This window comes from Pseudomonas sp. HY13-MNA-CIBAN-0226, assembly GCF_040310305.1.
In the GTDB taxonomy this organism is placed as follows: Bacteria; Pseudomonadota; Gammaproteobacteria; order Pseudomonadales; family Pseudomonadaceae; genus Aquipseudomonas; species Aquipseudomonas gregormendelii.
The window spans coordinates 112,886-163,934 of sequence record NZ_JBEOPS010000018.1 but is presented as its reverse complement, the minus strand read 5'-3'; the positions used below and the strand labels follow the sequence as shown (position 1 = coordinate 163,934).

Sequence of the window (51,049 nt, the reverse complement as noted above, 5' to 3'; positions counted from 1 at the left end):
AATGGGTGGCCGGATCACCGTGGAATAGGTGGCCGGATGTTCATGGAATCAGTGGCCGGATAGCCGTGGAATACGCACGTGAAGCGGTATTCAGACTTTGATCTGCTACGGATTGCCCAGGCTGTGTCTCAGGACTACGAGGGGCTGATTACGGCGTTCCTAGTGAGCGTCCACATCCATGCTTGTAGCGCCGTTGGCGTCGTGTTCGGTCACATTTGCCCAGGGCCACATCAGCGCTTTTCGGACGGTCGTCTGATTCGGACATCGGACATCCAATCGGTGGTAAAGGAAGGGCGGTTTTGGGTGATCAACACGGTCAACTCCAAGTACGTGATTGCGACCTTCCAGCGTGACGTTGGGCGTCGGAGCTTGCGAGACTTTATGCGTATCGCTGGCGGGCGGTATGTCCCAACGCCCAGTCAGCTTCAGTAGCCCCGGCACCTCTTGGGCTTGCCCACCTTCGGCGGTATGGCTGTCGTGCACCAAGCCCCGCTACGGCGGGTCTTGGCGAATCCGCAAGCCTCCTGCCCGTTGCCTGCGCGCTCCGCTTGCCGTATTTTTCGCAAGATTAACGCCGTGGGTTCAGCCCCTGAAAAAACCTTGGAGACTATGAATCAGCACCCTGACGTTCTGCCGGAAATCGAGATCGAAGAATTTCGAGACCGCTACGGATTGTTTGGCGACTGTCCCTGATTATTGAGCTTCGCCTCGTTGTCCTCGATCCGTATGGAAATCCACTATGTGCGGCAGTCTTTAGAACGGTAGGTCTTCATCCCTGATAGGCTCATGCTCCACAGGAGGTTGTGGTGTCAGCGCTTGATAAATGCTCTCAAGACGAACCTGTAGCTCATCGAAGGTGATCACAAGCACATCCTTGAGCCCGTTTCGATATTGCTCAAAAGCTTCCTGCTTATCCTCTTCTTCCGGGTTGCGGCCAATGATGACAATGGCCGCAACCGCATGGGCATGAACACGTTCTTTGAGGCCATGCGCTAGCCCGAAGATCTCGCGCTGAACATTGCCACGCTGACTGATGATCTGCCCGACTGAACCGCTGAGCTCGTAGGAGGGGACATAGGTTTTCCGGTACTGCTTCCCAAGCAGGTCTTGCTGGGGATGTTTGATCTCGATCAGGGCGAGATTGCCGGTGGCCTTCGCTGCCATGAGGAAGTCGGAATACTGGCCACCTCGGCCACTGAGATTCTTTCCACCTACGTAGGGTTGGTCGGCGATTTTTTTGACGGGATACCCAAACGCCATGTCGAGAATGAATGGGTTTTCGCTGAGGAAGGTCTGCCATTTCGGCTCCCCAACTTTGCTTTCCATCATCTTCTTATAGACGCCAATGAGCTGGCCTAGGGTAACCAGCTCAATCTCTGCCTTCAGGTTGTACAGGGTGCGAGGTGCGGATTTCGCCAGGGTTGGAACGCTCTGTTGCGTAAGTTTAATTGCCTGCTGTTGGTCTCTCGGAGAAAGACTAGGCGTCACCGAACCGAGTGAAACCAAGCTGGCAAGCAGATCCGGGGATAGCTTTCGCGACTGGGCTGGATAAAGCTCTGGCGCTGCCTGATGTAGCAAACTCGTATAACAGACGAGTTTTTTGTCCGCAGCAGTCTCTCGCTGATGCCGTTGGGTCAAGCGATCTAAGCTCTTTTTCAACTGCTCAAGTCGATCAATTCCCAGGTAGAACTCGTTGGCTTTAACTTTCGCATCCTTGCTACCGTTTCCGCCGTGCAGGATGAGTGTGTCCACTCCCTCTAAATTACTCACGGCATTTACTAGGTATCGGTATTCGTAGTGAAACCCTAGCCCGTAGCGCCAATCCTTCGATAGCCCCGCTGGTATACCACTCAGCAGCTCATCGACTTCGTACTGGTCGGTTGGATGTGCATAAGGCTGGTACACCGGCCTGGTAATGATGATCGACCTGACGGTGTCGTATCTGGGCTGGGCGTATTCAGGATGTTCTGACCGGGCGTTGATGGGATAAAGCGTCAAATACTCTGGAGCTACCTCCAAAATCAGATGCCAACCAGGCGCATCATCTGACAGAGCGACATCGCTGTAGTAGACACGAGACGTGCCATAGATCTCGTCATTAATCGCTTCATACTCATCATCTGACTCAACGATCTTGCGTTCCTCCTCGGTTAGCACCACGACGTCATCAAGATCAATACGGAGAAAAGGGCCGCCATCGGTGCGCTGCTGCATAGCGTAGTGGGAGGGGCGCATAGAAGGCATTTGTTGTCATCCCTGATCACAAGATCATATGTTGAAGGCTAGTTTTTTGTCGCACTGCGAGGCACTAGGCCAGTGCGTAAGGGCAACGTGTCGGTGCAAAGGCTATGATTGTTGATCATCTCCTGTGAAGAGCTAGTGATACGTTCTCCCACAGCCAACGTGGCTCTGACGCAGCTAGAACGGGATTGGGTCGTCGAATTGGATGGAGGCTTTTCTCGGCACCTGCGGCACTGTCAAAGGAGACACCACGAAAAGGTTAGTGATGTCCTCTCTGTCCATGAAGAGGATCTGACTTCGTTTGGATTGATCGAGCTTACTGCCAATCCAATTTCGAGCAGCCTTGGTGATTTCGCCACCTGCGACGATAAAAGCGTGATCGACCAGTACACGCCTATTGAGCTCTGAGTCGAAAATCTCGTGGCCCAGCATCATCAGCACTTGGTTGTGGATCTCGGCGACGTTCGCCTGCCCGGCTTTCGTTACCCCGGACGAATCGAGCTTCCCCTTCTTCACCTGGATGCCAAAGTAGATGACGTGCTGGGTAGGAAGCGTGAACTTCATCCAGACGTCCTTACCGTACTCCAAGGCCTTGTCTTTATGGCCGACAGATGTGATTCGAGCGAAACCCAGCTGTCGGAACAGTGGAAGCAATACATGCTCGATCAAATTGTCCTCTGAGCACTGATCCAGGTATGCAACAAGCTGGTTCTTCTTATCAATTTCTGCGGCGGAGAGGGGACGGTGAGGACTCGCGGATTCGTTCCCCACGGTGCCGGTGCCGGAGTGACGCAGATAGCACTGATCGTCGTCCCCGTAGAACGCTTCGAAGCCCTCGCGTTTGATCGCTCCGTTTAGCGCCTTGAGCGCATTTAGGCGGGGTGGCTTTTCATTGAAAGCATCCTCGCTATCCATAAGGAGGCGAATTACACGGAGCATGGCATCTGGTGGCATCAAAGTATTTGAACTTGGGAAATCCAGGATCTTTTGCAGGGCATCCGCAACCCAGAATCGGCGAGTAGAGCCGTCATGGACGAACTCAGTATCGGAATCCCTGAAGAAACGAGTCAGGTTTGGGCCGGTGAGGTAGCGGAAATAGCCTTCTGTGTTGTCCCCGCAAATCAGCTCCGCGACTTGCTCCGTCGTGCGCGCCTTCCATTTCATACGTCGCCCCACCCAATTTGCGAATCCAGATTGTTGATCCATGCATCTGATCAGGATAACCCTTTCCTTGAGCGCACTGGCGCGAACATACCGGCGATGATCTTGGCGTCGAGCAGAGCGTGGTGGGGCAGCTCTTCCCCATCGCTGGTCGGGGCAAGCATCGTTGCGTCGGTAGGATAATTGCGAACGTTTCTGGGCCAGCGCCCGTCCTCATAGGCAAGCTCGCAAAAAAGCTCCCAGTCGTACTCTGGGGCATCCGTGACGATCTCAACCTCATTGCTGAACGACGTCAGAAACTCGAGCAGCGACATCCTGGCTTCAACCATGGGCAACGAATAGTTCCCACCCCATAACTGTGGAAGGACGATACCGACGACGAATTTACTGCAGTCTTCTTCTCGCCATGTGTCGAGCAATTCCACGTAGAATTCGCGCCCATCTTCGGCCACCAGTGCAAGTGATATCAGCTTTGCTGCTGCCGAGAGCTGGGTAAACTCGCAATCAAGAAAGAGCCTCATGTTGTTGGAACTCCGGAATGACTAGGGCTCGCCTAGATATGGCGCAGGAGGGTGAGCTATGGGAGAAGGCCCTCGAGCATCTTGGCTCAGACGGACTCCTCCAAGCGGTCATAGAAATGTGGAGCCGCGCCCCGTGCCCGTTCAGACCAGTCGTTGAGCATCTATCCCACGACAAAGTTAGCCAAGAAGTCTTGAATATACTGAAAATTGCCCAGGAACGAGTAGGTGCCTTCGTACCGGGTCGAATTCGGGCGGCAGGCACAGTCACCTTGTATGCTCGTCACGCCAGCAGCTTGGTAGATGGGCTCATTACACTGCTGCCGAAACAGCAGCTTTCGCGAGCCTTGCGGGGATGTTGTATTGAAATCGAACTAGGAATTTGACGCCCAGGCAAATGCCCAGATGATACCGGTCAGCAACAATCCTAGTAGAACTTGCCCGGCGAAAAGCCTCCCTTTGAGATGTTCTATGAACTCTGAATTAACTGAAGAAGAAATGCGTCGCGCTCTATTCGGTACGCATCAGCCCGAAGAGCAGGTGTCTGCTCCTCAAGTTCAGGAGCATGCGCCAGAGGTGGTGTCTACAAAGCCAGCAGCAGCTCCCCAAGTGAAGAAGAAAGCAGCAAAAGCTTATACGCCCAGGCTGCGGGTCACGCTCCGGGTTGGGAACGAGTTTGAAGGTAATATGGTCGAGTTGATTCACGAGGCTGATACGTTGAGCTCGTTGCTTGCTGAGCAGGAGGCTGTGAAGGCTGCCAGGAAGAAGTACAAATATGTTGAGGTTGTATCAGTCAAATCGATGTAGAAACTTTATCTGCGAGTGCGCGAAAGTAGCTGATCACCTTGGTGATGGCTTTTAGCCTCGATGCCGGCTAGATTTGGAGCTTTCTACGATCAAGGAAGGATATGAAAAAGCTCATCGCAGTCATGGGGATGTGTGTCGCACTCGGCGGTTGCGCTACGTCTCACTACACCGCAGGCCGAGACTTTCCGTCGGCTAGTGTAACGAGCATCACCAAAGGCAAAACCACGACTGCTGAGTTGAAGTCGCTATTTGGTGAGCCCTACGCTAAGAGCGCAGTCAGCGAGACCGACGAGAAGTGGATCTACACCTACACCAATGGCTCAGCCCATGCCCAGAGCTACGTGGTCACCATGAAGGTGACGACTACGGGCATTCAGAAAACTCTCGACGTCTTGATCCGAAATGACGTGGTCATCAACTACACGTTCAGCGAAGGCCCCGCTCCAGGCAGTACCACTGCGACGAACTGAGTTCGCCACCTTGCCATTGGGCGACCACTGCGCTCAGTACGTTGTTGATGGAGCAAGCTCATGGACAGAACGTATGCCTTTGTGGATGAGTCCGGGAATTCCGATCTTGATACGTCAAAGGGAGGAAGCTCGGGCTTCTTCATCGTGTGCTCCATTCTGGTGGCAGAGAAAGACCTGGAAGCTGCTTATGCCCAAGCTGAAGCACTCCGCATGCGTCATTTTCAAACAGGCGAGATCAAATCCAGCAATCTGAAGCCGAAGGATTCAGATCGCCGTGCCCGAATCCTCAACGAGCTAGCTGAGCTGCCATTCAAGCTCTATTTCACCGTCGTTGATAAGTCCCGAATTCACAAAGACGGCGGCCTCCGTATCAAGACCTCGTTCATAAAATACGTGAACGGGTTGCTCTATGAACGTTTGTTCCGCGCATACCCTGACCTCCAGATGATCGTAGACGAGCATGGTGGCCAGGAATTTCAGGAGAGCCTCAAAAGCTACGTTGCAGAACGATTCGTGGACGACCTATTTGGCGATAAAGATGCCTTCAAGACGATGGCCAGTAAGGACAACGTTTTGGTTCAGGTTGCAGATTTCTTCGCTGGCTCAGTCGCTCAGATCTATGAAGAGAAAGCATCGGAAGAAGCAGTTCTTGCGTACAAAAAGATCCTACGCGGCCTGACTCTTGGCATGCTTGAGTGGCCATCCAAGTACCAGTCTCTGCTGCCACCGCCTACGAATGAGTCTGGATATGCTGACTACCAGGTACACCAGGAGGCTCTCCGCCAGGCCGACCGTTTTAGCGAGCGGGTTGGTGACCACCCCGATGAAGATGAGCGACTGCAGCTGAGCATCTTGCGGTTCTTGAGATTCCAGAGCGAATTTGTCACCAAGGACTACGTACTGACTACGGAGATCATGGCCCATCTAAAAGACAGCGGACTGGGAGAGGTCAACGGCCAGAGAATCCGTTCCAGTGGCATTGCCAAACTACGCGATGCGGACGTCATCATCACAAGTGCGGCGAAGGGCTACAAAATTCCCCAGACGCGTGCAGACATCAACGACTTCCTAGAGCGGGCATCCGGTATTGTCGTCCCTCTTCTCGAACGCGTTAAAAAAGCGCGCGATGTGTATCGGCTGAGCAGTCGAGGAGAATATGACATCGTCACTGCCAACCTTACTGAGCTGGCCAAGCTGCTCGCTGCGCTCGAGGCGCTTGCAGATGACTGAACTAAGTTATGGCAACGAGCCACAGCAGGCTGAATTGATCCAGGATGAAATCCTAGAGGTTTTGAAAGAGGCCAAGGTGCTCGCGCATAGATTCTATCGCCTGACCGGCAAGCCGCTGGGCGTGACCGGCGAGGTGGCAGAATACGAAGCTGCTACGAAACTCGGCCTACAACTGCATCCTGCCAGGCAGGCCGGTTACGACGCTACAGAGATGCTGGAAGATGGCACCGCGAGAATTCCAGATCAAAGGCCGCTGCATCATGAACCCGCTAAGAATTACAGGTCGTATGGGTGCAATTGATCTACGACAACCCTTCGATATAGTGCTTTTGGTGCTGCTTGATTCTGAGTTCAACGCATTCGCAATGTACGAAGCGAGCCGTGCCAAGGTAGAGGCAGCGCTGACCTTGCCAGGGTCGAAAGCCAGAAATGAACGAGGAGCGCTGGCTATTAGACAATTCATGTCGATAGCTAGGCTGCGCTGGGCTCGCCATTCGCCCAGCGAATCAGTGACTCAACTGCCGTCCTAGCGTCGAGACCTAGTGCTACGTTGCTCTGAGATTTAAATTTAATGCGCCCAATGCGGCACATTAACCATCATTTTTAGGCTTAATGGCCCTATTTGGGGACATCAAACTGAGCGAATAACGCGACCAATAATGACGATGGCCCCTGCTGCGTGCACTAATACATCATCAGGGCAGACGATCTCTTTGCCGATGCTGAAAGACAGGGAATCGCAGGCGTAAGAAAGGAGCGGAAATGATCTATTTTTTCATTGAAGATAGTAATGAGAAGGTGAAGATAGGTCGGGCCAAGGACATCGAGCGCCGCAGAAAAGGCCTTCAAACCGGGAATCCGAGGAGGCTTTTACTTCTGGGTTGGATTCGTACAGATGATGACGTGCGACTGGAGAAGGAGATCCATCAGAACTTCTCTCACCTTCGTGGTACTGGCGAATGGTTCGATTTGGATCCTGCGGACATCTGCCGATCCTCGAGCATTCCGGCATCGATGGCTTTGTCGGTACGACCGACGATTCTTTCGAAGTCATCGGCAATGATCGGGATGGTGTGCCCGAGTATCTCGGTGTCTGGAGTTGGGGCAACCTGGAATGGAACGAGTGCTGCCCTTTCTGCGGAAGCTTCTGCGGCATGCACTTTCAAGACGCGTCGAGTATGTACCACTACCTAAACTGCGACACGCTTACCACCTTTGATTTTCTGAGTCATCAGGAGGAAGAGTGACAGCTTGAATATTAGCCATATTGGATGAATTCTCGAACAGCTCTGCAACGTCGGGCGAGAAGCGACAGGGGGAGGGCGCTTCTCACATTGGCAGGAGCCCTGAGGGTTAATGCCTCTTCGGGCCAAAGCCTGACGGCAGAGGGGGCACGGCAAGCGTGCCTTGGTTGTGAAAAAAGCCGCCGGTCAATACTTCCCGTCTAGGTAATCCTGGAACCCTACCGGTGATTCATTTTCTTCTCTAAATGGGTTCGAGTAATAGAAGCAGTAGTCTTCAGCTTTGGAAGCTTTCTTAGGTGGGTTGAGGAACTGGACGTCATGCTTTTTAAGGATTTCGAAGGTAGGATCATCTACGTAGGGATTCTCTATCTTTGCATGGAGGAAAAGCTGATAAAGCAGAATCCAATTTTGATCAAGTTCGTACAGGGTGCAGTTTTCAATCACCTGGCGAGCATGCGCAACTACAGCATCTGTAGCGGATTCGAAAATACTGAGCAGAGCAATCGCTGTTGCATCACTCGTCTGAATAACCAATTCGATGTTTTCAGTAGTTGGGTGTGAGCTTAGCTGCTTCAAATAATATAGCGCCCAGCACATGCCGTCCGAACGGCGATGTAACGCATTGGTTTCGAGGATCTCATTGAGTTTTCCAGTGACGGCCTCTTTGTCGTAGTAGTCCGAAGTGGCGTCGATCTTTTCAAGAAGTGGCAGGAGTATTGGGTAGTGCCAGCTTAGGCTGAGAATGTATTGAAATACTGTGGCGGCTGTATCACCCTGAGCTCTATGGCAAATTAGTCCTGCAGCTAGCTTCAATACACTGCCATCAGGCACTGCCCGGTTTAAGTGTACGGCATAGTCAAGAAAATTTATGGCCTCATGAGTGAAGAGGGTCAAGACTCCGTTGGAATCGGTTCTCCACGGGGTAGCATTAGCTAATTTGGTAACCCAGGAGTCCACCAGCGGTTCCGGTAGCTCGGTTATTTTTGTTTTGCTGAGATTGAGCGTTAAACGGTATCGAGACAGGGCGATGCTCAGGGCACGAATGAATTCCTGAGCCTGAATATGTGTTTCGCAATAGGCCGTATAATCATCAATGTAACGTACAAAGCGAAACTTTCCCGCGAGCTCTCTATCAACCGCAGCCAGAACTATTTCCACCGCAATGCTTGAGGAGCTAGGGCCAACAGGCAGGCCGGAAGTCTCGTTGCGTTTTGCGTTGCGCAGCGTTACGTCGAGGGTCGAGCTCCAGTGCTTTTCTCCTCCACGTTCTTGTAGCCGCTCTTTGGCCTTTTCATAACCTTGAATGGCCCATTCTAGAGAATGTGTGTAGATAGAGCCAAAGCAATTGGCTACGTCAGCATGAGCTCGAAAACTCGCACCAAAACTAATTTCCAAAGTGTTTTTTGTTTTTGTTTCATGGTCTTCATAATTCATGATAAACATGCGGCCATCATTATGCTGTTCGGCAGTGATGACGCTTTTTTCATCTTTCATCGATTCGAGTATTTCTAGCCTGTTTTTCTTCAGGTTTGAATATATCCTCGCGTAGGCGAGGGGATGTATAAGGCTGAGCACCCGTGGAACATTGTTAAATCGTGTGGCCTTGTATTCCACAAGGTCGAACCAGTAGGTTTTTCTCTCTCGGCTTAAATTTATAGCTGCTAGCTCTTCAGCAATTTCTGGAGTGAATCTACTTGTTGAGAAGCATGGGGGTAATTCGGTTGAGGAATCTTTTTGATTTGGAAAATAATTCCAACGTGTCAAGGCCTCCAGGAAATGCCTTTCCTCATCGTGAAATACGGCAATATTTGATACCGGGTTGGTGAATTCTTTCACTGGCTTTATTGCTCCTGCGATGTTTGCTCGGCAATCGGCTAGAGGGGGCACGGCAACACTTGGTAGTTCGGCTGCCATTCTAAAAGCAACCGTACGCGGAGTTAAGATAGTCGCTCAAGCTTGCTGGATTGTCGACCTGATGCGAGTGAGATCGAGAAGCCTAACCCACAGGTGGCTATCACATGAAGAAGCCTTAAGGCTCGATGTAGGGGAAGTCTCTTAGTCTCTTTTTGAGCACATTCCCGCGTAGATCAAGTGCAGGCTTGGTGGGCGGGTAACGTTGTGAGTCAGAGCTCATTTCTCATTTTATGAGGATGTCGGAGTCGTCCTATCGCATACCTACCGTGACGAAGTGTCAATCCTGTCCCGGCTATGCCGGAGGTCGCGCTGGATCGAGTGTCAATCAAGCGGCGTGCCCATTAGATTTCTGTCAATCAGTGTCGCATGGGTTGACGGTCAATCAGTGTCGCATATTGATTCGGCAATGGCCTTGTTTTTAAGGGGTTGCAAGCTGTCAATCCATAGAGCGGTCAGTTGATACCTCGCATTACTGGCCGGATGATCCGTTGGTGGCGGAGGCGACGGCGCGCATAAAACCGCGCAAAGGCTGAGGATCAAAAGTCCGCAGGCTGCGCCAGTTCCTGTGTTGGCGGGCATTCCGATGCGGGAGCCTGCGATCTTTTGACGTTCAAGAGGCCGCCTTGGCCGTCAGCTGCTCCCGGCAGTAATCGGCAAACAACTGCGCCGGCTTGGTCAACTGCCCGCGCTTCAACCACGCCGCCACCAGCCCGGAGCCTGTGACTGCCTCGGCGATGTCCACGCACACCACCTTCTTGCCGTCATAAGTGCATTCCGAGTGCGGCCGGGTTACCAGGATCGAGAAGCCGAATCCTTGCCCGACCATGCCCCGGACCATCTCGATCGACGGCGAGCTGAAAGCGATGTGCGGTGTCAGTTCGAGCTCTTCGAACAGGCTGACGAAGTAAGTTCGACTGGGCTGCACGTCCAGCAGAATCATCGGCTCCAGGCACAGGTCCCGCAGCGACACCAGCTTGAGCCGGGCGAAACGATGATCCTCTGGCAGCAATGCATAAGGCCGCTGCGCCGGCATCAGCGGTTCGGTTTCGATGGTCGCATCCAGGTCGTGTTCGTACAGGATCGCCAGGTCGAAAGCGCCTGAGGTCAGACCCTGCACCAGCTCTTGCTGCTCGCCGTCGCGAATGCGGATTTTCACACCGGGGTATAGCGCAGAGAAGCCGGCGATCAACTGCGGCAGGTACAGCGGTGCAACTGTTTCAAAGCAGCCGATATCGATTTGCCCGGCCACCACGTCGTTATCGGCCAGGGCGTTCTGTTCGAACTCCTTGGCCATGCGCAGCAGTTCCTGGGCCTTGCGATAGAAGCGGCCACCGCTGGGCGTCAATGACACGCCCTGGGCGTGATGACGAATCAGCAACTGCACGCCGAAGCTGTCTTCCAGGCCTTTGATCGCCGTGGAAATCGCGGGCTGGGCGATATACAGCTTGCGTGAAGCCTCGGCGACGCTGCCGCATTCGACGGTGGTGATGAAGTATTTCAGTTGACGCAGATTGTACGCAGCCACGGCAAACCTCGGATTGGATGGGTACGACATCCAGGCAATTTTTGCGCCGACTGCTTCCGTTCTGACGACGGTGTTGTTGTGCCCGAACAATAACCACATAGGGCGTCACCGGGGAGATGGGTTGCCCAGTTTTTTCATGGTCTGCGAAGACATTTTTACTATTTTGGCTCGACACGGGCCTGGGCCACCATCCAAAGCACTGGAAAGCCCATGGAGCATCTGAACCTGCTCCAGACAGCCGCTCATGAGAAAACGGACTGCCCAGCAGTACGGCGTGCTCTGATACCGCAGGCAGGTCCTGCGAACGCTATCGCGAGCAGAGGCTCACTACCAGATTCTGTATCCAGGTTGGATTAAGGCGATGCGGGCAGCAGAAACCGCGCAATCACCGGCAAGTGATCGGAGATGCGCAACGTGTCGTCCTGCCTCACCATCGCTTCGACCCGCTTGATTCGCGGGCTGTAGAACAGGTAATCAACCGTGCGGTCCGGCCCGTTCAGGCCCGGATCATTCGGGTAGTGGGTCAGCCAGAGCGCCCGGTCGGCTCCACTGGCTTCATTGTTGGTCGGGATCATCGGGTACCTGTCCCACAGCACGTGCAGCGCGCTGTCGGCTGAGTAGGGGGTGCGTTGCTCGTTGGGCAGGCGCTGGAATTGACCCAGCGGCAGCAGGTTGAAATCACCGCCCAACAGCCACGGCGTGCCTCGGCTTTCGTAGCGGTCGAGCACCTTGCCCACGGCGCTGACTTGATTCTGCAGGGTTTCGTCAGGCTGGCTGGCGCGGTCCAGGTGCGTGTTGAACAGGGCGATCTGACCACCGTCGCTCAGCGGCAGATAAGTCACCAGCAGGGCGTTTTTCGGCTCGAACTGGCGGCTGATGAAATTGGCTGGCGCGATGGGCAGTTGCAAGCGTTCGGCGTGCTCGATCTGATAACGGCTGAGGGTCGCGAGTTGGCGGCCAACGCTGCCGTAAATATGCGGGTCGGGAACAAATTCGGCTTTCCAGTCGAAGGCGTGGGCGCTGCAGGGGTACAAATCGGTAAGTCGTTCCTGCAACAGTTTGAGCTGGTTCTGGTAGTCGCTGGCTTTGGCGCCATCGTCCAGCTCTTGCAGCAGCACCACATCCGGGAGCTCGTCGCGGATTACCCGGGCCACCTCGTCCAGGCTGAAGGCCATGTCTTCCGGCGTCGGGCCTTCGTCCTCGCCCTGGGCCAGGTCGTTCCAGAACACGTAGCGTTTACCTGCCAGGTACTGCACGTTCCACGTCATCACCTTCAGCGCCTGACCGGGCACCAGCGTGGGGGCCTGGGCATTGCAGCTGACCGGCAACACTTCCTTGGCATCGGGGCGCCAGGTCAGGTTGGCAATCAGGGCGGCCAGGCCGATCAACAGCAGCAGGCCCAGCAGGGTGTAGCGCAGTAGACGGGTCATGGCTCGGCTTTTATCGCGTTACATAAGTTGAGCCCGAGCATAACCGAGCGCAGCAGGTAACCCCAAGGCCCGCGACAGTCAAAGCGGCCCATCGATTTTTTCGGGGGCATCGCTGATCAGCATGAACAAGCGGAACAGCACCACGCTGGTGAACAGTTGCAGGAAGCTGTGGGCACTGTCGATCAGCAGTGAGATCACCGTGTTCTGCGGCTCGGGATAAACCGCCAGGGTCGCGCCCTTGAGGATCCACAACGGGCCCATCACACACAGGATGCATACCAGGATGCGCAGGAAATTGCCGCGGGTCAGGCGCAGGCTTTCCTTCATCGCGGCCAGCGGCGCCAGGCCGCGCAGCACCAGCAGGTACTCGCCAAACGCCAGGGTCACCATCAGCCAGATGCCCGGCAGGAAATACAGCGACAGGCCGAGCAGGATCAACAGGGTGTTTAGTGCGGTGAGCAACGCAAAGCGCGGCCACAAGGTGGCCGACATGGCCAGCAGGTCGCGGGTGCGGGGTGATTCACCCCGGCTGCGCGCGTCCAGAAACAGGATCAGGGCCGCGGTGTAGAGCGGGTAGATCAACAGGCCGACAATCACGCTGATGCCCGGGAAACTGTCCGGCTCGGTGGAGTGGTCGACCACTTGCTGCAGCAGCGCCTCGAAAATCACCAGGGGCAGGCACAGCTGCACGATCTGGCCCAGATTGCGTTTGAAGAAGTACAGGGAGTCACGCAGTACATCGAACGAATTCATCAGTCGGTATCGCAGGTTGAAAGCAGTGGCCCACTTTAACCGATGATGCGCTTTGCGGCGCAAACGTAAACGTTCGGTAAAGGTCATTGAAACATCCTGCATCAGCCTCCATTACCGTCAGGCACCCCATCCACGGCGGATGAGGACGATGAAATTCCCGGCAATCTACGAGGTCGCCATGAACAACGAAGAACAAACCCTGATCGATGGCCTGTTTTCCCGGCTGCAAGAGGCCCAGGCGCAATCTGCCCCGCGTGATGCCCAGGCCGAGGCGCGCATCAATGAGCACCTGGTTCGCCAGCCTGCGGCGGGTTATTACATGGCCCAGTCGATTCTGGTGCAGGAGGCTGCGATCAAAAGCCTCGACCAGCAGAACAAGGAGCTGACCCGGCAAGTGCAGCAATTGCAGGCTGAACTGCAGTCGGCCAAAGCGCAGGCTCAGGCTCCGGCGCCGGCCAGCGGTGGCTTTTTGTCGAGCATCTTTGGCGGCGGTTCCCGTGATCCGCTGCCGGCATCATCGGCGCCTGCCTCCAGCGGTGGCGGCTGGCGCGAGCCCGCCCGGCCGTCGTTCAACGCGCAACCGTCACAGCAGAACTTCGGTGCAGCCCCGCCCCAGCAGAACTATGGCGCGCAGCAGCCTGCCGGCAACAGTTTTCTCGGCGGCGCCCTGAAAACGGCGGCGGGAGTGGCGGGCGGTGTCATGCTGGCGCAGGGTATCAGCAGCCTGTTTCATCACAACCAGCAGCCTGAAGTGGTTGAAGTGATCAAGGAAGAACCGGCCCAGGTCAACGATCAGGGCGATAGCGGCAATGGCTGGGGCGATGAACAGCGGGTGGCTGACAACAATGACCAGGGCGGCTTCAGCGACGCCGACTACAGTGACGACAGCTCGTCGTTCTTCGGCGACGACGACTCCTTCGTCTGACCCTGCGGCGAGGGGCCGGCTCGCGCTGGACTGCACAGCCGTCCCCCAAGCCAGCCCGAGCGCGACCCTGCGCCCGCGCCACATGGCCGATTATTCGCGGAATACGCCTGCGGGCTGGCATACTGGGCCACTTTTCGGGCCTGCGGCCCGATCCAGCCCGCGCCCTTGTGCGCGAAAGAGGATGCCCGGTGAAAAAAATCGCAGTGTTCGCCGATGTCCAGAACCTCTACTACACCGTGCGTCAGGCCTATGGTTGCCATTTCAACTACGCCGCGTTGTGGGCTGATATCAGCAAGCAGGGCGAGATCGTCGAAGCCTACGCCTACGCCATCGATCGTGGCGACAGCAAGCAGCAGCAGTTCCAGCAGATTCTGCGCAATCTGGGCTTCACCGTGAAACTCAAGCCTTACATCCAGCGCAGCGATGGCTCGGCCAAGGGCGACTGGGACGTGGGGATCACGCTGGACATCATGGACGCTGCCGATCATGTCGACGAGGTGGTGCTGGCGTCCGGGGACGGGGATTTCGACATGTTGCTGGAGCGCATCATCAGCAAACATGGGGTACAAGCGGTGGCTTACGGCGTACCGGGACTGACCGCCAACTCGCTGATCCGCGCCGCCAGCCGCTACGTGCCCATCGAAGGCGCGTTGCTGCTCAAGAATTGATTTTTACGGAGTTGAAACAGGTTTGGAACGCATAGCAGTCATCGACTTTGAAACCACCGGGATCTCCCCGAGCAGCAGCTGCCGGGCCACGGAAATTGCCGTGGTGATCCTTGAACAGGGGCGCATCGTCGAGCGTTACCAGAGCCTGATGAATGCCGGCGTACGAGTGCCGCCCTTCATCGAACAACTGACCGGCATCAGCAACGCCATGTTGCGCACTGCACCCTCGGCGGAAAAAGTGATGAACGAGGTCAACGAGTTCGTTGGCATCACGCCGTTGCTGGCGCACAACGCCGCGTTCGACCAGAAGTTCTGGGACTTCGAGCTGGGGCGCATCAAGCGCACCCGCCTGCAGAACTTCGCCTGCTCGCTGCTGCTGGCCCGCCGCCTGATGCCCGCTGCGCCGAATCATAAGCTGGGCACGCTGACCACCTTCGCCCAACTGCCCCACACCGGCCAGGCTCACCGGGCCATGGCCGACGCCGAAATGGCCGCCAACCTGACGGCGCACCTGGCGCAGGAGTTGCGGCAAAAGCATGGGTTGCGAGAGTTGACCCATGATTTGCTGGTGAGCTTGCAGAAAGTGCCGGCGGCGAAGATCAATGAGCATCTCAAGCGTCATCGCGGGTTCTAGGAACAGAAAGTGTACCGGCGCTAAAAATCGCTTTTGTAACTTATTTTTACCCGCTCGCTTTCCTAGAATGCCTGTTCTCCTGCCCTGCCCGCGAGCTTCCCAATGTCTGCCCCACGTCGCTTTCCCTTACCGTTGATCGCCGCTTTTTTTGCGTTGTACGTGATTTGGGGCTCGACGTACCTGGTGATTCGCATCGGCGTGGAATACTGGCCACCGCTTCTGCTCGCCGGGATCCGCTTCGTCATCGCGGGTTCATTGATGTACGCCTTTCTACGCTGGCGCGGGGCCCCGGCGCCGACGTGGGCACACTGGAAGGCGGCGGGAATCATCGGGATTTTGCTGCTGACCTGCGGTAACGGCGCAGTCAGTGTCGCCGAGCACACCGGGGTCGCCTCGGGCGTGGCGGCCCTGGCGGTGGCGACGGTGCCGTTGTTTACCTTGCTCTGCGGCTATTTCTGGGGCGCGCGTAACACGCGTCTTGAATGGGCCGGGATCGTGCTCGGGTTGATCGGCATCGCCATGTTGAATCTGGGTTCCAACCTGCAATCGAGCCCGCTGGGCGCCGCACTGCTGATCTTCGCGGCAGCGGCCTGGGCCTTCGGCTCGGTGTGGAGCAAGCATCTGCCGCTGCCCCAGGGCGCGATGGCCAGCGCCGTGGAAATGCTGGTCGGCGGCGTGGCGTTGTTAATCGCCAGTGCACTCAGCGGTGAACACCTGGACAGCCTGCCACCGATCGAAGGCTGGGCCGCGCTGGCCTACCTGACGCTCTTCGGCTCGATCATCGCTTTTAACGCCTACATGTACCTGTTGAAAAATGTCCGTCCCGCTGCCGCGACCAGTTATGCCTACGTCAACCCGGCCGTCGCGGTGTTGCTGGGCATCGTGTTTGTGGGCGAGACCATCGGAATAGAGGAGGCGCTGGCGATGGCTGTGATCATCAGTGCGGTGGTATTGATCGGCTTGCCGCAGTGGCGCCGCCCGCCAGTCAAACCCGCTTCAGTGGTGCCGACAGAATCCCGAGTGAATTAGGGTAAACTGCGCGGCATTGCACACTCGTTTTGCACAACCGCGCTGAATTTTCCTACGGTAATCCCATGACTTTCGCCTCCCTTGGCCTGATCGAACCCTTGCTGCGCTCTCTAGAGACGCTCGGCTACCAGACTCCTACGCCGGTTCAGGCGCAAGCCATCCCGGCGGTGCTGGCCGGTCGCGACCTGATGGCTGCGGCCCAGACCGGTACTGGCAAAACGGCCGGTTTTGCCCTGCCGCTCCTGCAACTGCTGGCCATGGAAGGGCCGAAAGTCACGGCCAACTCGGTACGCGCGCTGATCCTGGTGCCGACTCGCGAACTGGCGGAGCAGGTTCACGAGGCCGTGCGTCAGTACGCCGAAAACCTGCCGTTGAGTACGTATGCCGTGTACGGCGGCGTCAGTATCAACCCGCAGATGATGAAGCTGCGCAAAGGCGTGGACCTGTTGGTCGCAACACCGGGCCGTTTGCTGGACCTGTTCCGCCAGAACGCGCTCAAGTTCAACCAGCTGCAAACCCTGGTGCTGGACGAAGCCGATCGCATGCTCGACCTCGGCTTTTCCGAGGAGCTGGGCAACATCTACAAAGCGTTGCCGAAGAAGCGCCAGACGCTGCTGTTCTCCGCGACTTTCTCGGATGCAATTCGCACACTGGCCGGGCAAATGCTCAACGACCCGCTGCTCATCGAAGTCAGCCCGCGCAACGTGGCGGCCAACACGGTCAAGCAATGGGTGGTGACGGTCGACAAGAAGCGCAAGCCGGAGCTGTTCATTCATTTGCTGCGCAAGGGCAAGTGGAAACAGGTGCTGGTGTTCGCCAAGACCCGTAACGGTGTTGACGCGCTGGTGGAAAAACTCCAGGGCCTGGGCGTAAACGCCGACGGTATCCACGGCGACAAGCCGCAAGCGACCCGTCAGCGTGCGCTGGACCGGTTCAAGGCCAGCGAAGTGCAGATCCTGGTGGCTACTGACGTCGCGGCCCGTGGCCTGGACATCGAAGATTTGCCGCTGGTGGTCAACTTCGACCTGCCCATCGTTGCTGAAGACTATATTCACCGCATCGGTCGCACCGGCCGTGCAGGTGCGACCGGGCAGGCCATTTCCCTGGTCTGCGCCGATGAAGTGAATTTGCTGTCGGCCATCGAGACGTTGACGCGTCAGACGCTGCCACGACAGATGGAGCATGATTTCGAACCGGAGCATCGCGTGCCGGACACCGATGCCAGCGGCCAGGTGGTCAAGAAGCCGAAAAAGCCGAAGAAACCCAAGACTTCCGGCGGCGGCAAACGCAATCTGGGCAAGTGGGTCGAGAGCGGAGAAGCATCGACGCCAGAGCCTTCGATCAAGCCTGTGCGCAAGGTGCCGGTGTTTAATACCGGGCCGCGCAAGAAGAAACCTTAACGGGTGCGGTGTTAGTCAGGCCGCCATCGCGAGCAGGCTCGCGATGGACGCGCCTCGGCCTTCAATCCTTGCGCTGCAACCACTCCAGCATTCCCAGCCCCGCCGCCCGACCACTGGCGAAGCACGCGGTCAGCAGGTAGCCGCCAGTCGGCGCCTCCCAGTCCAGCATCTCACCGGCGCAAAACACTCCGGGGAGTTGCTTGAGCATCAGTCGCTCATCCATCGCTTCGAACCGCACGCCACCGGCGCTGCTGATCGCCTCGTCCAGCGGACGGGTTTTCACCAGGGTCAGGGGCAGCGCCTTGATGGCCTGGGCCAACCGCGCAGTGTCGGCAAAATCCACAGCGGCAACCTGCTCTCGCAGCAATGCCGCTTTCACCCCATCGATCCCCAGCTGACTGTGCAGGTGCTTGGACATGGAGCGCGAGCCGCGGGGTTTATCCAGTGCTGCCTGGATTTTATCCACAGGCCGTCCCGGCAGCAGATCAATATGCACAGTGGCCGCGCCATCCCGATTGATGGCTTGGCGAATCGGCGCTGACAGGGCGTAGATCAGGCTGCCTTCAATTCCGGTCGCCGTGATCACGCATTCGCCCAGGCGCGGCACGTCGTCATCCAGGCCAATGGCGATGTTTTTCAGCGGCGCGCCAGCGAATTTACTGACCATCAAATCGCTCCAGGCCTGCACCTCGAAGCCGCAATTGCTCGGTTGCAACGGTGCCAGCTGCACCCCGCACTGTTCCAGGGGCAGCATCCAGGCGCCATCCGAGCCGAGTCGCGCCCAGCTGCCACCGCCCATGGCGAGCAGCGTAGCGTCTGGCGTAATGGTTTTTTCGCCCTCGGGGCTGTCGATGCGCGATCCACCCTGCGCATCCCAGCCGAGCCAGCGGTGGCGGGTGTGGATAACTACGCCGGCTTCGCGCAGACGTTTGAGCCAGGCGCGCAGCAGCGGGGCGGCTTTCATGTCTGTGGGAAATACTCGGCCGGAGCTGCCGACAAAGGTCTCAATGCCCAGGTCATGTATCCATTGGCACAGCGCGTCGGCGCCAAATGCGCGCAGCAGTGGTGCGATTTGCGGAGCGCGTTCGGCATAGCGCGACAGAAAGGCCGGATAGGCTTCGGAATGGGTGATGTTCATGCCCCCGACCCCGGCCAACAGGAATTTGCGCCCCACCGACGGCATGCCGTCGTACAGGTCGACCTTGCAACCGGCCCGGCTCAACATTTCGGCGGCCATCAAGCCGGCGGGGCCGCCGCCGATGATGGCGACTTGCGGGGGGAGGGTGGTCGAGGGTTGGGTCATCTTCAACGCTGCGCAGTGGCGGAATAGGGCGGGCATTCTACCAGCCCGACACACGCTCTTGTGGGCCCGGGCCAAGCCCGCTTGCACGGGCGATTAATTGTGTGTTCGAGAGTGGTCAAAAAACAACCAGTGCTTTGCACGCCATAGCCAGTATGGCTTGCAGCGCCTTTCACTCAGGTTATCCACAGGCAGTTCCACAGGCATTGTGGGTAACCAGCCACACCTCAGTGACAACCTGATGACTGCCAGACCCGCTGGGCGCTGTGATGCAGAATCCCATGGCGCCGCGCCAGGGCCTTGCGGTCTTTGCTGTAGCCCCCACCAATGACTCCGACCACGGGAATGTCCCGGCCCAGGCAATGGCGCATCACGCTTTCGTCGCGGGCGGCGACGCCTTCGTCCGTCAGCTTCAGGTAGCCAAGGGCGTCGTCCTTGTGCACGTCGACCCCGGCGTCATACAGCACCAGGTCCGGCTGGTAGAGCGGCAGCAGATAATTGAGCGCATCGTCCACGACCTTCAGGTAAGCGGCATCGCCCATGCCCATCGGTAATGGAATGTCCCAGTCACTTTCGGCTTTGCGTGCAGGAAAATTCTTTTCGCAGTGCAGGGAAACAGTGACCGCGTCCGGGGTGTTGTGCAGGATGCGTGCAGTCCCATCGCCCTGGTGCACGTCGCAATCGAAGATCAGCACCCGATTCACCCGGCCACTTTCCAGCAAATAGCGGCTGATAACCGCCAGATCGTTAAAAATGCAGAATCCGGCTGGATAATCGTAGTGCGCATGGTGGGTGCCACCGGCCAGGTGGCAGGCGAGCCCGTGTTTCAGCGCCTGCTCCGCTGCCAGCAGCGAGCCGCCGACTGCCCGCACGGTGCGCCGGGCCAGGGCTTCGCTCCAGGGCAGGCCAAGGCGGCGCTGGTCTTCGCGGGACAACTCGCCTTCCATGTAGCGCGCGATGTATCCGGGGTCATGTGCCAGGGCGAGAATTTGCGACGGGCACAGTTGCGGGCGCAGCAGGTCGGCGTCCCGGGTCAGGCCGCTGTCCACCAGGTGGTCACGCAGCAAGCGGAACTTGTCCATGGGGAAGCGGTGGTCCGCCGGGAAGTCGGGACTGTAGTCTTCGTGGTAGATCAACGGCAGCGGCATGGCGGTTTTATCTGGAAGGAACGCAGGAAAGAATCAGGGATCCTACCAGCGATCTAGACTTGCGACATGGAAACGGGAGCACGATGGAGCCGATACTGGAACTCGAGAGCGCGCGACTGTTGTTGCGACAATGGAGCGATGCGGATTTGCCTGAGTTTGCGGCCATGTGCGCCGATCCGCAGGTGATGCGCTATTTTCCGGCGCCGTTGAGCCGTCTGGAAAGTGCGTCGCTGATCGGGCGCATTCGTGGCCACTTTGCCGAGCACGGGTTCGGCCTGTGGGCGCTGGAGCGCAAGGACACCGGTGCGTTTATCGGCTTTACCGGCCTGGGCGTGGTGGGTTTCGATGCGCCATTTACCCCGGCGGTCGAGATAGGCTGGCGGCTGGCGCGTGAACATTGGGGGCTGGGTTACGCCAGCGAAGCGGCCTGGACCGCTCTGCGCTGCGGCTTTGACCGCCTCGGGCTGAACGAGGTGGTGGCGTTTACCGCGCAAGCCAATCTGCCGTCGGAGAAAGTCATGCAAGCCATCGGAATGCACCATGATTCAGCCGATGACTTCGATCATCCCAAGCTCGCCGCCGGACATCCACTGGAGCACCATGTGTTGTATCGCATCAGCCGTGAACAATGGCTGCAAACCCTGCATGGCTAAGCCGGCGCGGACGTTTACAATGGCTCCCATGATGGCGCTGGCCAGAAATTGAATTGTTCGTCGCAGCCAAGACTGCGCGGCATTGTGTTGTGTTAGGAGAGTCTGAATGAGCCAAGTGTTGGATGATCTGGTCGACCTGTTGACCCTGGAATCAATCGAAGAAAACCTGTTTCGCGGCCGCAGCCAGGATTTGGGTTTTCGCCAGTTGTTCGGCGGCCAGGTCATCGGGCAGTCCCTTTCGGCAGCCAGTCAGACAGTGGAAGAGGCGCGCCATGTGCACTCGATGCACGGTTACTTCCTGCGTCCGGGGGACTCTGCGCTGCCGGTGGTGTATCAGGTCGATCGAGTGCGTGATGGCGGCAGTTTCAGCACCCGTCGGGTGACGGCAATCCAGAAGGGCAACCCGATTTTCACCTGCAGCGCCTCGTTCCAGTACGACGAAAAGGGCTTCGAGCACCAGGCACAGATGCCGGTGGTGGTCGGCCCGGAAAACCTGCCGTCGGAGCTCGAACTCACCCAGCAGCGTGCTCACCTGATTCCGGAACACATGCGCGAAAAGCTGCTGTGCCCCAAGCCCATCGAATTTCGTCCGGTGACCGAGGAAGACCCCTACAACCCGCAACCCTCAGATCCCGTCAAGTACGTCTGGTTTCGCGCCGACGGCGCCTTGGCCGACACCCCGGCGCTGCATAAATATCTGATGGCCTACGCCTCGGATTTCGGCTTGTTGACCACCTCGATGCAGCCCCATGGCAAGTCGGTGTGGCATCAGGACATGCAGGTGGCCAGCCTTGATCACGCGCTGTGGTTCCACGCCGATCTGCGTGCCGATGACTGGCTGCTGTACGCGATGGACAGCCCTTGGGCGGGCAATTCCCGCGGTTTCTCCCGGGGCAGCGTGTTCAATCGCGCCGGGCAACTGGTGGCCTCGGTGACCCAGGAAGGCCTGATCCGTCACCGCAAGGACTGGGCATGAGCCTGGCGGCGGTGCGGCACTGGGTGTTCGACATGGACGGCACCCTGACGGTGGCCGTGCATGACTTCGCGGCTATCCGCGTGGCATTGGCCATCCCCGCCGAGGACGACATCCTGACTCATCTCGCGGCGCTGCCGGCGCAGGAAGCCGCCGCCAAGCACGCGTGGTTGCTGGAGCACGAGCGCGACCTGGCCCTGGGTTCGAAACCGGCACCGGGTGCCGTGGAACTGGTGCGCGAGTTGGCCGGACGCGGCTATCGCCTGGGTATCCTGACGCGCAATGCCCGCGAGCTGGCGCACGTCACGCTGGAGGCGATCGGCCTGGCCGACTGCTTTGCGGTCGAGGATGTGCTGGGGCGCGACGAAGCGCCGCCGAAACCTCATCCAGGAGGCCTGCTCAAATTAGCCGATGCGTGGAAGGTCCCGACAAGCGAGATGGTGATGGTTGGCGATTACCGGTTTGACCTGGATTGTGGGAGAGCGGCCGGAGCGCGCACGGTGCTGGTGAACTTGCCGGATAATCCGTGGCCGGAGTTGACCGATTGGCATGCGGTGGATTGTGTGGCGTTGCGCGAAATGCTTTCGGCTTGAGGTGCCCATCGCGGGCAAGCCTTGCTCCCACAGAGTGAGCGGTGCCGCCATTGAAAGGGGGATACGCGAAATCTGTGGGAGCAACGCTTGCCCGCGATGGCTGCATTCGCCGCACTGCAAATGCTACTGACCAAAGAGCGCTTTGCGCCCCTCAGGCGAGGTAAACATCCCATCCCCATCATGCCCGACGCCGGGCACTTCGATCAGTTGCTGATTCAAACCCTGGGGATGGTCGCGCTTCAAATACTCAAAATAACTGCGCCCGCGCGCCAAACGATTCGCACCCTGGGCTTTGGCTTCGCAGCTTTTATCCAGGGCTGGATGATTCGGATCGATATCCTGCTGGCCCAGCAAGTAAATGACATCGCGTTTGACGTAACTGGCCTTTAGCGTCGCGGGCGTCTGGCCCTCGGCATACGCGGGCAGATCCGCCAGCCCGTATTTCCAGCGATTGTAATCCGCACAGCCGGCGTGGCTGAACGCCACCGGACGACGTTCATCGAAATAGGCGTAGGAAGACGGGTTGGCAATCACATAACGCACCCGAACTCCGGCGGCGTCGAGTTCCGGCTGATCATGACCCAGCAGCGCATAACGCTGGACCACCTGAGCCCCGCCAGAGTGTCCGGCGATCACCACTTCCTTGAGCGCCGGAAACTGTTGCCGGTCAGCGAACCGGCCAATGATCTGGTCCATTGCCCCGTACGAACTGAGGGCAAAAGGCGCCGTGGACAATCCACCGGCCATCCATTCATTGCCTTGCCAACGCAAAACCGTGTCGGCCAATGGATGTAGCGCGACGTCGGATTCATTGAGAAATTGCGGGGCGATCACCAACGTGGTCGACGCCTGTCCCGCTTGCTCGGCCGCGTGTTCAGCGGTTTTGCGGTAAGTTTCGGCGTTGCGTAGCCGGCCATGGACGATGATCAGCACGCGCTCGATGGTCGCCGGTGCCGGGCCGATACCGACTGCCATTTCGCCTTCCTTCAACAACAGGCGACCGGGGCTGATGTCTCGCACACCGTGGTCGGCAGCCTGGGAACTGGTGCAGGTGATCAACAGGACCAGCCACCACTTGTTCATCTACAGGTTTTTCGCGGCGAAGGTGTCGCACTGGCTGATCTGGCCCTGGGCGAACCCGGTTTTGAACCAGCGTACCCGTTGCGCCGAAGTGCCATGGGTGAACGAGTCCGGAACCACGCGACCCTGGCCGCGCTGTTGCAGGCGGTCGTCGCCAATGGCGTTGGCCGCATTCAAGGCTTCTTCGATGTCGCCGGGTTCGAGCCAGTTCAGCCTTTGCTGGGCATTATTGGCCCACACGCCGGCCAGGCAATCGGCCTGAAGTTCCTGGCGTACCAGCAAACCGCCATCGCCTTCCATTTGCCGCCCTTGCTGGCGAGCAGCCTGTATTTTTGCCGAGACGCCGAGCAGGGTCTGCACATGGTGGCCAACTTCGTGAGCGATCACATAGGCCTGCGCAAAGTCACCGGCTGCGGAAAAACGCTGCGACATTTCCTGGAAGAAGCTGGTGTCCAGGTAGACCTTCTGATCCGCCGGGCAATAGAACGGCCCGGTGGCCGAGGTGGCCATCCCGCAGGCAGAGTTGACCCTGCCGCTGAACATCACCAGGGTCGGATCCTTGTACTGCCGGCCGGCCTGCTGAAAAATCTGGCCCCAGGTGTCTTCGGTATCGCCGAGAATCGAGCGTACAAATTCGGCGCCTTCGTCATTGGCCGGTGGCGCCTTGCGGCTCTGGTTGGTGGCGGGTGCCGACTGTTCGCTCATCTGCCCGGTCAATTGCCCGAGAATCTGCAGTGGGTCCTGGCCGGTGATCCAGCCTATGCCGACAATCAGGATGATCGCCGTCAGGCTCAGCCCTTTGCCGCCACCGAAGCGCATCCCACCGCCACCACCGCCCACGTCATCTCCACGGGCGTCGACCACATTGTCGCTGCGCCGGCCTTTTTTCCATAGCATGGGTGAGCCCTCTTTCCTTAATCTGATGAAGATGCGTGGTGATGAGTGTTGCTGGTGTGCAGGAGCCGCGCCAGTCCGGTCGTCTGACAGCTCCGGGCAGAACCGGTTCCAGATTTCGCATTCGCAGCATTGTCTTTTAGAATCGATAAAACCTTTCTCGTGGAACCTCTCATGGCCGGCAGTCAGATCGAACGCGTTTTCAGCGTGCTGGAAACCCTTACCGGTGAACCCAAGGGCGTACCGATGCAGGTATTGGCCGAACAGCTGGGAATTCCCAAGAGTGCCACCCACCGTTTGCTGACCGAGCTGATCCGCCTGGGTTATGTGCGGCAGAATCCGGATAACCTGCGCTATCACTTATCGACCAGGCTGGTCGCCATGGGCTTTCGCTACCTGTCTCGCAGCGGCGGCGATATCGTCCAGCCGGTACTCGATCGACTGGCCGAGGAAACGGGCGAACTGGTTCGCCTGGGTGTGATCTCGGGGGAGCGACTGACCTGGATCGCCAAATCCCAGGGCGCTCGTTCCGGCTTGCGTTATGACCCCGACATGGGGCGCGATGCCCCACTGTTCTATACCGCCTCGGGGCATGCGTGGCTGGCGAGCCTGTCCGATGCCGAAGCCCTGGCGCTGGTCGAGCGCCAGGGCGGCGACACATTGCCAGCACCCGGGCCGAACGCGCCGCGTTCGAACATTGAACTGCTGGAGCGTCTGCGCCAGGGACGCGAACAGGGTTATGCCTGGGTAGAGGAGAGTTCGGGGGTGGGGACCTCGGCCATTGCCGCAGTGGTGCGCCATCCGCTGGATGCGCGGGTGATAGGCGTGCTGAGTCTTGCCGGCCCCAGCGCTCGGTTGCCAGGTGCGCGGTTGCACGATCTGGCGCCGCTGCTGTTGCAGTTCACCGAAGAGCTGTCGGCGGCCAGCCAGGCGTCGGAGTTTTTCAACGGTTGATTGTTCCAGGCGAGCGCAATGGCCGTAATGGAAAAACTGTACGCTGTTCGCACGCTTTCTCGGCCTGTTAGTTTGAAAAAATGGAACAAGGTTCTAGAATATTGATCCATTGGCTTGTTATTCCTTTCAGAGAGCATCGCCTTGACGTCACGTATCAGCACTCCGCTCTCCGGCGTCAACCAACCCTTCAAGGGCATCTTGCTGATCGTTGTCGCGACCTTCCTGTTTTCCAGTCACGACGCGTTGTCAAAATACCTGTCGGGTTTCTATCCAATCGTCATGGTGGTGTGGGCCCGTTATATGGTGCACACCTTGTTGATGGCGGGGATCTTCCTGCCGCAGTCGGGCTTGCGCGTGCTGCGTACCAAACGCCCGCTGCTGCAGCTGGTCAGGGCCTTGTGCCTGCTCGGCACCAGTCTGTTTTTTACCACCGGCCTGCAGTACATCCCCCTGGCGGAAGCTACGGCAGTCAACTTTCTGGCCCCGGTGCTGGTCACGGCACTGTCGGTGCCACTGCTGCGCGAGCACGTGACCCGCGGCCAGTGGATCGCGGTGATCTGCGGATTCATCGGCGTGTTGATCATCGTTCACCCGGGTGGTGAGCTGTTCACGCCGGCGGTGCTGCTGCCCTTGTGCTCGGCGCTGTTTTTCTGTTTTTACCAGTTGTTGACCCGCAAGCTCAGCGAGATCGACAGCCCGACCACCAGCAACTTCTTCGCCGGTTTGTGCAACACCCTGGTGATGAGCGCGCTGGTACCGTTTTTCTGGCAGGTACCGACCCTGGGTCACGGGTTGCTCATGGTGGCGCTGGGGGCTTGCGGGATGACCGCGCACTTGTTCCTGACCCAGGCATTCCGCTACGCGGCCCCGGCGTTGCTGGCGCCTTTCGGTTATTGCCAGATCGTCTTCGCCGGGTTGCTGGGCTGGCTGCTGTTCTCCCACACACCGACCCTGACCACGATCATCGGGATTGCGGTGATCTGTTGCAGCGGGTTGGCAGCGGTGTGGCAACAGAGTCGCCGCTAGAGAGCGTGGGCAGGCCTGGAATCAGGCCTGCCGCGGGAGATTTCAGTCGATAACGGAAGGGATCTTGCGCGGCGCCATGAAGTACATCCAGATCAGCGCGATGAAGTACATCGCCGGAATCATGGTGAACAGTACGGTGTAGTTGTTGTTGGTGATGGTCAGGATATGGCCAACCAGCTGGGTCATGAACATCCCGCCAATCGCGGCGCACATGCCGCCGAAACCGAACACGGTACTCATCATGTGCTTGGGCGTGTAGTCCATCACCAGGCTCCAGATATTCGCCGTCCAGGCCTGGTGCGCGCCGATGGCCAGCGAGATCGCGGCTACGGCAACCCACAAACTGCTGGAACCTGCCGCCATGACCACGCCGACGATGCAGCAGGCAAACAGGAACATGGACATCAGTCGCGCCTTGATCGGATTGATCCCGCGGCCAATCAGGAACGAAGACAGGATCCCGCCGCCGACGCTACCGAAGTCAGCCGTCACATAGATGATGATCAGCGGGATGCCCATCTGGGTCACGTTGATCCCCAGGTTGTATTGCTGGTTAAGGAACGGTGGCAGCCAGTACAGGTAGAACCAGAACACCGGCGCAGTCATCGAGTAAGCGAGGGCGAAGGCCCATGTGCCGCGCATGCGCAGGATTTTCGAGAAGGGCACGCGGGTTTGTTCCGGCTCGACCTCCTGCTGGATGTAGTCCAGTTCCGATTGTCTGACGCTTGGATGATCTTCCGGGTTGAAGTACTTCAAACCCCAGAACAACAACCAGATCCCGCCCAGTGCCGACATGCACAGGAATGCGGCCTGCCAGCCCCACACGTGCAGAATCAGCGGCAGCAGCATCGGGGTGAACATCGCGCCGACGTTGGTCCCGGCATTGAAGATCCCGGTGGCCACGGCGCGTTCGCCGGCGGGAAACCACAGCCGGGTGGTCTTGACGCAGGCCGGATAGTTGGCGGCTTCGGTTAGCCCGAGGATGAACCTGCAGACCATGAAGCCGACCGCCGAAGTGGCCAGGCCATGCGCGCCGGTCGCCAGGCTCCACAACAGGACGGCGCAGAAGAACACCCGTTTTACGCCGACCCGATCAATCAACCGGCCCTGCAGGACAAAGCCGATGGCGTAGCCGACCTGGAACCAGAAGTTGATGTTGGCGTAATCCATCGCCGTCCAGCTCATCTCCTTGGCCAGGATCGGCTGCATGACGCCCAGTGCGGCGCGGTCGATATAGTTCAGCGTTGTAGCGAAAAACACCAGTGCCAGCATGCCCCAGCGGGTCTTGCCGACTGCCATGGCGCCTCGAACCTTGTCGCCAATGCCACCGGTGGCAGGAATCATGGAGGAACGCTCCACGGAAGAGCTTTGAGAAGGAGTCATTTAAGCCACCGATTATTTTTATGTGGTGTTTTGAATCTATGTTCATCGGGCCGACCTGTGACCGCACCCAATGTGGAGTCGATGTTGGGCAGTGGACGAAAAATCGTCAATTCGCCAAGCGGCATTTTGTTCGATAATCGCACATAAAACTAACCGGATAGTACACTTTGAATTGCTGTGCGAGACTGCCAGCCTAATAATTCCCCTCAACAGAAATGTACGGTCTCCCTGTAGGAGCTGCCGAGTGAAACGAGGCTGCGATCTTTTGACTTTGTTTTGATCGCCAGATCAAAAGATCGCAGCCTCGTTTCACTCGACAGCTCCTACGCTGGGAGCATGCAATACCCCCAATAAGATCTCCACCACCGGGAGTCGAAAGATGCAGCGTTCCATTGCCACCGTGTCCTTGAGCGGTACCCTGCCGGAAAAACTCGAAGCCATTGCCGCCGCCGGCTTTGACGGGGTGGAGATTTTCGAGAACGACCTTCTCTACTACGACGGCAGTCCGCGGGAAATTAAACAGATGTGTGCCGATCTCGGCATCGCCATCACACTGTTCCAGCCTTTTCGCGACTTCGAAGGATGCCGCCGCGACCGCCTGCCGCGTAACCTGGAGCGTGCCGAGCGCAAGTTCGACCTGATGCAGGAACTGGGTACCGACCTGGTGCTGGTGTGCAGCAACGCCTCGGCCGACTCCCTGGGTGATGAACAGATTCTGGTCGACGACTTGCGCCTGCTGGCCGAGCGCGCAGGTGCCCGAGGCCTGCGCATCGGCTACGAAGCGCTCGCCTGGGGACGGCACGTCAACACCTGGCAGCAGGTCTGGAACATTGTGCGTCAGGCCGATCATCCGAGTCTCGGCGTGCTGCTTGACAGCTTCCACACCTTGTCACTCAAGGGTGATCCTGCGGCGATCGCGCAGATTCCCGGCGACAAGATCTTCTTTGTGCAGATGGCCGACGCGCCGATCCTGGCCATGGATGTGCTGGAATGGAGCCGGCACTTCCGTTGCTTCCCAGGCCAGGGTGAATTCGATCTTCCCGGCTTCCTCGCACCGATCATCAAGAGCGGTTACACCGGGCCACTTTCGCTGGAAATTTTCAACGACGGCTTCCGCGCCGCGCCACCTCGGGCCAACGCCGCCGATGGCCTGCGCTCGCTGCTGTATCTTGAAGAGAAAACCCGCGAGCGCCTCGCGCAGGAGGCCAAGCCGGTGGCCAGCCCTGAAATTTTGTTCGAAACGCCCAAGGCCAGCGAGTACAACGGCATCGAATTTCTCGAATTCGCGGTGGACGAAAGCCTTGGCGCCAAGCTTTCCCATTGGCTGGAGCGGCTGGGCTTCGTCAAGGCCGGGCAGCATCGCTCCAAGAGCGTGAGCCTGTTGCGTCAAGGCGACATCAACCTGATCCTCAACTCCGAGCCTTACTCCTTCGCCCACAGTTTTTTCGAAGCCCACGGCCCTTCGCTGTGCGCCACCGCCGTGCGGGTGAAAGACAGCGGCAGTGCCCTGGCTCGCGCGGTCGCCTACAAGGGCCAGCCCTATCGTGGGCTGGTAGGCCCCAACGAGCTTGAACTGGCCGCAGTGCGCGCGCCGGATGGCAGCCTGATCTATCTGGTCGACCAGCATGCCGACGTCTATGGCACCGACTTCCACCTGCAACCGGTCGCCCAGGCGAGCGGCGGGCTCAAGCGTATCGACCATATGGCCATGGCGCTGCCGGCTGACAGCCTCGACAGCTGGGTGCTGTTCTACAAGAGCCTGCTGGATTTTGAAGCGGACGACGAAGTGGTGCTGCCCGATCCTTATGGCCTGGTGAAAAGCCGGGCATTGCGCAGCCGCGACAGCTCGATCCGTCTGCCGCTCAATATCTCCGAGAACCGCAACACCGCGATCTCCCACGCTTTGTCGAGTTATCGCGGTTCCGGTGTGCATCACATCGCGTTTGACTGCGATGATATTTTTGCTGAGGTCAGTCGTGCGAAAGAGGCCGGGGTGCCGCTGCTGGATATTCCGCTCAACTATTACGATGACCTGGCTGCGCGCTTCGATTTCGACGACGAATTCCTCAGCGAACTGGCGTACTTCAACGTGCTGTACGACCGTGATGCCCAGGGTGGCGAGCTGTTTCACGTGTACACCGAGCCGTTTGAAGGGCGATTTTTCTTCGAGATCATCCAGCGCAAGAACGGCTATGCCGGATACGGCGCGGCCAACGTCGCCGTGCGTTTGGCTGCCATGGCCAAGTCGCGCAGCGGGGCCGTGCGTCAGGCAAAGTTGTAGGAAATTGGTAAGCCCCAGTGCAAACCCATGCCGTGCGGCTTCCTTCGCCGTGCGGCGCGGCCCATAATCGCCGCCTGTGCAGTGATGGCCGTGAGCCCGCGATGACAATAACTTCAGAACTCTCCGCAGCGCCTGACAAATCCCTTGCCGAGCCGCGCAAGAGCCGAAAGAACAACCCGGAAAAGACCCGCGAGAACATTCTTCAAGAGGCCATTGTCGAGTTCGTGCAGCAGGGGCTTTCCGGCGCGCGGGTCGATGCGATCGCCGAGCGCATCCACACCTCCAAGCGCATGATCTATTACTACTTCGGGAGTAAGGAACAGCTCTACGTCGAGGTGCTGGAAAAGTTGTACGGCGACATCCGCAGCACTGAAAACCGCCTGCACCTGACCGAACTGCCCCCGGTGGAAGCGATCCGGCGCCTGGTGGAGTTCACGTTCGACCACCATGACCGCAACGTCGATTTCGTGCGCATCGTGAGCATCGAGAACATTCACAACGCCGAATACGTGAAGCGCTCCGATGCGATCAAGACCATGAACAACACGGTGCTCGATTCACTGGGCGTCATTCTGCGCCGTGGTGCCGAGGAGGGCGTGTTCCGTGCGGGTCTCGACCCGCTGGACGTGCATCTGCTGATGAGTTCGTTCTGCTTCTACCGAGTGTCGAACCGCCATACTTTCGGCGAGATTTTCCAGATCGACCTGCCGGATGAAGGCATCAAGCAGCGCCATCGGGAAATGATCTGCGAGTCGGTCCTGCGCTACCTCAAGGCATGAACCCAGGATCGCAGCCTCTGCCGAACGCTGCGATCTGTTCTTCCTGTGTTTACCCGACCATCCCCTGGAAATGCGCCAGCATCCGCTGCGCATCGGGCGCCACGCCACTGAACAGCTCAAACGCCTTCACCGCCTGAAACACCGCCATGTTGCCGCCGTCCAGGGTCCGGCATCCCAGGGCGCGGGCCTGGCGCAGCAGTTCAGTCTCCAGCGGGAAGTAGACGATCTCCGCCACCCACAATTCCCGGCGCAGCAATTCCACCGGCACCGGCGTGCCCGGCAGTTTTTTCATGCCCATGGGCGTGGTGTTCACCAGGCCGTCGGCCAAGGCGAGGGCGCCAGGTAAATCTTGCCCGGCAACCGCGCGGCCAGCACCGAAATGCTGGTTGAGATTATCTGCCAGCGCTTGGGCGCGACGGATCTCCACATCAAAAATGCTCAGCAGCTGTGCGCCTTCGCTCAGCAGCGCGTGGGCCACCGCCGCACCGGCTCCGCCAGCACCCATCTGCACCACGCGTGCCACGCCAACGTCCGGCAAGCCGCGGCGAAAACCTTCGGCAAATCCCAGGCAGTCGGTGTTATGGCCGATGCGTTTACCTTCCTTCAGCACTACGGTGTTTACCGCGCCAATTCCCCGGGCTTCCGGCGACAGTTCGTCAAGCAGGGGAATGATGGTTTGCTTGCAGGGGAAGGTAATGTTCAGCCCCGTGAAGTTCATGCGCTCGGCGGCCAGCAGCAGGTCGGGCAGGGCGCCGCTGTCGAGTTGCAACTGGTCGAGATCGATCAGGCGATAGAGGTAGCGCAAGCCCTGGGCATCGCCCTCCTGTTCGTGCAGCGCCGGAGTGCGCGACGCCTGGATGCCAGCGCCGATCAGGCCGGCCAGTACCACGTTATGCGGGTCCATGGTGCTCACCCTTTCAACTGCTGGCGAAAGTGCTCCAGTGCCAGGCGATAACCATGGCTGCCGAAACCGGCCATCACCGCCATGGCCACCGCAGAGACGAACGAGTGGTGACGAAAGGGTTCACGGGCATGAACGTTGGACAGATGAACCTCGATCACTGGCAATTCACTGGCTACCAGGGCATCACGGATCGCGACCGAGGTATGGGTCCAGGCTGCCGGATTGATCACGATGCCTGCGCAGCGCCCGCGGGCGGCGTGAATCCAGTCCAGCAGTTCACCTTCATGATTGGTCTGGCGGAATTCCACTCGCAGTCCGAATTCTTCTGCGGCGCGACCGCACAGCGCGGAAATGTCCGCCAGGGTTTCATGGCCATAGGTGGCCGGTTCGCGGGTGCCGAGCAGATTCAGGTTTGGGCCGTTAAGCACCAGGACGATAGGGTCCATGGGTATCTCCACTTATTATTGTTGGCGTTGGCCGATGGTCTCAGCCTGTGGAGATAAAATGTACTAGATGGTTAATGTGGTCAATTGACGAGGTGCGCCCGTTAGCATTTGTGTGCGGTGATCGGACGACTTTTCATCGCGGCAGCTGCTCCACCAGGAAATCGATGAACGCCCGCAGCCGCAGTGGTACATGGCGGCTCTGGGGATAGAGCAGGGTAAACGGCCTTGAACGTCCACCGTAGGGTTTGAGCACTTCCACCAGCGAGCCGTCGGCCAACTCCTTTTCAACGATAAAGCGATAAGTCTGAAACAACCCCGCGCCGTGTTTTGCCAGGGTCACGCCGCCCAGCACGTCGTCGGAGCAACTGAGATTGCCTTGGGCCAGAAGCTCGACAGGCGTGCCACCGTCATTGAACAACCAGGCAATGCGCCGGCCGCTGCTGGGTAATTCGTACTGAATGCATTCGTGCCGTGACAGGTCGTCCAGGGTCTGCGGCACGCCCGCCTGCTTGAGGTAGTCGGGGCTGGCAATCATCACCAGGGCGGCATCTTCAAGTGGTCGGGCGATCAGGCCGGAGTCCGGGATGGCCCGCACGCGAATCGCCATGTCATAACCTTCTCCTACGAAATCGATATTGCGGTTACTGATGTGCACTTGCACCTTCACATCGGGAAAGCGCGCCCTGAAGGCTGGCAGTAACGGCAGGATGCGGTGATGGCCATACGTGGTGGGAATGCTGATGCGCAACGTGCCTGAAGGTTGCTGCTGCTGGCCCATGACCTCGCGCTGCGCCTCAACAAGCTGTGCCAGCGCCTGGCGACATTCTTCGTAGTAGCGCCGGCCGCTGTCGGTGAGCTTGACGCTACGAGTGGTACGCGCGAACAACCGCACCCCAAGGCGCTCTTCCATGCGCGACACCGAGCGACTCACCGCCGCCGGCGTCACCCCCGCCACCAGCGCCGCCGCGGTAAAACTGCCAGCCTCGGCAGCCAGGCAAAACAGCTCAATGCTGCCCAACTGGAGATCGTCAAAGAGTCGCTGCATGGTTAATTACACCGTGGATCAAGTGAAGCTGATTCTGTACCGATCATGCTGGGGGGTGAAAGGATTGCTTACTTATTAGCGTGCCTTTCCCCAGGCTTGCGGCGAGCTCAGGCGCTAGCCTGAGGGGTAGGATTTCGATTCGGCTCGCCGCGCCGATCGTCGAATTTTACGAGGATAGGATCAGGATATTGATCCAATAACCTAACGGATGGGTTAGTATGAATGTATGTCGCTACAAGGGACTTTCACTGGTGATTATGCTGCGCGATGAACACTGCCCTCCGCATGCACATGTGAATGCCGGGATCTGGAGCGTGGAGATCGAACTTTGAAAACGATAAAAGCAAAAACACTGGTGGATCAGCCAGTGACCGAGGCAGCACTGGACGAGGCGATCGAGCGTGGGCAGTTGAGGCAACAAAACGGCCTTCAGGCAATTGCGGTCACCCACGAGGCATCGCGTCTGACCGTGAGTTTCGAAGACGGTAGCGGCGTGTTGCTGCCCGTGAAGCTCTACGCTGAGTTCGATGATTTCTGCGCCGAGGACTTTGCAGCTTTGACTGTCGGGTTTTCGGGGACCGCCCTGTGTCATGAGGGCAAGGACCTGCAGGTGTCGATTGCCGGGATGATCTCTGCCAGCAAACCGTTGATGGCCATGGCCGCTTCCGTCGCAGCTTCGCGCAATGGCCGGCAAAGCAGCGCCGCGAAGTCTGCTGCAGCTCGGGCCAATGGCAAGAAAGGCGGGCGCCCGCGCAAAGTGGATGCGGTGCTTTAGGCGCGCACAAAAAAGCCGTCAGGACGACGGCTTGTTTGATGTTGGCTGTTGAACTCAGCGCCGGGTCAGCATGACGCCGGATTCCATGTGATGGGTCCATGGGAACTGGTCGAACATTGCGCAACGGGTGATGCGGTGCGTGTCGTGCAACTGGGCGATGTTGGCTGCCAGGGTTTCCGGGTTGCAGGAAATGTACAGAATGTTGTCGAAACGCCGAGTCAGTTCGCAGGTGTCCGGGTCCATGCCGGCGCGCGGCGGGTCGACGAAGACACTGCCAAATTCGTAACTCTTGAGGTCGATGCCTTGCAGGCGACGGAATGGCCGCACTTCGTTCAAGGCTTCGGTCAGTTCTTCGGCAGACAGGCGGACCAGGGTGACGTTATCCACCGCGTTTTCGCTGAGATTGCTCAGTGCCGCATTGACTGAAGACTTGCTGATTTCGGTCGCCAGAGCCTTGCGCACGCGGGTCGCGAGGGGCAGGGTGAAGTTGCCGTTGCCGCAATACAGTTCGAGCAAATCGTCCGGGCGATCGCCCAGGGATTCATACGCCCAGTTGAGCATCTTCTGGTTCACGGTGCCGTTGGGCTGGGTGAATGCGCCTTCGGGCTGGCGGTAGCTGAAGGTGCGACCGCCCACTTCGAGCTTCTCCACCACGTAATCGCGACCGATGACTTCGCGCTTACCCTTTGAGCGGCCAATCACACTCACATTCAGGTCGGCTGCCAATTTCGACGCGGCGGCTTGCCAGTGCTCGTCCAGCGGACGGTGGTAACACAGAGTGATCATCGCGTCGCCGGCCAGGGTGGTCAAAAACTCCACCTGGAACAACTTGTTACTCAAGGGCGCGCTGGCTTGCCAGGCGGCTTTAAGTTGCGGCATCAGTTGATTGATGCGCAGGCTGGCGATCGGGAAGGCTTCGATCAGGATCGGCGTGCGTTTGTCTTCCGGGGAAAACATGGCGTAATGACGTTCGCCGGCTTCGCGCCACAAGCGAAACTCGGCACGCAGCCGGAAGTTCTGCAGCGGCGAGTCGAACACGGTCGGTTCAGGTGCATCGAACGGGGCCAGCAGGTCACGCAGGCGTGTGACCTTGTCTTCGAGCTGAGCAGCGTAGGCCTGGGAATCAAAAGTCATGCGTTGAACCAACCCAACTTGATCACGAACAGAATCGACAGAATCACCAGCGCCGGATTGAGCTCACGGGCGCGGCCGGACAGCAACTTGATCGCGGTCCAGGAGATGAAACCGAAGGCGATGCCGTTGGCGATGGAATAAGTGAACGGCATGGCCAGGGTGGTCACCACGACCGGTGCCGCTACGGTGATGTCGTCCCAGTCTATTTCGGCCAGGCCGGATGTCATCAGCACTGCGACGAACAGCAGTGCCGGAGCGGTTGCGAACGCCGGAACGCTGGCGGCCAGTGGCGAGAAGAACAGCGCCAGCAGGAACAGGATCGCCACCACCACGGCCGTCAGGCCAGTACGGCCACCAGCACTCACACCGGCTGCGGATTCGATGTAGCTGGTGGTCGTCGAGGTGCCCAGCAGCGAACCGGCCATGGCCGCGGTGCTGTCGGCGATGAGCGCACGGCCCATCTTCGGCATGTGGCCGTCTTTGCCCATCAGGCCGGCGCGCTTGGCGACGCCGATCAGGGTGCCGGAGTTGTCGAACAGATCGACGAACAGGAAGGCGAAAATAACGCTGACCAGACCGATGTCCAGTGCGCCCTTGATATCCAGTTGCAGGAAGGTTGGCGCCAGGGATGGCGGCATCGACATCACGCCACCAAAGGGCGTGAACCCCAAGGCGATGGAGGCGATGGTGACCATCAGGATGCCGATCAGCACCGCGCCACGGATTTTCAGGGCTTCGAGGGCGACGATCAGGGCAAAGCCCAGGGTCGCGAGAATCGGTGCCGGCTGCTTCAGGTCGCCAAGGCCGACCATGGTCGCCGGGTTACTGACCACGATGCCGGCGTTATGCAGGGCAATCAACGCCAGGAACAGGCCGATGCCGGCGGCAATGGCTGAACGCAGTGGCAACGGGATGCTGTTGATGATCCATTCGCGGATCCGGAAGATCGACAGCAGGAAGAACAGCACCGCCGAGATGAATACCGCGCCCAACGCCACTTGCCAGGTGTGGCCCATGTGCAGCACGACGGTATAGGTGAAGAAGGCATTCAGGCCCATGCCCGGTGCCAGCGCGATCGGATAGTTGGCGATCAGGCCCATCACGGTGGAGCCGATGGCTGCTGCCAGGCAGGTCGCAACGAACACCGCGCCCTTGTCCATGCCTGTCTCGCCGAGAATGCTCGGGTTGACGAACAGGATGTAGGCCATGGCCAGGAAGGTCGTGATACCCGCAAGAATCTCGGTCCGCACGTTGGTGTTGTGTGCCTTGAGTTGAAACAGCCTTTCCAGCATGTCTGCTCCCCGTGGCGCGCCGGGCGCCGTGAATGTATCGACCTCAACAGCAAAGCACAGACCGTGAAAGGGGCCCGTTAATTTTCTGTGGGTCGGAAAAAGCCGCGCATCATACCAGCAGTGTGGGGCTGTGGCTGCTTATGGCTGCGATCGTCGTCGATGTTTTGCGTTCAGGCCAAGTGCGCCATACTGCGCGCCGGCATTCGGGACAATGGGACTTGCATGAACAGGCGTCTGGCGGGGGTATTCGCGATGGTCATCGCCTCTTTGGCGGGGGGGCAGGCGGTGTGGGCTGCTTCGGCGCCGGCGCTGAGCCAGGTCAAGGTGGTCAAGGTCGAGTCGCCGGCCTGTGGCTTTGAAGACATTGCACCCGGCCAGGAACAGACCCGCTGTAATCACAGCGGGCCGAGCATCAAGGTGTATGTGCTGGAAGTCGGCTACGGACGCGCGGTGCGGGTCGGTCTGGACGGGTTCGATCTCAACGGTACCCGTACGCCGGTCTGCGCCTTTGATAACGGCAACCTGACAGAATGCACCGTCGGCAGGAAAACCGTAGGCTACCTCTACGTCTTCGATCTGGCGGGCAAGCAGGAGGGAACGTTCACCTTCAGCAACACCTCAATCAACGCGCCGGGCAATACCCTGGCGACGCAGCTTTACATCAAGTAACCGCCCGCCCAGACAGCAGGCGCGAAAGCTGACTACGCTCTAAAGATCTTTCAGTGGATGTCGCCCATGACCTTTAGAACCCTGATTACCCTCGCCGAGGGCATCGATGATCTGCAAGCAGTGACGTTGGTCGATGTGCTGCGCCGCGCCAAGGTGGAAGTGGTGGTGGCCAGTATCGAGGGCCGGCGCATGCTGACCTGTGCCCGTGGTACCCGCTTGACCGCCGATGCCATGCTGGTGGATTTGCTCGCGCAGCCCTTCGACCTCATCGCACTGCCCGGCGGCGCGGTGGGCGCGCAGCATCTGGCAGCCCATCAGCCCCTGCAACAACTGATCAAGGATCAGGCGGCCGCCGGTCGCCTGTTCGCCGCTATTGCCGAGTCTCCGGCGCTGGCGCTGCAAAATGCGGGGGTGTTGCGACAGCGCCGTATGACCTGCCTGCCCTCAGCCAGCCATCAATTGTCGGGCTGCAATTTTGTCGATCAGCCGGTGGTGGTCGACGGTAACTGCATCACCGCCCAAGGGTCGGGCGCGGCGCTGGCATTTGCCTTGGCCCTGGTGGAACAGCTCTGTGGCAAGGCGACACGCACGGCGGTGGCGGCAGAATTGCTGGTTTGACACCGCAGATCAATCCCCTTGAACGCTGTTCGCCACGCGAAGTCGTACCCCTTATGACGGCGGTTTGCCAAAACGCCGCGACTAGACGACCAATCGTGAGGTGTATATGAGCGCAACCAATGACGACGCCACGCCAGCGTCATATGCCCGCCATCCACTGGGTTTGACGCTCAATGGCCAGGCGCGTCATCTTGAGGTCCTGCCCTGGACCACCTTGCTGGATCTGCTGCGGGAACAACTGGACCTGATCGGCACGAAAAAAGGCTGTGACCACGGCCAATGCGGTGCCTGCACCGTATTGCTCAACGGCAAGCGGGTGAATGCCTGCCTGACGTTGGCAGTGATGTGCGACGGTGCCGAGTTGACCACTATCGAAGGCCTTGCCGAGGGTGAACAGTTGCATCCGATGCAACAGGCGTTCATCAAGCACGATGCCTTCCAGTGCGGGTATTGCACGCCAGGGCAGATCTGCTCTGCCGTCGGGCTGGCCAACGAAGGACGGGCCAACAGCCAGGCAGACATCAAGGAGTTGATGAGCGGCAACCTGTGCCGCTGCGGCGCCTACAGTAATATTCGCGATGCCATCGAAGAGGCGCTTCCTGTCTGCCGCGCCAACGCCGGGCAAGGGGGTGGCCAATGAATCCCTTCCAGTACAGCAAGCCTGAATCGGTGCAGGACGCGGTGCATCTCGCCGGTCCCGCATCCCGCTTCATTGCCGGCGGCACCAACCTGCTGGACCTGATGAAGGAAAACGTCACTCGTCCCGAGCACCTGATCGACATCACCGGCCTGCCACTGCGCGAAGTACGCGAAACGGCTGGAGGCGGGCTGATGATTGGCGCGCTGGTCAGCAATGCCGACCTGGCCTGGCACCCGTTGATCGAACAACGTTACCCGCTGTTGTCCCAGGCGATACTGGCCGGGGCATCGCCGCAGTTGCGCAACATGGCCAGCACGGGTGGCAACTTGCTGCAGCGCACGCGCTGTTATTACTTCTACGATGCCAGCGTGCCGTGCAATAAGCGCGAACCCGGCAGCGGCTGTCCGGCGCGGGACGGGTTGAACCGTATCCATGCGATCTTCGGTGCCAGCGCCCAGTGCGTCGCTACACACCCGTCGGATATGTGCGTGGCATTGGCGGCACTGGAAGCCGTGGTGCATGTGCAGGGTCGTGGCGGGCCGCGCACGATCGAATTTGCCGACTTCCACCGCCTGCCAGGCGATGCGCCCGAGCGCGACAATCAACTGGCCGACGATGAATTGATCACGAGCATTGAACTGCCTGCCACCGGATTCGCCGAGTGCAGCCATTACCTCAAGATTCGCGACCGCGCCTCCTATGCTTTTGCCCTGGTTTCGGTGGCCGCTGCGCTGGAGCTGGACGGGCCGGTCATTCGTCAGGCACGCCTGGTGCTGGGCGGCGTGGCGCACAAGCCGTGGCGCGACAAGTCGGTGGAAAACGCCCTGGTGGGCAAGACCGTCAGCCGCGAAACCTTCACCGCTGCCGCCGATACGCTGCTGCGAAACGCCGAACCGCTTGAGCACAACGCTTTCAAAGTCAAACTGGCGCGCCGGGCGATTGTCCGTGCGCTGAGCGACGCCGCGCTGGGAGGGCAAGCTTGATGAATACTTTCACTCAACCGATGGGCCAGCCGCTGGACCGGGTCGATGGCCACCTCAAGGTCACCGGCCAGGCACGGTATGCCGGGGAGTTTCCCGAGCAGGGCCTGCTGCATGGGAGCGTGGTCTCGAGCCCTGTCGCTTGCGGGCGCGTACTGACGATTGATGCCTCGGCAGCCCTGGCATTGCCCGGCGTCGTTGCCGTGATCGATCATACGAACCGCCCCCAAATAGCCAGCTATGACAAGGATTATGAGGACGCGGACTCCGCCGAAGGCTCACCGTTTCGTCCACTCTACAACGATCAAATCCTCTACAGCGGTCAGCCGCTCGCGCTGGTGATAGCCGACAATCTGGAACTGGCGCGACATGCCGGTTCGCTGGTGCGGATCGAATATGAAAGCGCGGGCCATCAAACCGATCTGCTGTCGATGCAGGGTGAAGCTCATCCTGCGCCCGCCGAGTTGCCCAAGCCCCGCGGGAATTTCCAGGCGGAGTTCGCTGGTGCGGCTCTGAGTCTCGACCTGCACTACAGCACGCCGATAGAGCATCACAACCCGATGGAGCCGCACGCCAGTACCGTGCTCTATCAGGCCGATGGCGCCCTGCACATTCACGACAAGACCCAGGGGCCGCAGAACTGTCAGTCCTATGTGCAAAAAGTCTTTGGCCTGGAAAAAGAGCAGGTGCGGATTTTCGCCGCCTTTGTCGGTGGTGCCTTTGGTTCGGGCTTGCGTCCGCAATACCAATTGCCACTCGCTGTGATGGCCGCGCTCAAACTCAAGCGTTCGGTACGCGTGACCCTGACTCGCCAGCAGATGTTCACCTTTGGCTACCGGCCTCGCACCTTGCAGCGCCTGCAACTGGGTGCTGCGGCTAACGGCCGTTTGTTGGCCGTGGGGCACACTGCAATCGGCCAGACCTCGCGCTTTGAAGACTTCACCGAGCACGTGGTGGAGTGGAGCGGCATGCTTTATCACTGCGACAACGTGCAGCTGACTTACAAGCTGGTGCCACTGGATGTCTTCACGCCGCTGGACATGCGCGCCCCAGGCGCGGCACTCGGCCTGATCGGCCTGGAGTGCGCCATGGACGAGCTGGCCTGCGCCCTGGCGATCGACCCGGTGCAGCTGCGGTTGATCAACTATGCAGAGCGCAACCAGAACGAAGATAAGCCGTACTCGAGCAAGGAGCTGCGTGCCTGCTACGAGCAGGGTGCCGAACGCTTCGGCTGGAACCAGCGCAACCCCGAACCGCGCAGCATGCGTCACGATCGGCAGTTGGTCGGCTGGGGCATGGCCGGGGGTGTCTGGGAAGCCATGCAACAGAAAGCCAGCGCCAAGGCCAGTATCGACCACAACGGCAAGCTGACCGTCAGCAGCGCAACCACTGACATCGGCACCGGGACCTACACCGTCATGACTCAGATCGCCGCCCAGGCCTCAGGTGTTGCGGTGCAGGACGTCACCTTTGTGCTCGGTGACTCTTCACTGCCCACCGCGCCACTGCAGGGCGGCTCCTTTACCGTTTCCTCGGTCGGCACAGCGGTTCAGCAGGCGTGCGCGGCACTGCAGGAAAAACTGCTGGCAGTTGCCCGGCAGACCCATCCGGCATTCGCTGCCGTCACTTCTGAACAGGCCGTGTTCGAAGCCGGGCAGTTGCGTTATGGGGAGTCGCGCACCTCCCTGGCCGAGCTGGTGCGCAGCAGCGGCGAAGCGACCCTGGAGGTCCAGGTGGATGCCGAGCCCGACAAGAAGCGCGAAGCGTACGCCACGGCCACGCATTCGGCGGTGTTCGTCGAAGTATTGGTCGATGAAGACCTGGGCACCGTGAAGGTCAATCGCGTGGTCAGTGCCATCGCCGCCGGCCGGGTGGTGAACCCGAAAATGGCCCGCAGCCAGATCCTCGGCGGCGTGGTCTGGGGGATCGGCATGGCGCTGCACGAGGAAGCCCAGACTGATCATGCATTGGGTCGGCACATGAACCACAGCCTCGCCGAATACCACATTCCGGTGAATGCCGACATCGGTGACATCGACGTACTGTTCGTCGAAGAGCACGACGAGATCGTCAATGCCCTGGGTTCCAAGGGCGTGGGGGAAATCGGCATCGTGGGTGTCGCGGCAGCGGTGGCCAACGCGATTTACCATGCCACGGGCAAAAGGGTGCGCGACTTCCCCATCACCCTCGACAAGCTGCTCTAAACCCTGGCCTCTTGCGCCGGTACATGCATGCGGTCGCGGTTGGCCAGGGTCGGGAACAGTTTGATCCAGACCCCGGTCACCACCAGCGTACCGATTCCGCCCATGACCACGGCGGGAACGGTGCCGAACCAGTGAGCTGTGAGGCCGGATTCGAACTCGCCCAACTGATTCGAAGCGCCGATGAACAACCCGTTCACGGCGCTCACCCGGCCGCGCATTTCGTCAGGGGTTTCAAGCTGTACGAAGGAAGCGCGGATGACCATGCTGATCATGTCCGCTGCGCCGAGCACCACCAGTACAGCCAGGGAAAACCAGAATGAGGTCGACAGGCCGAAGGCTATGGTGGCGACGCCAAACACGCCCACCGCCGTGAACATCACCCGGCCAACCTGGCGATCCACGGAAAACCGTGCGAGCCACAGCGACATCAGCAGCGCGCCCACCGCCGGCGCAGAGCGCAACAGGCCCAAGCCCCAGGGCCCGGTCAGCAGGATGTCCTTGGCAAATACCGGTAGCAGGGCGGTCGCACCTCCAAGCAGCACGGCAAACAGATCCAGGGAAATCGCCCCGAGGATGTCCGGTCGACTGCGAATGAAACGAATACCCGCCAATAACGAGTCGAGTGTCGCCTTGCCCTTGTTCAGTGGAGTCTGCCGGGCCGGCAGGTTGAGCATCAGGGCGCAGGCAATGATGTACAGGATGACCGTGGGGCCATAGACCCAGACGCTGCCGAACGCGTACAGCAAGCCGCCCAGCGCGGGAGCGACGATGGTTGCCGATTGCTGCGCCGACTGGGCGGCGGCCACCGCGCGGGGAAACAGCGCGCTGGGCACGATGCTTGGCAGCAGCGCCTGGGTCGTGGGCATTTCGAAGGAGCGGGCGGCGCCCAGCAGGAACGCCAGGATGAAGATCATTTCCCGGGTGACATGCCCGGTCGCACTGCTGATCGCCAGCGCCAGGGCGATCAATGCCTGCAACGACTGACAGAGTGCGGCCACCTTGCGCCGGTCGTAGCGATCGGCGACGTGCCCGGTGTGCAACATGAACAGCACCCGCGGGGCGAACTCCACCAGGCCCACGAGGCCGAGGTCAAGTACGTTGCCGGTGAGCTGGTAGAGATTCCAGCCGATGGCCACGGTCAGCATCTGGAAGCCGCTGGCGGTGAAGATCCGGGCCAGCCAGAACGCGATGAACGGGCGATGGTGACGTAACAGCAAGGGCGGTTGGCTGGGCATCTGGCGGCGTATCTTGAACGGGGATAACGTCGAGACTACCACCAACCTGTAACCAGAAGTTGCAGGCCCGGAAAATTAGTTAGCTAGACACCAATCGCTCAGGCAGTCCCATTCATGTGGGAGCGAGCCTGCTCGCGATGACTGCGTGTCAGTAGAAGACAAAGTGACCTGGCTAACCGCTATCGCGAGCAGGCTCACTCCCGCCACGAATGTGTTACGGCTGATTGCCATGCCTGTGAGGCAACCTGTCACGCGGCAAAAGACCACACCGGTTACCTGCAAAAATGGGACTACTCTTTCAATCATGCTTGATCCAGATCAAAACCTTTCGTGGAGATGATCCGGCGGCCAATTGGCCAGACTCCCTACGTGTGATGCAGGTAAAAAAAGAACGAATTTGAATTCGCCACACTCCATATCCGTGGGGGCAGTGGGTGCAGGCCGCAGGCCTTCAGCCGGAATTACCTGACAGAGGAAGACTTATGTTCGGTTTGGAGGCGCTTGATCTCGCCCGAATTCAGTTCGCGTTCACCATTTCATTCCACATTCTGTTCCCGGCCATCACCATCGGCCTGGCGAGTTACCTGGCGGTGCTTGAAGGCTTGTGGCTGAAAACCAAAAACGACACTTACCGCGATCTGTACCACTTCTGGTCGAAGATCTTTGCCGTCAACTTCGGTATGGGCGTGGTCTCCGGGCTGGTCATGGCTTATCAGTTCGGCACCAACTGGAGTCGTTTCTCGGACTTCGCCGGTGCCGTGACGGGCCCGTTGCTGACGTACGAAGTGCTCACCGCCTTCTTTCTGGAAGCCGGCTTCCTCGGGGTCATGCTGTTCGGCTGGAACAAGGTCGGACGCAACCTGCACTTCTTTTCAACGGTGATGGTGGCCATTGGCACGCTGATCTCAACGTTCTGGATCCTCGCATCCAACAGCTGGATGCAGACCCCCCAGGGCTTTGAAATCATCAACGGCCAGGTGATTCCCACTGACTGGTTTGCGGTCATCTTCAACCCGTCATTCCCGTACCGCCTGGCGCACATGGCAACGGCAGCGTTCGTCGCGACGGCGTTTTTCGTCGGTTCCTCGGCTGCCTGGCACTTGCTGCGGGGCAAGGACAACCCGGCTATTCGCACCATGCTGTCGATGGCCATGTGGATGGCGTTGATCGTTGCGCCCATCCAGGCCGTGATCGGCGATTTCCATGGCCTGAATACGCTCAAGCACCAGCCGGCGAAAATTGCGGCAATTGAAGGTCACTGGGAAAACCATGGCGATGAACCGACCCCGCTGATCCTGTTCGGCTGGCCGGACATGAAAGCTGAAAAAACCAAATATGCGGTCGAAATCCCCTATCTGGGCAGCCTGATCCTCACCCATTCGCTGGACAAACAGGTCCCGGCGCTCAAGGATTTTCCGCCTGAAGATCGGCCCAATTCAACCATCGTGTTCTGGTCGTTCCGGATCATGGTCGGCCTGGGTTTCCTGATGATCTTCACCGGTTTGTGGAGCCTGTGGCTGCGCAAGCGCGACAGGCTGTACACCTCGCGTCCGTTCCTCTATCTGGCACTGTGGATGGGGCCTTCGGGTCTGGTCGCGATCCTTGCGGGTTGGTTTACCACGGAAATCGGCCGCCAGCCTTGGGTGGTCTACGGATTGATGCGCACGGCGGATGCTTCCTCAAACCACAGCTTCATGCAGATGAGCATTACCCTGATCATGTTCGTCGTGGTGTATTTCGCCCTGTTCGGTGCCGGCCTTGGCTACATGATGCGCCTGGTGCGCAAAGGGCCGAAGATCGACGAAGGCAAGGAAACCAACGACGGTGGTCCTGGCAAGCAGCGCACCCCGGCGCGTCCGCTGTCGGCAGCTGACGACAGTGCCGACAACGACCACAGCCTGACCAAGGAGATTTGAGTCATGGGTATTGATCTTCCGCTGATCTGGGCCGTGATCATCATCTTCGGCATCATGATGTATGTGGTCATGGACGGGTTCGACCTGGGAATCGGCATTCTCTTCCCCTTTATCCCGGGCAAGACCGACCGCGATGTCATGATGAACACCGTTGCACCGGTCTGGGACGGCAACGAAACATGGCTGGTCCTGGGCGGGGCCGCCTTGTTCGGCGCCTTTCCCCTGGCGTACTCAGTGGTGTTGTCGGCGCTGTACCTGCCGCTGATATTCATGTTGATCGGCCTGATCTTCCGCGGCGTGGCGTTCGAGTTTCGCTTCAAGGCCAAGGATGACAAGCGCCACCTCTGGGACAAGGCGTTCATCGGCGGTTCGGTGGCGGCCACCTTCTTCCAGGGGGTGGCACTCGGCGCGTTCATCGATGGGTTACCGGTGGTTAACCGGCAATTCGCCGGTGGCTCGCTGGACTGGCTGACTCCGTTCACCCTGTTCTGTGGCGCCGCACTGGTCGTGGCCTATGCGTTGCTCGGTTGCACCTGGCTGATCATGAAGACAGAGGGCAAGTTGCAGGAGCAGATGCATAACCTCGCGCGCCCCTTGGCTTTCGTGCTGCTGGCGGTGATCGGTATCGTCAGTATCTGGACGCCGCTGGCGCATCCGGAAATTGCCTCGCGCTGGTTCACGTTGCCAAACCTGTTCTGGTTCCTGCCGGTGCCGATCCTGGTGCTGGTAACGATGTACGGACTGATTCGTGCCGTGGCGCGCAATGCCAACTACATGCCCTTCCTGCTGACGCTGGTCCTGATTTTCCTGGGCTACAGCGGTCTTGGAATCAGCCTGTGGCCGAACATCGTGCCACCGTCGATCTCGATCTGGGACGCTGCCGCACCGCCGCAGAGCCAGGGCTTCATGCTGGTGGGTACGCTGTTCATTATCCCTTTCATCCTGGGGTACACCTTCTGGAGCTATTACGTGTTCCGCGGCAAGGTCACCCACGAGGATGGCTATCACTAGGGCTACGCGCGTGTGAAAAGCCTGTGGGAGCAAAGCTTGCTCGCGATGGCGTCGATACAGGCGCCATCAACCTTAATAGGAGGGTAGAAAGTCATGGCCGGTAAACATTCGCTACATGAAATCGAAGCCGCAGAGAAGAAGCCGCTATGGCAACGCCTTGGCTGGCTGGCAATGATCTGGGTCGGCAGCGTCGGCGCATTGTTCATCGTCGCCAGCCTGATGCGCATGTTCATGAACGCAGCAGGCCTGAGCACGCATTGAGATGGGCGCATAAAAAAACCTCCTGGAAGGGAGGTTTTTTTTTGCCTGGATTATTTTCGCGCTTTGAGAATCACGAACTTCGGCGTCGCCGCCACCTGTTCGACGCCGCGAAACAGCCGCGCGAGTTTGCTGTGATAGCCCAGGTGACGGTTGCCCACGATGTACAGCGCACCACCGACCACCAGCGCTTCACGGGCCTGTTGGAACATGCGCCAGGCGAGGAAGTCGCCGACGACTTGCTGCTGGTGGAACGGTGGGTTGCACAGCACTACATCCAGCGACTGCGCGGCCTGTTCGGCCAGGCCATCACCGGCGCGCACCAGGACTTCCCGGTCACCTAGCGCTGCGCGCCAGTTTTCGCTCGCCGATTGCACCGCCATGAACGACTCGTCGACCAGCGTGTAGTGCGCCTCAGGGTTCTGCAGCGCGCTGGCGATCGCCAGCACGCCATTGCCACAGCCCAGGTCTGCGACCCGCGCTGTGCCGAGATTGTTCGGCAAGTGCGCAAGAAAAGCCCGGGTGCCGATGTCGAGGCCTTCGCGGCAGAACACGTTGGCGTGATTGAGCAACTCGATGGCCGGTGCATCCAGCTGATAACGGGTCGGGTAGGGCGACACCGCCGCAGGCTTGGGTTCGGCAGTGGCGATCAACAACCGGGCCTTCTTGACCGCCAGCGAGGCCTGTACCGGGCCAATGTAACGTTCGAGCAGATCACCCGCAGCGCGGGGCAGATGCTTGATCATGGCGGCGGCCACCACCTGGGCGCCGGGCGCCAGTTGCCCTTGCAGGCGGATCAGTTGCTCTTCCAGCAGGGCCAGGGTTTTCGGGACCCGGATCAACACCTGATCGAACGGGCCGGCAAAAGACTGATGGGCGGGTACTGTCGGCACTGCATCGAAGGCATGGCCATTGCGGACCAGATTTTTTTCCAGGCCCTGGAATGCCAGGAACGAGTCGCCACTGCTGGTGACCTGAACTTTACCGGCCAGGCTCGCAGCCAGTGCCCCAAAGCTGTCATTAAGCACCAGAACCCGCGTCTGAGCGGTCGGTTGCAGCTGCGCCAGGTGATTGAGCAAGTACTCGTCGGCGGCATCAAATGCCTGCAGCGGTTCATTCGACTGTTCGGGCTGGCGGATCAGGTCGAGGCGGGCGAAGGGTGTTTCGAGCAAAGGCATGGAGTGTGGCTCTTGGTAATCAACGGGGTTCCCGCCGCCAAGGGCCTGTTGCGGGCTGATCCGGCCGAGTGCACTGCGTCATGCGGGAGGGCATGTCATCACTCAGGAAGGACCGCAAATGGTACTTTTTTTTCTTAAGGATTACTCGCGGCATTTTTCAACGAACAGCCGAAGGCGCGAGAAACCCCGCAGTACTCCCTGCAATCAGTGTCCCATGACCATGGACTGCGGGAAAAAAGCTCCACGGTTCTTGCCATGGGTAACATTGCGCAATTGCAATATGCCACTATTGGGTCACGGTCTTCTGCTCTTTCCTTATCGCATCTAGTCCCAGCTTGTGGGGTAGCCGAGGTCCAGCACGTTGCAGGGTGTAGGGTGTAGGATTATTACCTCAGAAGTTTCACTATTATGTCGGCGCAATTACACATATTTCAAACGGTTGGTTCTAAGACAATTTGGATTGTGCAAAGGAGGTTTAGATGCTGCGTTTAATACGAGGCGTGACTAACGAACCGGTTAAACATTCTGTTGGTGCTCCGTTTAAAGCCATTACCCATCGTCGGTGTTTAATTTTGCGTTTTTGCGGGAAACTGCAAGCCTCTGTTTAATGGAGCGACCCATGACTGCCAGTGCAGAAAAATTTACCCGCCAGACCTTGCTCGACGTTCAGCCCCTGACGCCGAACCTGTTCACCTTGCGCACTACAAGGGATCCCGGGTTCCGCTTTCGCGCGGGCCAGTTTGCGCGCCTGGGCGTTACCAAAGCCGACGGCAGCACGGTGTGGCGTGCGTATTCGATGGTCTCCTCGCCCCATGACGAGTTTCTCGAATTCTTTTCCATCGTGGTGCCCAATGGCGAATTCACCAGCGAGCTGAGCCGGCTGGTCAAAGGAGACTCGCTGCTGATAGATCGCCAGGCATTCGGTTACCTCACACTCGATCGTTTTGTGGACGGCCGTGACCTTTGGTTACTGGCCACCGGTACCGGCGTCGCGCCGTTCCTGTCGATCCTGCAGGACTTTGAGGTGTGGGAGCGGTTCGAACGCATCATCCTGGTCTACAGCGTGCGAGAAGCTGCAGAGTTGGCGTATCAGGAGCTGATCGCCGGGCTGGCGCAGCGCGACTACCTGGCCGAGCATGCGCACAAGCTACAGTTCATCCCCATTGTCACGCGCGAGTCTCACGCGGGTGCCCTGAATGGACGAATCACCACACTGATAGAAAACGGCGACCTGGAGGGCGCGGCGGGGCTGACTCTCACGCCGGAACATTCGAGGGTGATGCTGTGCGGCAACCCGCAAATGATCGATGACACGCGTCAACTGCTGAAGCGCAGGGGCATGCACCTGAGTCTCAGCCGCCGCCCCGGGCAAGTGGCGGTGGAAACCTACTGGTGAGAAAACGGCGCCGAAAAGGCGCCGTTTTGCTGGTTATTCCAGGTTCCGCGGCCGCTCGTTCTGCACCTTCAGGAGGTCGCGAATTTCCCCCAGCAACACTTCTTCCTTGGTCGGAACAGGCGGCACGGTCGGGGCAACGGCTTCTTCGCGCTTGAGGCGGTTGATGGCTTTCACACCCATGAAGATCGCGAAGGCGACGATGATGAAGTCGATCACGCTCTGAATGAACTTGCCGTAGGCCAGCATCACGGCCGGGGTGGTTCCCTCTCCAGCCTTCAGGGTGACGGCCAGGTCACTGAAATCAACACCCCCGATCAACAGGCCGAGCGGCGGCATGATCACGTCGCCGACGAACGACGAAACGATCTTGCCAAAGGCCGCACCGATGATGATGCCGACCGCCATGTCGACCACATTTCCCTTGACCGCGAAGGCCTTGAACTCACTGATCACGCCCATTGGTTGATTCCTTGTACGGATTGGTTGGTAGCCGCAGTGTAATTCAGCAATTCGGTTTTTGCTCGAAACGGCTGCTTTAGAGCTTGCCAGCAGTCGACCCGGCTGCCGGCGAAAAGTTTACAAAAACCTCATGATTGTTGGGCGCTCAGCGTGTTTTAGCGAACTACTGTTTCAGTGAGTTACTTCTGAAAGTGCATGTTTGGTTAGTAGATGGTGATTTTCCTTGTTGGCGATGGTGCTGATGTTTCGAGTATTAATTAGGACGCGGCGGATACTGATCAGGAGGTCTGGTACAAGTTAATAGATTACAGTTGGATGGCAGTTGGGTAACTTGTCCAAAGGCAACTAAGGCTCTCGACTGTTCCGTATTGCTGCGCGCGTATCCGTTCCAGCTGCGCTATCATCCCGGTTTTTGCCGGGAGTCAAGATGGCCAAGGCCAAACGCATGTACGGCTGCACCGAGTGCGGCTCAACTTTCCCCAAGTGGGCCGGACAGTGCGGCGAGTGCGGCGCTTGGAACACCTTGACTGAAACCATGGTCGAGAGCGGTGGGGCGGCACCTCCCAGCGGTCGCACCGGCTGGACTGGCCAGCAAGCGCAAATCAAGACGCTGGCCGAAGTCAGCGTTGAAGAAATCCCGCGGTTCTCCACTGCCTCCAGTGAACTCGATCGAGTCCTGGGCGGTGGTCTGGTCGACGGTTCGGTGGTGCTGATCGGCGGTGACCCGGGGATCGGCAAGTCGACCATCCTCCTGCAGACCCTGTGCAATCTGGCCAAGAGCATGCCGGCGCTGTATGTCACCGGTGAGGAATCGCAGCAGCAAGTGGCCATGCGTGCCCGGCGCCTGGGATTGCCCCAGGACCAGCTACGCGTGATGACCGAGACCTGCATCGAAACCATCATCGCCACGGCGCGGGTGGAAAAGCCCAAGGTCATGGTAATCGACTCGATCCAGACGATTTTCACCGAGCAGCTGCAGTCGGCCCCGGGTGGTGTGTCCCAGGTCCGGGAGAGCGCCGCGTTGCTGGTGCGTTATGCCAAGCAGAGCGGCACGGCGATCTTCCTGGTCGGCCACGTCACCAAGGAAGGCGCGCTGGCGGGGCCGCGGGTGCTCGAGCACATGGTCGACACCGTGCTGTATTTCGAGGGCGAATCCGATGGCCGCCTGCGGCTGTTGCGTGCAGTGAAGAACCGCTTTGGCGCGGTCAATGAACTGGGCGTGTTCGGCATGACGGACAAAGGGCTCAAGGAAGTCTCCAACCCTTCGGCGATTTTTCTCACGCGTGCCCAGGAAGAAGTACCGGGCAGCGTGGTCATGGCGACGTGGGAAGGCACCCGGCCGATGCTGGTGGAAGTCCAGGCGCTGGTAGACGACAGCCATCTGGCTAACCCGCGCCGGGTGACCCTGGGCCTGGATCAGAACAGGCTCGCAATGTTGCTCGCCGTGCTGCACCGCCATGGTGGTATTCCAACCCACGACCAGGATGTGTTCCTCAACGTGGTAGGCGGCGTGAAAGTGCTGGAAACCGCGTCGGACCTGGCGCTGATGGCGGCGGTGATGTCCAGCTTGCGCAATCGTCCCTTGCCCCATGACCTGCTGGTGTTCGGTGAAGTTGGGTTGTCCGGTGAAGTACGTCCGGTGCCCAGCGGTCAGGAACGCTTGAAGGAAGCGGCCAAGCATGGCTTCAAACGCGCCATCGTGCCCAAGGGGAATGCGCCCAAGGAAGCACCGGCAGGGTTGCAGATAATTGCAGTGACGCGGCTGGAGCAGGCGTTGGATGCGTTGTTCGAGTGATTTTTGGCAGTTGGGTCTTCCCTGTGGGAGCGTCAGACTTCAATCAGTGCGCCCAGCTCCCGCTCCAGCTCCTGCGGGTCT

50 protein-coding genes and 2 pseudogenes (1 of these 52 only partly in view) are annotated in these 51,049 nt (G+C 59.1%); 31 read left to right on the top strand and 21 right to left on the bottom strand.

From position 1 onward, the window contains the following. Positions 1 to 78: 78 nt before the first annotated feature. Positions 79 to 432: a hypothetical protein gene (locus AAEZ05_RS20405; RefSeq protein WP_350648578.1), complete on the top strand. Its 354-nt coding sequence runs from the start codon at positions 79 to 81 to the stop codon at positions 430 to 432. Between the two features lie 321 nt (positions 433 to 753). Here AAEZ05_RS20405 and AAEZ05_RS20400 read toward each other — a convergent pair whose 3' ends face one another. The 3 genes from AAEZ05_RS20400 to AAEZ05_RS20390 form a co-directional block, all read right to left on the bottom strand. Next, positions 754 to 2,244 carry a Shedu immune nuclease family protein gene (locus AAEZ05_RS20400; protein ID WP_350648576.1) on the bottom strand — a complete coding sequence of 497 codons (1,491 nt, stop codon included), beginning with the start codon at positions 2,242 to 2,244 and terminating at the stop codon, positions 754 to 756. A 174-nt stretch (positions 2,245 to 2,418) separates the two neighbouring features. Further along, the gene (locus tag AAEZ05_RS20395; protein WP_350648574.1) at positions 2,419 to 3,405 is read right to left on the bottom strand and encodes a hypothetical protein; all 987 of its coding nucleotides are present in this window, start codon (positions 3,403 to 3,405) and stop codon (positions 2,419 to 2,421) included. A 50-nt stretch (positions 3,406 to 3,455) separates the two neighbouring features. Next, positions 3,456 to 3,923, bottom strand: a complete 468-nt coding sequence (locus tag AAEZ05_RS20390; protein ID WP_350648573.1) for a 3'-5' exonuclease family protein — start codon at positions 3,921 to 3,923, stop codon at positions 3,456 to 3,458. 468 nt (positions 3,924 to 4,391) lie between these two features. On the opposite strand from AAEZ05_RS20390, the gene AAEZ05_RS20385 reads away from it, so the two are divergent. The 6 genes and pseudogenes from AAEZ05_RS20385 (at position 4,392) to AAEZ05_RS20360 (ending at position 7,674) form a co-directional block, all read left to right on the top strand. After that, the gene (locus AAEZ05_RS20385) at positions 4,392 to 4,727 is read left to right on the top strand and encodes a hypothetical protein (protein WP_350648572.1); all 336 of its coding nucleotides are present in this window, start codon (positions 4,392 to 4,394) and stop codon (positions 4,725 to 4,727) included. A 101-nt stretch (positions 4,728 to 4,828) separates the two neighbouring features. Further along, positions 4,829 to 5,197 carry a hypothetical protein gene (locus tag AAEZ05_RS20380; protein ID WP_350648571.1) on the top strand — a complete coding sequence of 123 codons (369 nt, stop codon included), beginning with the start codon at positions 4,829 to 4,831 and terminating at the stop codon, positions 5,195 to 5,197. A gap of 60 nt (positions 5,198 to 5,257) precedes the next feature. Further along, entirely contained in the window at positions 5,258 to 6,427 is a 1,170-nt protein-coding gene (locus AAEZ05_RS20375) for a DUF3800 domain-containing protein (protein ID WP_350648569.1), read from the top strand. Then, a complete protein-coding gene (locus AAEZ05_RS20370) occupies positions 6,420 to 6,728 on the top strand; it encodes a hypothetical protein (protein ID WP_350648567.1) in 309 nt (102 codons plus the stop codon). The genes AAEZ05_RS20375 and AAEZ05_RS20370 overlap by 8 nt, the downstream gene beginning before the upstream one ends. Positions 6,729 to 7,189: 461 nt before the next feature. Beyond that, a pseudogene (locus AAEZ05_RS20365) lies at positions 7,190 to 7,354 on the top strand (GIY-YIG nuclease family protein); the annotation flags it as partial. Between the two features lie 32 nt (positions 7,355 to 7,386). Continuing rightward, on the top strand, positions 7,387 to 7,674 hold the full coding sequence (locus AAEZ05_RS20360; RefSeq protein ID WP_350648587.1) for a hypothetical protein: 288 nt from the start codon (positions 7,387 to 7,389) through the stop codon (positions 7,672 to 7,674). A 183-nt stretch (positions 7,675 to 7,857) separates the two neighbouring features. Here AAEZ05_RS20360 and drt4 read toward each other — a convergent pair whose 3' ends face one another. The 4 genes from drt4 to AAEZ05_RS20340 all read right to left on the bottom strand — a co-directional run bounded on the left by drt4 (position 7,858) and on the right by AAEZ05_RS20340 (position 13,293). Then, positions 7,858 to 9,585 carry an antiviral reverse transcriptase Drt4 gene (gene drt4, locus AAEZ05_RS20355; RefSeq protein ID WP_350648565.1) on the bottom strand — a complete coding sequence of 576 codons (1,728 nt, stop codon included), beginning with the start codon at positions 9,583 to 9,585 and terminating at the stop codon, positions 7,858 to 7,860. A gap of 610 nt (positions 9,586 to 10,195) precedes the next feature. Beyond that, a complete protein-coding gene (locus AAEZ05_RS20350) occupies positions 10,196 to 11,110 on the bottom strand; it encodes a LysR substrate-binding domain-containing protein (protein WP_045062102.1) in 915 nt (304 codons plus the stop codon). 353 nt (positions 11,111 to 11,463) lie between these two features. Further along, a complete protein-coding gene (locus tag AAEZ05_RS20345) occupies positions 11,464 to 12,540 on the bottom strand; it encodes an endonuclease/exonuclease/phosphatase family protein (protein WP_045062061.1) in 1,077 nt (358 codons plus the stop codon). Between the two features lie 78 nt (positions 12,541 to 12,618). Beyond that, positions 12,619 to 13,293 (bottom strand): YciC family protein, encoded by a 675-nt coding sequence (locus AAEZ05_RS20340; protein WP_350648562.1) that lies wholly within the window; start codon positions 13,291 to 13,293, stop codon positions 12,619 to 12,621. A gap of 178 nt (positions 13,294 to 13,471) precedes the next feature. Between AAEZ05_RS20340 and AAEZ05_RS20335 the strand changes: the two genes are divergently transcribed. The 5 genes from AAEZ05_RS20335 to rhlE1 all read left to right on the top strand — a co-directional run bounded on the left by AAEZ05_RS20335 (position 13,472) and on the right by rhlE1 (position 17,949). Beyond that, a complete protein-coding gene (locus AAEZ05_RS20335) occupies positions 13,472 to 14,218 on the top strand; it encodes a DUF2076 domain-containing protein (protein WP_045062100.1) in 747 nt (248 codons plus the stop codon). A gap of 188 nt (positions 14,219 to 14,406) precedes the next feature. Further along, the gene (locus tag AAEZ05_RS20330) at positions 14,407 to 14,886 is read left to right on the top strand and encodes a LabA-like NYN domain-containing protein (RefSeq protein ID WP_007946629.1); all 480 of its coding nucleotides are present in this window, start codon (positions 14,407 to 14,409) and stop codon (positions 14,884 to 14,886) included. A 22-nt stretch (positions 14,887 to 14,908) separates the two neighbouring features. Then, entirely contained in the window at positions 14,909 to 15,520 is a 612-nt protein-coding gene (locus AAEZ05_RS20325) for a 3'-5' exonuclease (protein ID WP_045062060.1), read from the top strand. 102 nt (positions 15,521 to 15,622) lie between these two features. After that, positions 15,623 to 16,549: a drug/metabolite exporter YedA gene (gene yedA / locus AAEZ05_RS20320; protein WP_045062059.1), complete on the top strand. Its 927-nt coding sequence runs from the start codon at positions 15,623 to 15,625 to the stop codon at positions 16,547 to 16,549. A 65-nt stretch (positions 16,550 to 16,614) separates the two neighbouring features. Next, positions 16,615 to 17,949, top strand: a complete 1,335-nt coding sequence (gene rhlE1 / locus AAEZ05_RS20315) for an RNA helicase RhlE1 (RefSeq protein ID WP_045062058.1) — start codon at positions 16,615 to 16,617, stop codon at positions 17,947 to 17,949. Positions 17,950 to 18,010: 61 nt separating this feature from the next. Here rhlE1 and AAEZ05_RS20310 read toward each other — a convergent pair whose 3' ends face one another. Together AAEZ05_RS20310 and AAEZ05_RS20305 are read right to left on the bottom strand one after the other, a co-directional pair. Next, entirely contained in the window at positions 18,011 to 19,252 is a 1,242-nt protein-coding gene (locus AAEZ05_RS20310) for a TIGR03862 family flavoprotein (RefSeq protein WP_177328598.1), read from the bottom strand. Positions 19,253 to 19,476: 224 nt separating this feature from the next. After that, positions 19,477 to 20,397, bottom strand: coding sequence for a histone deacetylase family protein (locus tag AAEZ05_RS20305; protein WP_045062056.1), 921 nt, complete (start codon positions 20,395 to 20,397; stop codon positions 19,477 to 19,479). 83 nt (positions 20,398 to 20,480) lie between these two features. Between AAEZ05_RS20305 and AAEZ05_RS20300 the strand changes: the two genes are divergently transcribed. The 3 genes from AAEZ05_RS20300 to AAEZ05_RS20290 all read left to right on the top strand — a co-directional run bounded on the left by AAEZ05_RS20300 (position 20,481) and on the right by AAEZ05_RS20290 (position 22,616). After that, a complete protein-coding gene (locus AAEZ05_RS20300) occupies positions 20,481 to 21,050 on the top strand; it encodes a GNAT family N-acetyltransferase (protein WP_045062055.1) in 570 nt (189 codons plus the stop codon). A gap of 106 nt (positions 21,051 to 21,156) precedes the next feature. Beyond that, a complete protein-coding gene (gene tesB, locus AAEZ05_RS20295) occupies positions 21,157 to 22,026 on the top strand; it encodes an acyl-CoA thioesterase II (protein ID WP_205893059.1) in 870 nt (289 codons plus the stop codon). After that, entirely contained in the window at positions 22,023 to 22,616 is a 594-nt protein-coding gene (locus AAEZ05_RS20290; protein ID WP_045062053.1) for an HAD family hydrolase, read from the top strand. Before tesB ends, AAEZ05_RS20290 begins: the two co-directional genes overlap by 4 nt. 123 nt (positions 22,617 to 22,739) lie before the next feature. Here AAEZ05_RS20290 and AAEZ05_RS20285 read toward each other — a convergent pair whose 3' ends face one another. After that, the gene (locus tag AAEZ05_RS20285; RefSeq protein ID WP_045062052.1) at positions 22,740 to 23,699 is read right to left on the bottom strand and encodes a lipoprotein; all 960 of its coding nucleotides are present in this window, start codon (positions 23,697 to 23,699) and stop codon (positions 22,740 to 22,742) included. Further along, positions 23,700 to 24,593 carry a KPN_02809 family neutral zinc metallopeptidase gene (ypfJ, locus tag AAEZ05_RS20280; RefSeq protein WP_045062051.1) on the bottom strand — a complete coding sequence of 298 codons (894 nt, stop codon included), beginning with the start codon at positions 24,591 to 24,593 and terminating at the stop codon, positions 23,700 to 23,702. 171 nt (positions 24,594 to 24,764) lie between these two features. Here ypfJ and AAEZ05_RS20275 point away from each other — a divergent pair, with 171 nt between their 5' ends. After that, a complete protein-coding gene (locus AAEZ05_RS20275) occupies positions 24,765 to 25,544 on the top strand; it encodes an IclR family transcriptional regulator (protein WP_045062050.1) in 780 nt (259 codons plus the stop codon). Positions 25,545 to 25,685: 141 nt separating this feature from the next. After that, complete coding sequence (locus tag AAEZ05_RS20270; protein WP_045062049.1) at positions 25,686 to 26,570, top strand: DMT family transporter; 885 nt, start codon at positions 25,686 to 25,688, stop codon at positions 26,568 to 26,570. A gap of 42 nt (positions 26,571 to 26,612) precedes the next feature. Here AAEZ05_RS20270 and AAEZ05_RS20265 read toward each other — a convergent pair whose 3' ends face one another. After that, the gene (locus tag AAEZ05_RS20265; RefSeq protein WP_225569618.1) at positions 26,613 to 27,914 is read right to left on the bottom strand and encodes an MFS transporter; all 1,302 of its coding nucleotides are present in this window, start codon (positions 27,912 to 27,914) and stop codon (positions 26,613 to 26,615) included. Between the two features lie 418 nt (positions 27,915 to 28,332). Here AAEZ05_RS20265 and quiC point away from each other — a divergent pair, with 418 nt between their 5' ends. Further along, positions 28,333 to 30,234 (top strand): 3-dehydroshikimate dehydratase QuiC, encoded by a 1,902-nt coding sequence (gene quiC / locus AAEZ05_RS20260; protein WP_045062047.1) that lies wholly within the window; start codon positions 28,333 to 28,335, stop codon positions 30,232 to 30,234. 101 nt (positions 30,235 to 30,335) lie between these two features. Beyond that, positions 30,336 to 31,013 (top strand): TetR/AcrR family transcriptional regulator, encoded by a 678-nt coding sequence (locus AAEZ05_RS20255; RefSeq protein ID WP_045062046.1) that lies wholly within the window; start codon positions 30,336 to 30,338, stop codon positions 31,011 to 31,013. A 49-nt stretch (positions 31,014 to 31,062) separates the two neighbouring features. On the opposite strand, the gene AAEZ05_RS20250 is transcribed toward AAEZ05_RS20255, so the two are convergent. The 3 genes from AAEZ05_RS20250 to AAEZ05_RS20240 form a co-directional block, all read right to left on the bottom strand. Beyond that, complete coding sequence (locus AAEZ05_RS20250) at positions 31,063 to 31,917, bottom strand: shikimate dehydrogenase (RefSeq protein ID WP_045062045.1); 855 nt, start codon at positions 31,915 to 31,917, stop codon at positions 31,063 to 31,065. Between the two features lie 5 nt (positions 31,918 to 31,922). Continuing rightward, entirely contained in the window at positions 31,923 to 32,363 is a 441-nt protein-coding gene (gene aroQ / locus AAEZ05_RS20245; RefSeq protein ID WP_045062044.1) for a type II 3-dehydroquinate dehydratase, read from the bottom strand. 133 nt (positions 32,364 to 32,496) lie between these two features. Next, a complete protein-coding gene (locus AAEZ05_RS20240) occupies positions 32,497 to 33,408 on the bottom strand; it encodes a LysR family transcriptional regulator (RefSeq protein ID WP_045062043.1) in 912 nt (303 codons plus the stop codon). A 218-nt stretch (positions 33,409 to 33,626) separates the two neighbouring features. Between AAEZ05_RS20240 and AAEZ05_RS20235 the strand changes: the two are divergent. Together AAEZ05_RS20235 and AAEZ05_RS20230 are read left to right on the top strand one after the other, a co-directional pair. Next, positions 33,627 to 33,734, top strand: a pseudogene (locus AAEZ05_RS20235) (DUF4160 domain-containing protein); the annotation flags it as partial. A gap of 2 nt (positions 33,735 to 33,736) precedes the next feature. Then, positions 33,737 to 34,183, top strand: coding sequence for a DUF2442 domain-containing protein (locus AAEZ05_RS20230; protein ID WP_350648557.1), 447 nt, complete (start codon positions 33,737 to 33,739; stop codon positions 34,181 to 34,183). A 54-nt stretch (positions 34,184 to 34,237) separates the two neighbouring features. Here AAEZ05_RS20230 and trmA read toward each other — a convergent pair whose 3' ends face one another. Beyond that, complete coding sequence (gene trmA / locus AAEZ05_RS20225) at positions 34,238 to 35,317, bottom strand: tRNA (uridine(54)-C5)-methyltransferase TrmA (RefSeq protein WP_045062041.1); 1,080 nt, start codon at positions 35,315 to 35,317, stop codon at positions 34,238 to 34,240. Next, a complete protein-coding gene (locus AAEZ05_RS20220; protein WP_350648555.1) occupies positions 35,314 to 36,609 on the bottom strand; it encodes an NCS2 family permease in 1,296 nt (431 codons plus the stop codon). Before AAEZ05_RS20220 ends, trmA begins: the two co-directional genes overlap by 4 nt. Before the next feature lie 222 nt (positions 36,610 to 36,831). Here AAEZ05_RS20220 and AAEZ05_RS20215 point away from each other — a divergent pair, with 222 nt between their 5' ends. The 5 genes from AAEZ05_RS20215 to AAEZ05_RS20195 all read left to right on the top strand — a co-directional run bounded on the left by AAEZ05_RS20215 (position 36,832) and on the right by AAEZ05_RS20195 (position 41,720). Further along, positions 36,832 to 37,278 (top strand): DUF4879 domain-containing protein, encoded by a 447-nt coding sequence (locus tag AAEZ05_RS20215; protein ID WP_350648553.1) that lies wholly within the window; start codon positions 36,832 to 36,834, stop codon positions 37,276 to 37,278. A gap of 66 nt (positions 37,279 to 37,344) precedes the next feature. After that, positions 37,345 to 37,896, top strand: a complete 552-nt coding sequence (locus tag AAEZ05_RS20210; protein WP_045062039.1) for a DJ-1 family glyoxalase III — start codon at positions 37,345 to 37,347, stop codon at positions 37,894 to 37,896. A 106-nt stretch (positions 37,897 to 38,002) separates the two neighbouring features. Further along, the gene (locus tag AAEZ05_RS20205; protein ID WP_350648551.1) at positions 38,003 to 38,536 is read left to right on the top strand and encodes a (2Fe-2S)-binding protein; all 534 of its coding nucleotides are present in this window, start codon (positions 38,003 to 38,005) and stop codon (positions 38,534 to 38,536) included. Continuing rightward, a complete protein-coding gene (locus AAEZ05_RS20200) occupies positions 38,533 to 39,519 on the top strand; it encodes an FAD binding domain-containing protein (protein ID WP_350648549.1) in 987 nt (328 codons plus the stop codon). The genes AAEZ05_RS20205 and AAEZ05_RS20200 overlap by 4 nt, the downstream gene beginning before the upstream one ends. Beyond that, positions 39,519 to 41,720 carry a xanthine dehydrogenase family protein molybdopterin-binding subunit gene (locus tag AAEZ05_RS20195; RefSeq protein ID WP_350648547.1) on the top strand — a complete coding sequence of 734 codons (2,202 nt, stop codon included), beginning with the start codon at positions 39,519 to 39,521 and terminating at the stop codon, positions 41,718 to 41,720. Before AAEZ05_RS20200 ends, AAEZ05_RS20195 begins: the two co-directional genes overlap by 1 nt. Here AAEZ05_RS20195 and AAEZ05_RS20190 read toward each other — a convergent pair. Then, positions 41,717 to 42,955, bottom strand: a complete 1,239-nt coding sequence (locus AAEZ05_RS20190; protein WP_205893071.1) for an MFS transporter — start codon at positions 42,953 to 42,955, stop codon at positions 41,717 to 41,719. The genes AAEZ05_RS20195 and AAEZ05_RS20190 overlap by 4 nt on opposite strands. A gap of 482 nt (positions 42,956 to 43,437) precedes the next feature. Between AAEZ05_RS20190 and AAEZ05_RS20185 the strand changes: the two genes are divergently transcribed. The 3 genes from AAEZ05_RS20185 (at position 43,438) to AAEZ05_RS20175 (ending at position 46,143) form a co-directional block, all read left to right on the top strand. Then, positions 43,438 to 44,871 carry a cytochrome ubiquinol oxidase subunit I gene (locus AAEZ05_RS20185; RefSeq protein ID WP_045059322.1) on the top strand — a complete coding sequence of 478 codons (1,434 nt, stop codon included), beginning with the start codon at positions 43,438 to 43,440 and terminating at the stop codon, positions 44,869 to 44,871. A 3-nt stretch (positions 44,872 to 44,874) separates the two neighbouring features. After that, positions 44,875 to 45,882, top strand: coding sequence for a cytochrome d ubiquinol oxidase subunit II (cydB, locus tag AAEZ05_RS20180; RefSeq protein ID WP_266011892.1), 1,008 nt, complete (start codon positions 44,875 to 44,877; stop codon positions 45,880 to 45,882). Between the two features lie 93 nt (positions 45,883 to 45,975). Beyond that, positions 45,976 to 46,143: a DUF2474 domain-containing protein gene (locus AAEZ05_RS20175; protein ID WP_082069162.1), complete on the top strand. Its 168-nt coding sequence runs from the start codon at positions 45,976 to 45,978 to the stop codon at positions 46,141 to 46,143. A 50-nt stretch (positions 46,144 to 46,193) separates the two neighbouring features. Here AAEZ05_RS20175 and AAEZ05_RS20170 read toward each other — a convergent pair whose 3' ends face one another. Beyond that, a complete protein-coding gene (locus AAEZ05_RS20170; RefSeq protein ID WP_350648544.1) occupies positions 46,194 to 47,318 on the bottom strand; it encodes a methyltransferase in 1,125 nt (374 codons plus the stop codon). A gap of 619 nt (positions 47,319 to 47,937) precedes the next feature. Between AAEZ05_RS20170 and AAEZ05_RS20165 the strand changes: the two genes are divergently transcribed. Beyond that, positions 47,938 to 48,714, top strand: a complete 777-nt coding sequence (locus tag AAEZ05_RS20165) for a ferredoxin--NADP reductase (RefSeq protein WP_205893990.1) — start codon at positions 47,938 to 47,940, stop codon at positions 48,712 to 48,714. Between the two features lie 33 nt (positions 48,715 to 48,747). Here the strand turns inward: AAEZ05_RS20165 and mscL are convergent, their stop codons facing one another. Further along, positions 48,748 to 49,173, bottom strand: coding sequence for a large-conductance mechanosensitive channel protein MscL (mscL, locus tag AAEZ05_RS20160; RefSeq protein WP_045059326.1), 426 nt, complete (start codon positions 49,171 to 49,173; stop codon positions 48,748 to 48,750). A gap of 427 nt (positions 49,174 to 49,600) precedes the next feature. Here mscL and radA point away from each other — a divergent pair, with 427 nt between their 5' ends. Continuing rightward, the gene (radA, locus tag AAEZ05_RS20155; RefSeq protein ID WP_045059327.1) at positions 49,601 to 50,968 is read left to right on the top strand and encodes a DNA repair protein RadA; all 1,368 of its coding nucleotides are present in this window, start codon (positions 49,601 to 49,603) and stop codon (positions 50,966 to 50,968) included. Positions 50,969 to 51,000: 32 nt separating this feature from the next. Here the strand turns inward: radA and AAEZ05_RS20150 are convergent, their stop codons facing one another. Further along, on the bottom strand, positions 51,001 to 51,049 hold the 3' end of the coding sequence (locus tag AAEZ05_RS20150) for a PilZ domain-containing protein (protein ID WP_045059328.1). It continues 320 nt past the right edge of the window; 49 of the gene's 369 nt are visible here — the last part of the coding sequence; the start codon falls outside the window, past its right edge; its stop codon occupies positions 51,001 to 51,003.

Excerpts from the sequence above, each read along its gene's own strand:
- AAEZ05_RS20400 (WP_350648576.1), bottom strand. The coding sequence starts at position 2,244 with ATGCCTTCTATGCGCCCCTCCCACTACGCTATGCAGCAGCGCACCGAT.
- AAEZ05_RS20395 (WP_350648574.1), bottom strand. The coding sequence starts at position 3,405 with ATGAAATGGAAGGCGCGCACGACGGAGCAAGTCGCGGAGCTGATTTGC.
- AAEZ05_RS20390 (WP_350648573.1), bottom strand. The coding sequence starts at position 3,923 with ATGAGGCTCTTTCTTGATTGCGAGTTTACCCAGCTCTCGGCAGCAGCA.
- AAEZ05_RS20385 (WP_350648572.1), top strand. The coding sequence starts at position 4,392 with ATGAACTCTGAATTAACTGAAGAAGAAATGCGTCGCGCTCTATTCGGT.
- AAEZ05_RS20380 (WP_350648571.1), top strand. The coding sequence starts at position 4,829 with ATGAAAAAGCTCATCGCAGTCATGGGGATGTGTGTCGCACTCGGCGGT.
- AAEZ05_RS20375 (WP_350648569.1), top strand. The coding sequence starts at position 5,258 with ATGGACAGAACGTATGCCTTTGTGGATGAGTCCGGGAATTCCGATCTT.
- AAEZ05_RS20370 (WP_350648567.1), top strand. The coding sequence starts at position 6,420 with ATGACTGAACTAAGTTATGGCAACGAGCCACAGCAGGCTGAATTGATC.
- AAEZ05_RS20360 (WP_350648587.1), top strand. The coding sequence starts at position 7,387 with ATGGTTCGATTTGGATCCTGCGGACATCTGCCGATCCTCGAGCATTCC.
- drt4 (WP_350648565.1), bottom strand. The coding sequence starts at position 9,585 with ATGGCAGCCGAACTACCAAGTGTTGCCGTGCCCCCTCTAGCCGATTGC.
- AAEZ05_RS20345 (WP_045062061.1), bottom strand. The coding sequence starts at position 12,540 with ATGACCCGTCTACTGCGCTACACCCTGCTGGGCCTGCTGCTGTTGATC.
- AAEZ05_RS20340 (WP_350648562.1), bottom strand. The coding sequence starts at position 13,293 with ATGAATTCGTTCGATGTACTGCGTGACTCCCTGTACTTCTTCAAACGC.
- AAEZ05_RS20335 (WP_045062100.1), top strand. The coding sequence starts at position 13,472 with ATGAACAACGAAGAACAAACCCTGATCGATGGCCTGTTTTCCCGGCTG.
- yedA (WP_045062059.1), top strand. The coding sequence starts at position 15,623 with ATGTCTGCCCCACGTCGCTTTCCCTTACCGTTGATCGCCGCTTTTTTT.
- rhlE1 (WP_045062058.1), top strand. The coding sequence starts at position 16,615 with ATGACTTTCGCCTCCCTTGGCCTGATCGAACCCTTGCTGCGCTCTCTA.
- AAEZ05_RS20310 (WP_177328598.1), bottom strand. The coding sequence starts at position 19,252 with ATGACCCAACCCTCGACCACCCTCCCCCCGCAAGTCGCCATCATCGGC.
- AAEZ05_RS20305 (WP_045062056.1), bottom strand. The coding sequence starts at position 20,397 with ATGCCGCTGCCGTTGATCTACCACGAAGACTACAGTCCCGACTTCCCG.
- AAEZ05_RS20300 (WP_045062055.1), top strand. The coding sequence starts at position 20,481 with ATGGAGCCGATACTGGAACTCGAGAGCGCGCGACTGTTGTTGCGACAA.
- tesB (WP_205893059.1), top strand. The coding sequence starts at position 21,157 with ATGAGCCAAGTGTTGGATGATCTGGTCGACCTGTTGACCCTGGAATCA.
- AAEZ05_RS20290 (WP_045062053.1), top strand. The coding sequence starts at position 22,023 with ATGAGCCTGGCGGCGGTGCGGCACTGGGTGTTCGACATGGACGGCACC.
- AAEZ05_RS20285 (WP_045062052.1), bottom strand. The coding sequence starts at position 23,699 with ATGAACAAGTGGTGGCTGGTCCTGTTGATCACCTGCACCAGTTCCCAG.
- ypfJ (WP_045062051.1), bottom strand. The coding sequence starts at position 24,593 with ATGCTATGGAAAAAAGGCCGGCGCAGCGACAATGTGGTCGACGCCCGT.
- AAEZ05_RS20275 (WP_045062050.1), top strand. The coding sequence starts at position 24,765 with ATGGCCGGCAGTCAGATCGAACGCGTTTTCAGCGTGCTGGAAACCCTT.
- AAEZ05_RS20265 (WP_225569618.1), bottom strand. The coding sequence starts at position 27,914 with ATGATTCCTGCCACCGGTGGCATTGGCGACAAGGTTCGAGGCGCCATG.
- quiC (WP_045062047.1), top strand. The coding sequence starts at position 28,333 with ATGCAGCGTTCCATTGCCACCGTGTCCTTGAGCGGTACCCTGCCGGAA.
- AAEZ05_RS20255 (WP_045062046.1), top strand. The coding sequence starts at position 30,336 with ATGACAATAACTTCAGAACTCTCCGCAGCGCCTGACAAATCCCTTGCC.
- AAEZ05_RS20250 (WP_045062045.1), bottom strand. The coding sequence starts at position 31,917 with ATGGACCCGCATAACGTGGTACTGGCCGGCCTGATCGGCGCTGGCATC.
- aroQ (WP_045062044.1), bottom strand. The coding sequence starts at position 32,363 with ATGGACCCTATCGTCCTGGTGCTTAACGGCCCAAACCTGAATCTGCTC.
- AAEZ05_RS20240 (WP_045062043.1), bottom strand. The coding sequence starts at position 33,408 with ATGCAGCGACTCTTTGACGATCTCCAGTTGGGCAGCATTGAGCTGTTT.
- trmA (WP_045062041.1), bottom strand. The coding sequence starts at position 35,317 with ATGACTTTTGATTCCCAGGCCTACGCTGCTCAGCTCGAAGACAAGGTC.
- AAEZ05_RS20220 (WP_350648555.1), bottom strand. The coding sequence starts at position 36,609 with ATGCTGGAAAGGCTGTTTCAACTCAAGGCACACAACACCAACGTGCGG.
- AAEZ05_RS20215 (WP_350648553.1), top strand. The coding sequence starts at position 36,832 with ATGAACAGGCGTCTGGCGGGGGTATTCGCGATGGTCATCGCCTCTTTG.
- AAEZ05_RS20210 (WP_045062039.1), top strand. The coding sequence starts at position 37,345 with ATGACCTTTAGAACCCTGATTACCCTCGCCGAGGGCATCGATGATCTG.
- AAEZ05_RS20205 (WP_350648551.1), top strand. The coding sequence starts at position 38,003 with ATGAGCGCAACCAATGACGACGCCACGCCAGCGTCATATGCCCGCCAT.
- AAEZ05_RS20200 (WP_350648549.1), top strand. The coding sequence starts at position 38,533 with ATGAATCCCTTCCAGTACAGCAAGCCTGAATCGGTGCAGGACGCGGTG.
- AAEZ05_RS20195 (WP_350648547.1), top strand. The coding sequence starts at position 39,519 with ATGAATACTTTCACTCAACCGATGGGCCAGCCGCTGGACCGGGTCGAT.
- AAEZ05_RS20190 (WP_205893071.1), bottom strand. The coding sequence starts at position 42,955 with ATGCCCAGCCAACCGCCCTTGCTGTTACGTCACCATCGCCCGTTCATC.
- AAEZ05_RS20185 (WP_045059322.1), top strand. The coding sequence starts at position 43,438 with ATGTTCGGTTTGGAGGCGCTTGATCTCGCCCGAATTCAGTTCGCGTTC.
- cydB (WP_266011892.1), top strand. The coding sequence starts at position 44,875 with ATGGGTATTGATCTTCCGCTGATCTGGGCCGTGATCATCATCTTCGGC.
- AAEZ05_RS20175 (WP_082069162.1), top strand. The coding sequence starts at position 45,976 with ATGGCCGGTAAACATTCGCTACATGAAATCGAAGCCGCAGAGAAGAAG.
- AAEZ05_RS20170 (WP_350648544.1), bottom strand. The coding sequence starts at position 47,318 with ATGCCTTTGCTCGAAACACCCTTCGCCCGCCTCGACCTGATCCGCCAG.
- AAEZ05_RS20165 (WP_205893990.1), top strand. The coding sequence starts at position 47,938 with ATGACTGCCAGTGCAGAAAAATTTACCCGCCAGACCTTGCTCGACGTT.
- mscL (WP_045059326.1), bottom strand. The coding sequence starts at position 49,173 with ATGGGCGTGATCAGTGAGTTCAAGGCCTTCGCGGTCAAGGGAAATGTG.
- radA (WP_045059327.1), top strand. The coding sequence starts at position 49,601 with ATGGCCAAGGCCAAACGCATGTACGGCTGCACCGAGTGCGGCTCAACT.